Annotated in this window: 55 protein-coding genes and 5 pseudogenes (1 of these 60 running past the window's edge); 31 read left to right on the forward strand and 29 right to left on the reverse strand. The window is 54.9% G+C overall.

Going from position 1 to position 56303, the window contains the following annotated elements; genetic code table 11:
* Positions 1-182: 182 nt before the first annotated feature.
* The 3 genes from IEY38_RS21300 (at position 183) to thiM (ending at position 1928) form a co-directional block, all read left to right on the forward strand.
* Positions 183-383: a winged helix-turn-helix domain-containing protein gene (locus IEY38_RS21300; protein WP_229775335.1), complete on the forward strand. Its 201-nt coding sequence runs from the start codon at positions 183-185 to the stop codon at positions 381-383.
* 158 nt (positions 384-541) lie between these two features.
* On the forward strand, positions 542-865 hold the full coding sequence (locus IEY38_RS16180) for a DUF7521 family protein (protein WP_188979481.1): 324 nt from the start codon (positions 542-544) through the stop codon (positions 863-865).
* A 235-nt stretch (positions 866-1100) separates the two neighbouring features.
* The gene (gene thiM / locus IEY38_RS16185; RefSeq protein ID WP_188979482.1) at positions 1101-1928 is read left to right on the forward strand and encodes a hydroxyethylthiazole kinase; all 828 of its coding nucleotides are present in this window, start codon (positions 1101-1103) and stop codon (positions 1926-1928) included.
* A 10-nt stretch (positions 1929-1938) separates the two neighbouring features.
* On the opposite strand, the pseudogene IEY38_RS16190 reads toward thiM, so the two are convergent.
* From IEY38_RS16190 to IEY38_RS16210, 5 genes and pseudogenes are all read right to left on the reverse strand, one after another.
* Positions 1939-2273 (reverse strand): annotated as a pseudogene (locus IEY38_RS16190) (tyrosine-type recombinase/integrase); the annotation flags it as partial.
* 395 nt (positions 2274-2668) lie between these two features.
* On the reverse strand, positions 2669-2890 hold the full coding sequence (locus tag IEY38_RS16195) for a hypothetical protein (RefSeq protein WP_188979483.1): 222 nt from the start codon (positions 2888-2890) through the stop codon (positions 2669-2671).
* Positions 2890-4503: a TrkH family potassium uptake protein gene (locus IEY38_RS16200; RefSeq protein WP_188979484.1), complete on the reverse strand. Its 1614-nt coding sequence runs from the start codon at positions 4501-4503 to the stop codon at positions 2890-2892. The genes IEY38_RS16195 and IEY38_RS16200 overlap by 1 nt, the downstream gene beginning before the upstream one ends.
* Before the next feature lie 258 nt (positions 4504-4761).
* Positions 4762-5472, reverse strand: coding sequence for a potassium channel family protein (locus tag IEY38_RS16205; RefSeq protein WP_188979486.1), 711 nt, complete (start codon positions 5470-5472; stop codon positions 4762-4764).
* A 251-nt stretch (positions 5473-5723) separates the two neighbouring features.
* Positions 5724-6488, reverse strand: a complete 765-nt coding sequence (locus IEY38_RS16210) for an Lrp/AsnC family transcriptional regulator (RefSeq protein WP_188979488.1) — start codon at positions 6486-6488, stop codon at positions 5724-5726.
* A gap of 414 nt (positions 6489-6902) precedes the next feature.
* On the opposite strand from IEY38_RS16210, the gene IEY38_RS16215 reads away from it, so the two are divergent.
* The 7 genes from IEY38_RS16215 to IEY38_RS16245 all read left to right on the forward strand — a co-directional run bounded on the left by IEY38_RS16215 (position 6903) and on the right by IEY38_RS16245 (position 13241).
* Positions 6903-7775, forward strand: coding sequence for a universal stress protein (locus IEY38_RS16215; RefSeq protein WP_188979490.1), 873 nt, complete (start codon positions 6903-6905; stop codon positions 7773-7775).
* Between the two features lie 352 nt (positions 7776-8127).
* Positions 8128-8478 carry a hypothetical protein gene (locus IEY38_RS16220; protein WP_188979492.1) on the forward strand — a complete coding sequence of 117 codons (351 nt, stop codon included), beginning with the start codon at positions 8128-8130 and terminating at the stop codon, positions 8476-8478.
* A gap of 1 nt (position 8479) precedes the next feature.
* Positions 8480-8923 (forward strand): universal stress protein, encoded by a 444-nt coding sequence (locus IEY38_RS16225; protein ID WP_188979494.1) that lies wholly within the window; start codon positions 8480-8482, stop codon positions 8921-8923.
* 56 nt (positions 8924-8979) lie between these two features.
* A complete protein-coding gene (locus IEY38_RS16230) occupies positions 8980-9666 on the forward strand; it encodes a potassium channel family protein (RefSeq protein WP_188979498.1) in 687 nt (228 codons plus the stop codon).
* Between the two features lie 128 nt (positions 9667-9794).
* The gene (locus IEY38_RS16235; protein ID WP_188979770.1) at positions 9795-11312 is read left to right on the forward strand and encodes a TrkH family potassium uptake protein; all 1518 of its coding nucleotides are present in this window, start codon (positions 9795-9797) and stop codon (positions 11310-11312) included.
* Positions 11313-11415: 103 nt separating this feature from the next.
* Positions 11416-12096: a potassium channel family protein gene (locus IEY38_RS16240; RefSeq protein WP_326838522.1), complete on the forward strand. Its 681-nt coding sequence runs from the start codon at positions 11416-11418 to the stop codon at positions 12094-12096.
* Positions 12097-12098: 2 nt separating this feature from the next.
* The gene (locus IEY38_RS16245; RefSeq protein ID WP_188979502.1) at positions 12099-13241 is read left to right on the forward strand and encodes a universal stress protein; all 1143 of its coding nucleotides are present in this window, start codon (positions 12099-12101) and stop codon (positions 13239-13241) included.
* Positions 13242-13475: 234 nt separating this feature from the next.
* Here the strand turns inward: IEY38_RS16245 and IEY38_RS16250 are convergent, their stop codons facing one another.
* Together IEY38_RS16250 and IEY38_RS16255 are read right to left on the reverse strand one after the other, a co-directional pair.
* Positions 13476-15749, reverse strand: coding sequence for an amino acid permease (locus IEY38_RS16250; RefSeq protein ID WP_188979504.1), 2274 nt, complete (start codon positions 15747-15749; stop codon positions 13476-13478).
* On the reverse strand, positions 15742-16179 hold the full coding sequence (locus tag IEY38_RS16255; RefSeq protein WP_188979506.1) for a universal stress protein: 438 nt from the start codon (positions 16177-16179) through the stop codon (positions 15742-15744). Before IEY38_RS16255 ends, IEY38_RS16250 begins: the two co-directional genes overlap by 8 nt.
* Before the next feature lie 210 nt (positions 16180-16389).
* Here IEY38_RS16255 and IEY38_RS16260 point away from each other — a divergent pair, with 210 nt between their 5' ends.
* Positions 16390-17262 (forward strand): universal stress protein, encoded by an 873-nt coding sequence (locus IEY38_RS16260; protein WP_188979508.1) that lies wholly within the window; start codon positions 16390-16392, stop codon positions 17260-17262.
* Here the strand turns inward: IEY38_RS16260 and IEY38_RS16265 are convergent.
* The 3 genes from IEY38_RS16265 to trkA form a co-directional block, all read right to left on the reverse strand.
* Complete coding sequence (locus IEY38_RS16265; protein ID WP_188979510.1) at positions 17259-17522, reverse strand: hypothetical protein; 264 nt, start codon at positions 17520-17522, stop codon at positions 17259-17261. The two genes, IEY38_RS16260 and IEY38_RS16265, sit on opposite strands and share 4 nt — an antisense overlap.
* 144 nt (positions 17523-17666) lie before the next feature.
* The gene (locus IEY38_RS16270) at positions 17667-19235 is read right to left on the reverse strand and encodes a TrkH family potassium uptake protein (RefSeq protein WP_188979512.1); all 1569 of its coding nucleotides are present in this window, start codon (positions 19233-19235) and stop codon (positions 17667-17669) included.
* 82 nt (positions 19236-19317) lie between these two features.
* Positions 19318-20652 carry a Trk system potassium transporter TrkA gene (trkA, locus tag IEY38_RS16275; protein WP_188979514.1) on the reverse strand — a complete coding sequence of 445 codons (1335 nt, stop codon included), beginning with the start codon at positions 20650-20652 and terminating at the stop codon, positions 19318-19320.
* Positions 20653-21067: 415 nt separating this feature from the next.
* Here trkA and IEY38_RS16280 point away from each other — a divergent pair, with 415 nt between their 5' ends.
* Genes IEY38_RS16280 through IEY38_RS16295 form a run of 4 tightly spaced genes read left to right on the forward strand, consistent with a single transcriptional unit; the run spans position 21068 to position 23079 of the window.
* Entirely contained in the window at positions 21068-21391 is a 324-nt protein-coding gene (locus IEY38_RS16280) for a hypothetical protein (RefSeq protein ID WP_188979515.1), read from the forward strand.
* A gap of 5 nt (positions 21392-21396) precedes the next feature.
* Positions 21397-22266, forward strand: a complete 870-nt coding sequence (locus tag IEY38_RS16285) for an FAD:protein FMN transferase (protein ID WP_188979516.1) — start codon at positions 21397-21399, stop codon at positions 22264-22266.
* Positions 22250-22537 (forward strand): hypothetical protein, encoded by a 288-nt coding sequence (locus IEY38_RS16290; RefSeq protein WP_188979517.1) that lies wholly within the window; start codon positions 22250-22252, stop codon positions 22535-22537. Before IEY38_RS16285 ends, IEY38_RS16290 begins: the two co-directional genes overlap by 17 nt.
* Positions 22537-23079, forward strand: coding sequence for a hypothetical protein (locus IEY38_RS16295; protein ID WP_188979518.1), 543 nt, complete (start codon positions 22537-22539; stop codon positions 23077-23079). The genes IEY38_RS16290 and IEY38_RS16295 overlap by 1 nt, the downstream gene beginning before the upstream one ends.
* Here the strand turns inward: IEY38_RS16295 and IEY38_RS16300 are convergent.
* The 3 genes from IEY38_RS16300 to IEY38_RS16310 form a co-directional block, all read right to left on the reverse strand.
* Entirely contained in the window at positions 23076-23597 is a 522-nt protein-coding gene (locus tag IEY38_RS16300; RefSeq protein WP_188979519.1) for a winged helix-turn-helix transcriptional regulator, read from the reverse strand. The genes IEY38_RS16295 and IEY38_RS16300 overlap by 4 nt on opposite strands.
* 3 nt (positions 23598-23600) lie before the next feature.
* On the reverse strand, positions 23601-23888 hold the full coding sequence (locus IEY38_RS16305; RefSeq protein ID WP_188979520.1) for a hypothetical protein: 288 nt from the start codon (positions 23886-23888) through the stop codon (positions 23601-23603).
* Positions 23889-24747: 859 nt separating this feature from the next.
* On the reverse strand, positions 24748-26460 hold the full coding sequence (locus IEY38_RS16310) for an ArnT family glycosyltransferase (RefSeq protein ID WP_188979521.1): 1713 nt from the start codon (positions 26458-26460) through the stop codon (positions 24748-24750).
* A 365-nt stretch (positions 26461-26825) separates the two neighbouring features.
* On the opposite strand from IEY38_RS16310, the gene IEY38_RS16315 reads away from it, so the two are divergent.
* The 3 genes and pseudogenes from IEY38_RS16315 to IEY38_RS21830 all read left to right on the forward strand — a co-directional run bounded on the left by IEY38_RS16315 (position 26826) and on the right by IEY38_RS21830 (position 29296).
* Positions 26826-27017: a hypothetical protein gene (locus tag IEY38_RS16315; RefSeq protein WP_188979523.1), complete on the forward strand. Its 192-nt coding sequence runs from the start codon at positions 26826-26828 to the stop codon at positions 27015-27017.
* Between the two features lie 144 nt (positions 27018-27161).
* Positions 27162-27494, forward strand: a complete 333-nt coding sequence (locus IEY38_RS16320; protein ID WP_188979524.1) for a hypothetical protein — start codon at positions 27162-27164, stop codon at positions 27492-27494.
* Positions 27495-28065: 571 nt separating this feature from the next.
* Positions 28066-29296, forward strand: a pseudogene (locus tag IEY38_RS21830) (glycosyltransferase family 2 protein).
* 282 nt (positions 29297-29578) lie between these two features.
* Here IEY38_RS21830 and IEY38_RS16330 read toward each other — a convergent pair.
* Both IEY38_RS16330 and IEY38_RS16335 read right to left on the reverse strand, forming a co-directional pair.
* Positions 29579-29980, reverse strand: coding sequence for a hypothetical protein (locus IEY38_RS16330; RefSeq protein ID WP_188979525.1), 402 nt, complete (start codon positions 29978-29980; stop codon positions 29579-29581).
* A complete protein-coding gene (locus IEY38_RS16335) occupies positions 29977-30846 on the reverse strand; it encodes a ParA family protein (RefSeq protein WP_188979526.1) in 870 nt (289 codons plus the stop codon). Before IEY38_RS16335 ends, IEY38_RS16330 begins: the two co-directional genes overlap by 4 nt.
* A 578-nt stretch (positions 30847-31424) precedes the next feature.
* Here IEY38_RS16335 and IEY38_RS16340 point away from each other — a divergent pair.
* Positions 31425-32504: a CNNM domain-containing protein gene (locus IEY38_RS16340; protein ID WP_188979527.1), complete on the forward strand. Its 1080-nt coding sequence runs from the start codon at positions 31425-31427 to the stop codon at positions 32502-32504.
* An 85-nt stretch (positions 32505-32589) separates the two neighbouring features.
* Here IEY38_RS16340 and IEY38_RS16345 read toward each other — a convergent pair whose 3' ends face one another.
* Positions 32590-33444, reverse strand: coding sequence for a coenzyme F420-0:L-glutamate ligase (locus IEY38_RS16345; protein ID WP_229775339.1), 855 nt, complete (start codon positions 33442-33444; stop codon positions 32590-32592).
* Positions 33445-33633: 189 nt separating this feature from the next.
* Between IEY38_RS16345 and IEY38_RS16350 the strand changes: the two genes are divergently transcribed.
* Positions 33634-33921, forward strand: a complete 288-nt coding sequence (locus IEY38_RS16350) for an amphi-Trp domain-containing protein (protein ID WP_005538623.1) — start codon at positions 33634-33636, stop codon at positions 33919-33921.
* 110 nt (positions 33922-34031) lie between these two features.
* Here IEY38_RS16350 and IEY38_RS16355 read toward each other — a convergent pair whose 3' ends face one another.
* From IEY38_RS16355 to IEY38_RS16375, 5 genes are all read right to left on the reverse strand, one after another.
* The gene (locus IEY38_RS16355; protein ID WP_229775340.1) at positions 34032-34859 is read right to left on the reverse strand and encodes a hypothetical protein; all 828 of its coding nucleotides are present in this window, start codon (positions 34857-34859) and stop codon (positions 34032-34034) included.
* Positions 34860-34921: 62 nt separating this feature from the next.
* Entirely contained in the window at positions 34922-35374 is a 453-nt protein-coding gene (locus IEY38_RS16360) for an ArsR/SmtB family transcription factor (protein WP_188979530.1), read from the reverse strand.
* A gap of 90 nt (positions 35375-35464) precedes the next feature.
* Entirely contained in the window at positions 35465-36262 is a 798-nt protein-coding gene (locus IEY38_RS16365) for a DUF7847 domain-containing protein (RefSeq protein ID WP_188979532.1), read from the reverse strand.
* A 1590-nt stretch (positions 36263-37852) separates the two neighbouring features.
* On the reverse strand, positions 37853-38371 hold the full coding sequence (locus IEY38_RS16370) for a GNAT family N-acetyltransferase (RefSeq protein WP_188979534.1): 519 nt from the start codon (positions 38369-38371) through the stop codon (positions 37853-37855).
* A gap of 167 nt (positions 38372-38538) precedes the next feature.
* On the reverse strand, positions 38539-38946 hold the full coding sequence (locus tag IEY38_RS16375) for a DUF7475 family protein (RefSeq protein WP_188979536.1): 408 nt from the start codon (positions 38944-38946) through the stop codon (positions 38539-38541).
* A gap of 368 nt (positions 38947-39314) precedes the next feature.
* Here IEY38_RS16375 and IEY38_RS16380 point away from each other — a divergent pair, with 368 nt between their 5' ends.
* Positions 39315-39812: a hypothetical protein gene (locus IEY38_RS16380; protein WP_188979538.1), complete on the forward strand. Its 498-nt coding sequence runs from the start codon at positions 39315-39317 to the stop codon at positions 39810-39812.
* A gap of 42 nt (positions 39813-39854) precedes the next feature.
* Here IEY38_RS16380 and IEY38_RS16385 read toward each other — a convergent pair whose 3' ends face one another.
* The 5 genes from IEY38_RS16385 to IEY38_RS16405 form a co-directional block, all read right to left on the reverse strand.
* Positions 39855-40706 carry a hypothetical protein gene (locus IEY38_RS16385; RefSeq protein ID WP_188979540.1) on the reverse strand — a complete coding sequence of 284 codons (852 nt, stop codon included), beginning with the start codon at positions 40704-40706 and terminating at the stop codon, positions 39855-39857.
* Positions 40706-41920, reverse strand: a complete 1215-nt coding sequence (locus IEY38_RS16390) for a PQQ-binding-like beta-propeller repeat protein (RefSeq protein WP_326838519.1) — start codon at positions 41918-41920, stop codon at positions 40706-40708. The genes IEY38_RS16385 and IEY38_RS16390 overlap by 1 nt, the downstream gene beginning before the upstream one ends.
* Before the next feature lie 172 nt (positions 41921-42092).
* Positions 42093-42269, reverse strand: coding sequence for an exodeoxyribonuclease VII small subunit (xseB, locus tag IEY38_RS16395; RefSeq protein ID WP_188979544.1), 177 nt, complete (start codon positions 42267-42269; stop codon positions 42093-42095).
* The gene (gene xseA, locus IEY38_RS16400) at positions 42266-43474 is read right to left on the reverse strand and encodes an exodeoxyribonuclease VII large subunit (RefSeq protein WP_188979546.1); all 1209 of its coding nucleotides are present in this window, start codon (positions 43472-43474) and stop codon (positions 42266-42268) included. Before xseA ends, xseB begins: the two co-directional genes overlap by 4 nt.
* A 244-nt stretch (positions 43475-43718) precedes the next feature.
* Positions 43719-44174: a hypothetical protein gene (locus IEY38_RS16405; RefSeq protein ID WP_188979548.1), complete on the reverse strand. Its 456-nt coding sequence runs from the start codon at positions 44172-44174 to the stop codon at positions 43719-43721.
* 146 nt (positions 44175-44320) lie between these two features.
* On the opposite strand from IEY38_RS16405, the gene IEY38_RS16410 reads away from it, so the two are divergent.
* From IEY38_RS16410 to IEY38_RS16430, 6 genes and pseudogenes are all read left to right on the forward strand, one after another.
* A complete protein-coding gene (locus IEY38_RS16410) occupies positions 44321-45997 on the forward strand; it encodes a transposase (RefSeq protein WP_188979557.1) in 1677 nt (558 codons plus the stop codon).
* A gap of 379 nt (positions 45998-46376) precedes the next feature.
* Positions 46377-47246: a ParA family protein gene (locus IEY38_RS16415; RefSeq protein ID WP_188979560.1), complete on the forward strand. Its 870-nt coding sequence runs from the start codon at positions 46377-46379 to the stop codon at positions 47244-47246.
* Positions 47247-47648, forward strand: a complete 402-nt coding sequence (locus tag IEY38_RS16420) for a hypothetical protein (protein ID WP_005538656.1) — start codon at positions 47247-47249, stop codon at positions 47646-47648.
* A 784-nt stretch (positions 47649-48432) separates the two neighbouring features.
* Positions 48433-49449, forward strand: a complete 1017-nt coding sequence (locus IEY38_RS16425; RefSeq protein WP_188979562.1) for a DUF368 domain-containing protein — start codon at positions 48433-48435, stop codon at positions 49447-49449.
* 334 nt (positions 49450-49783) lie between these two features.
* A pseudogene (locus IEY38_RS21315) lies at positions 49784-49977 on the forward strand (transposase); the annotation flags it as partial.
* 149 nt (positions 49978-50126) lie between these two features.
* Positions 50127-50943 (forward strand): annotated as a pseudogene (locus IEY38_RS16430) (IS5 family transposase).
* A 44-nt stretch (positions 50944-50987) separates the two neighbouring features.
* Here IEY38_RS16430 and IEY38_RS16435 read toward each other — a convergent pair.
* The gene (locus IEY38_RS16435) at positions 50988-51278 is read right to left on the reverse strand and encodes a hypothetical protein (protein WP_188979564.1); all 291 of its coding nucleotides are present in this window, start codon (positions 51276-51278) and stop codon (positions 50988-50990) included.
* A 1108-nt stretch (positions 51279-52386) separates the two neighbouring features.
* Here IEY38_RS16435 and IEY38_RS16440 point away from each other — a divergent pair.
* The 3 genes and pseudogenes from IEY38_RS16440 to IEY38_RS16450 all read left to right on the forward strand — a co-directional run bounded on the left by IEY38_RS16440 (position 52387) and on the right by IEY38_RS16450 (position 54503).
* The gene (locus IEY38_RS16440) at positions 52387-52788 is read left to right on the forward strand and encodes a hypothetical protein (RefSeq protein ID WP_188979566.1); all 402 of its coding nucleotides are present in this window, start codon (positions 52387-52389) and stop codon (positions 52786-52788) included.
* A 97-nt stretch (positions 52789-52885) separates the two neighbouring features.
* Positions 52886-53270: pseudogene (locus IEY38_RS16445) on the forward strand (IS5/IS1182 family transposase); the annotation flags it as partial.
* Positions 53271-53738: 468 nt separating this feature from the next.
* The gene (locus tag IEY38_RS16450; protein ID WP_229775343.1) at positions 53739-54503 is read left to right on the forward strand and encodes a DUF7093 family protein; all 765 of its coding nucleotides are present in this window, start codon (positions 53739-53741) and stop codon (positions 54501-54503) included.
* Between the two features lie 68 nt (positions 54504-54571).
* On the opposite strand, the gene IEY38_RS16455 is transcribed toward IEY38_RS16450, so the two are convergent.
* Entirely contained in the window at positions 54572-55261 is a 690-nt protein-coding gene (locus tag IEY38_RS16455) for a hypothetical protein (protein ID WP_229775344.1), read from the reverse strand.
* A 93-nt stretch (positions 55262-55354) separates the two neighbouring features.
* Here IEY38_RS16455 and IEY38_RS16460 point away from each other — a divergent pair, with 93 nt between their 5' ends.
* Positions 55355-55828, forward strand: a complete 474-nt coding sequence (locus tag IEY38_RS16460) for a hypothetical protein (protein WP_188979569.1) — start codon at positions 55355-55357, stop codon at positions 55826-55828.
* Between the two features lie 88 nt (positions 55829-55916).
* Here the strand turns inward: IEY38_RS16460 and IEY38_RS16465 are convergent, their stop codons facing one another.
* On the reverse strand, positions 55917-56303 hold the end of the coding sequence (locus tag IEY38_RS16465; protein WP_188979571.1) for a disk-shape morphogenesis protein volactin. It continues 642 nt past the right edge of the window; the window shows 387 of its 1029 coding nt (coding positions 643-1029); the start codon falls outside the window, past its right edge; it ends in the stop codon at positions 55917-55919.

A 56303-nucleotide genomic window follows, 5' to 3' on the forward strand; every position in this document is an offset into this window, starting at 1 on the left:
TCACGCGCAAGGCATTTCCCTTGTGTATTCCACGGGTGGGGTCCATTTTGTCATGCTCACCTACGTCGATTTGCATGGAGAGTACGATGACTGATGTCACTGTGCGGTCACTGGTCGGAGTTCGACAGTGCCTTTATTCTAAACTGACTGCACTTCGACTACTGGATGCCTGTACAACTTGGATGACATCTAACACAGAAACGAGCGATGTAGACCTCGCAACCGTTGTCGGACTGCTAGATGATGAACATATCCGTTCAATCCTGACTGCGACTAGCGAGACACCGCTGTCGGCTACCGAACTCGGTGAGAAGTGTGGTGTCTCCACATCGTCTATCTATCGGCGACTTGATCGGCTGACCGACGCTGGTCTTATAAGTTAGCAGACACGTCCGCGTTCTGACGGCCACCACGACACTGTATACGTCTCCCGACTTGATCGATTCGAGCTCACGATCCGCAATGGCGACCTCAACTGGGGTATTACTCGCTGTAGTGACGACGTTTCGGACCAGCTAACACGTATGTGGGGGAAATTCTGATGTCAATCGTTGGACTTGGCTCTCCAATTGCTCTGGTTACCGGCATCGTGGCGGCGGCCACAGCGCTACTTGGATTGTACATCGGCTATCAGGCGTATCGTGGGCTCCAGCGTAACGAGGAACGGTCGATGCGCTGGCTCTCAACCGGCATGATATTGCTCTTTGGGCTAGCGTACACCCTTGCCGTTGTTGGACAGGGACTGCTTGCCTTCCGTATTTTTCCGGTCCACTTCCAGAATATTATCCGTTTACTTGTCAGAGTCGTCCAGCTCAGTGGGTTGCTGTGTATTGCCTACTCCCTGCGGATTGCGACGAGACAGTAACCTGATCATCTCATTTCTGTCCATTAACATCAACGGCCGAACGAATCGTCACCCATCTTGTTCTGTTGAAATCCTAGTCTTGACTATTTTCTCAATGAAACAGCCGTCGGATCGGTGTGCGCGTGCGCGAACCCGTGTACAAATAGCACAAGGAGTTCTCCATACTGTAGTTGGCTGGCAATTACCTTGCGGTACAACCGAAGAATGAGGTAGCACCATCTGTTTCTACGAATGTATGCCAGTCGAACTTGACGCTGATCTGGAAACGGTCGCTGAAGAATCGCCGTTGGTCAACGCTGTCACGAACGATGTCACCGTCAACGACGTGGCACAGACTATCCTTCACTGGGGTGGCCTGCCAGTGATGTCGGACGACGAGCGAGAGGTCGGGGACATGGTTGCTGGTGCTCAGGCCTGCCTGCTGAACATGGGTACTGTCAGCGAGACAGGCGAGGCGACAATGCTTGAAGCCGGCGAGTCTGCCAACGACCATGGCGTCCCGGTTGTCGTCGATCCTGTCGGTGTCGGTGCGACGCCGACACGGAACCGAGTCGCTGAGCGTCTCGTCACAGAACTCGATGCCGCGGTAGTCAAGGGCAACTACGGCGAGATCACAACCTTAGTCGGCGATGAGGCTGAGGTCCGGGGCGTTGAGTCCATCGGCGAATACTCCGATATCGCGACGACGGCCGTCGCCGTTGCGCAAACGTTCAACACTGTTGTCGTCGCCTCCGGCGAGACAGACATCGTCGCGACTGAGGACGTCGCCTACGAAGTTAGCGCCGGCCACTCCAAGATGGGAACTATCGTCGGCACAGGGTGTATGCTCGGAGCGACAGTCGCAACGTTTGCAGGGGCTATTGACGACACCGCACACGCCGCACTGGCCGGAACCGCCGCATTCAGTTTGGCTGGGGAAGCCGCCGCAAACGGCGACTTCGGTAAGGTCCATGGACCAGCGAGTTTCAACGTCTCATTCAAAGACGCCATCGCTGGTCTCACCGTCGACACTGACGACGCTAGGAGCCGAATCAAGGAAGTGCTCTCGACTACTGAGGCATGAGTATGGGTTCGCTTGTCACTCCTGGGTTCGTTGGTATCAGCCCTTCGTAGGCGGCCCAGGTGTGGAAGATCGGACGTACGGAAGTGCCGACGCGCTGTCTCCGCCGAGATATCGCCTTGATCGGCAGCCTGGGACAGTTCATGGGCTACTGCTCAGAGATCGTCGTCGATGTCCTCGGTCAGTGATGCCATGCTGAACCCATGCCCACGCGGCGAACTTCCGTAGCACGCTGGCGACGTTTGTTCGGTAGCGTCCGGAGTCGATATCGACCAGTCGCTTCTTGATTGCTGCTTCAGGGGTGTCATCCTCGGGAGTAGCGTCGTACTCAGGCGGAAGCCGATCCATGCTCCCATACAGCGGCGGTCCGGGTTAAACTGATGGTTCTTACTGATGTAATACAAACCTAATTCCAAAACACGAATATCACCGTTTCAGAGGCTCTGTAGCGCTTCGATTGGATAAGACAATATCTATAAATCATATGATGATATATCAAATTTATATATTGGAAGTTGAGACTATAGCGGGTTTAGCGGCACCCTGATGTGTGGTTTCGGCCGACTCAGTGAACAGGGACTGGCTTAGATTACTCTCCAAACAGCCAATCTTGTTGAACCACCAATCATGTGGGTGAATTGCCACAAAGACTACACGCACCTGCACGGGATATGAAATCGTTCACTCACTGGATGAATTAAGAGACCATTGAGTTGGACGAACCCGCTGATAAGTAGTAGGCCCTAAGTGCTACTCTCTGTAGTTTCAGCAACTCCCTTATATGCGATATAGCTGAGAAACCCACCCGTATAGGCGACTGCAAGGAGGACTGAAGGTAACGTGCGGCCAAGGAAAGTGATGATACTGATCACGATTGGCCCGAGAATAAGAAGCGCATCGAATACGGAGTCATCTGCGCCAGCCTCGAGGAGCGGGCCAATGACCGGAATCTGTTCGAGTCGCATTAGTCATATACCCCCATCGAGACGAACAAACTCCGCAGGAGTACCAAGACCGGGATTATCTCAAGTCGCCCGATCCACATGTTGAATAAGAACATGGCCTTTGTGACCGCCGGCATCCCGGGACCGGTGATGCCCGACGAGAGCCCAACGTTACCTTGGGCGGAGGCAACCTCGAACAGAACGTTTTCTAGAGTGTAGCCTTCTGGACCCATCGGAAGAGCGATCATAAAGACAAATGCAGCGACGCCAAGGAAAAGGATCCAGAGGAACGTGATGATAGCAGCCTCTTCAAACTCCTGAGCTGCTTCGTCATCTGATAATGTTCGGTCGTCCAGTCGGAATGTGCGAACAGCAGTTGAAGGGTAGAACACGCCACGGATACGAAACAGAATCCCCTTTCCGAGGGTGAGCAGCCGGATGAGCTTGATACCCCCGACAGTTGATCCAGCAGCTGCCCCGACAATCATTCCGAACGCGACCGTCAGCTGTGCGGGCGCCGACCATCCCGGTCCGAGCGAGCCTGCGGTCTGAAACCCGGTGCAGGACGCCGCCGAGATGAACTGGAATATGGCAAATCGGAACGTCTGAAAGAGCGTTGCTGCCCGGCCATGAAGGACGATTCCAGCAACGGTCATCGTCTCTGTCTGGTAGAATCTCTGATCAAACAGTAAGGCAGTCAAAATCAACGTCCCAAGGCCGAAGAAAATGAAGACCCACCGCGTCTGGAGGTCTCTGTAGAGGTTCCGGAGGTCCCCGCGTAGAATTAAATAATGAATCGGGAACGCAATACTCCCAAGAATCATGATGGGGATGAGTGCGAAGTCGATGGCGACGCTGTTGTACGTGCCTATCGAATTATCCGTAATCGAAAACCCTCCGGTTGCGAGCCCCGTCATTGCATGGTTGATTGCATCCCACATCGGCATGCCAGCCAGCCACAGGAGGAGGATCGAGAAGAACGTGAACAGGAGGAAGATCCACCAGATTGTCCTGACGGTGGACACGATACTCGGATGGATCTTCTCCGAACGCGCTTCACTTTCATAGAGCGTAAGTGACCCACTTCCCGGGCGTGCGAGAATAGCGGTCGTGAGCACGATGACTCCTACGCCACCAACCCATTCGATGAATGAACGCCACCACTGGAGCGTGTGTGGAAGCGCTGCCTCGTTATCGGTCATCGTCAGTCCCGTGCCGGTAAACCCGCTCATGCTCTCGAAGAACCCATTGAGGGGATTCTGGAACGCAGCGAGTGTACTGAACGTCCTAGTTCCTCCGGTCGTGAACCGGGCCGGAATTTCGAGAACTGAGGGATCAAGTCGTGCCGTCCAGGCAATAAGCAGGAATGGGAGGGAGCCGAAGACTGCTACGAAGAACCATCCAGAGGCAGCGATCATCATCCCGTGCAACCGACCTGGATCGTCTGCGTTCTGAAAGGCTCGCGAAAGCCCAAATCCGACTAGCAATGGGAGCAGTCCTGAAAGAATCATACCAGGAACAACCCACCACTCTTGCCAGACGAGTGGAATAAGAACGGAGACGAGAATGAGACCCGCTAGCGCCTCGAGCATCCGCCCGAGGTCGCGAGCAATTGTCCCAAGACGATTAGCCATACAATTCCGGTATGCTGAACGAGAACTTAAATTGGCTGATTCACTCCAAAGAAGTGTACCGTTAGATTGCGCAATGGGAAATGGTTACTTGCGAGTCCCGATATCTGGTCGAAATCCTGACATCGAGCATATTACATCGCGGTACGGTGGGGCCCTCCATACTCGGACAGTTCCGAGAGTTGTGCTACAAACAGCTGTGAGGAATTTTGACCACACTTCCCGAGTCTACGACTACCGATTGAGCGATTTGCACCCCACTCATAAACTGAACCTGCTCGAATTGTTCGTTTCGTGGTCCTCATAATGTCCGAAGATATCTGTCACCTCTGGTGTTGCTCCAGTCCCCGAATACACCGTGAGCAGGTCACCGGTTTCAATACGGGTCTGTCCACGAGGGGTAATAGGGGAATCTGATTCGGGCCGTTCAATCGCTACGACAAGTGTGTCCTCATCAAGCAGTCCCTCCTTGTCCGCTTCGATGAGGTTCAGCCCAGCGATCGGTGCGTCCTCGGCGACCGTAATCTCGAACACTTCGGCAATATCCCCGACACGCATGTAATCAACAATCGATGGTCGATCCACAGACCGGAACAGTGATTCCGCGATGAGGCGCTGTGGATTCTCCATTGTGTTGACGCCGATTTGCCTGAAGAGGTTCATGTGCTCAGGGTTGTGAACGACTGAGACGATACTAGGGATTTCGAGTTCCTGTGCGAGCAATGAGATCATGACATTGGTCGCGTCCTGATCCGTCGTCGAGATGAGCGCATCAGCCCGGTCAGCTCCGGCATCCTCCAATGTCTCCTTGGTCGTCGCATCCGCGTTGATGACCATGCAGTCGAACTCAGTAGCGACTTCGTCCGCTCTCGCCGGGTCTTTTTCGATGACGACGACTTCGTTTCCAGTTCCGGTTGCGATTTCAATGAGCGGCGTTCCGATATCGCCAGCTCCGACAGTGATTATGTACATGTATTATATCTCCTACTGGTGCCGCTTTGGGCTGAGTCCCTCATAATCAGTGTCTCGGGCGAATCGCTCGTCTCGCTGTCTGCCGACACACCGCGGACGTAATCGAGGGTTCACTTGGGTGAGAATTACGGTCCTGAAATAAAAACCTCGCTATCTTGCTTAATCCACATACTATCGAGGATTAGGCCAGCAATCCGAAGAGATGTTGAGTATGGGACCAGTCTAGTAGTATCGAAGAATCGCTCGGGTCTTCACGATGGTGTCATCGGTTGGTTCGTGTTGCCAAATGACTCCAGTGTCGACTCTGGCACGCCGTCCCGGGCAAACACAGAGATGAGATCACCAGCACGAATCTCCGTGTCACCCTTGGGCGTAATCATTTCATCTCCACGCTCAATGGCGATAACAAGCACTTCACTGCCGAGCAGCGATTGCTCGTTAGCGTCTCGTAGTGTCGTATTGACGATAGGGGCGTCCTTGCTGACGGTCACATCAACTACCTCGGCTCCGCCGGAGAGAGACACCATATCTGTCATTGCACCCTGCTTGGGTGCGCCATCCGGCCCAAATAGCTCGTACGGCGTAAAATACTCCTCCTGAATCAGATCTTCGTCCTCGATTTCTAGACCGAGTTTACTGAGCTGGTGGGCTATTCGTGTGAGGTCGCTCATTTCTTCGCCCACAGCCTTGATTTGGAGGTTCCCACGGCCCGTCCTGAGTTCACGAACGTTCACGACTCCGGGAACCGTGAGTGCCTTTCTGGCGAGATTTTCCCGTTCACTCGCCGAAGTGTTACAAACGAATAAATTAGTCATGCGACTTTCACAGCGTTCGTAGTCGATATCAGCGTGATACCCTTTGATGATGCCCGCTTCTTCGAGTTGGTTGATTCGATTGCGAATGGTCCCCGGAGAGACATCCATCTCCTCGGCAACCATCGGAGCCGAGATATTCCGTGCATCTTCCTGCATCGCATATATAATGCGTTTGTCGATTTCGTCGAGACGACGACTCATACTAGATATACAGGATGCGTGCCAATCCCTTTTTCCCCTGCTGCCTGCAGTGGACTGTCAGCGATTCCAGGCGTCGGATGATGGTCTGACCAACTGACAACGTGGATTCTTCCGGACCGTGCGCGGTAAACAGGTCTGATCCGTCTGTTCAGCTGTGGTTTCAGATAGCGAACGTAGACCGGCCTGTGTCACCGGGGAAGCAGGGCGCGCGTACAAAACGTACCCCGACCCGTTGCCAGCGTATTGAGCCTGATGTCTGCTGGTAGCTGTGTTCCGGCAATAGTCTACGAGACTAGTCTTGCGGCTGGTTGTCTCCGAAGGCATCAAACCGTTGCTTAGGGAATATATATTCTTCTAGCTACGGAATCCGGAACGATAGAGTGGATTTATTACGGATAGACAGTCAGTAGTGGCATGGCCCACACTGAAACGAGTCTCCAAGAATTTCTGGAGCGGTCCAACCCGCCCGATTCTCCACCGAAAATACTGTACCCAGTTTTTAGTTCTCATGATAACTTCACGTTTCAGGCCGCATTGAATATCGCAAAGGGGGCCGGAGCGGAACTCCTCGTGCTAGATTTACTTACAGACGCTGGTCTGGAAACAGCAGAGACCTCACGTATCGGTCGAAAATTACTCCAAGCAAATCTAAACGACGGTCATACCGTCGATGCACATTTGATCGTCGAGGAAACGAACAGTCCGCTAAAGACAGCGATCAGGGTGGCGAAACAACGGAATATCCAGCTGGCTGTCCTTGACGAACACACGCCGGAACTGTTTGCCGAGGGAGTTCGTGGTGACGCCGCCGATCGGATGCGAAAAAAAGCATCGTGCGACGTCGTTTCAGTCATATACTCGCGTGCTGGTCCGGGGGTCGCATCAGTGCTTGTTCCGGTTGCCGAAGGCAAACATTGTGACCTCGGCGTCATCGTCGGTGGCGCTCTCGGGGTGGGTGCAGATGCTCCCGTGGACCTCTTCCACGTGTCTGAAGACAAAACCGAAGCCGAAGTAACACGGGTAGAAGAACTGTTCGAAACGGCCAAGAAGCGTCTTCCTGAATCTGTCGAACTGGACACATGGCATCTTGAAGCGCCTGACGTCGCGGAGGCAATCATTAACGAATCCGCACATTACGACGTGACTGTGATAGGGGAACCAACGCAACGCAGCCTTCTAGAGTTCGTCACGGGTTCAATCACTGCGAGCGTCACTGAAGAGTCAGAAAATGCAGTTCTCACAGTACAGCGGAATGGTGGAGAGGGATTCAGTTTCGAAGAGAAGTAATCTGGCAATCATCCTGGTATCAACGAACCCACGGTAGTGGACTGTTGCAATAGACTTCATGTGTGTAGCACTCCCTCAACGTCCCGATCAGGAGTTCCCATTCGACGGTAGATATAGCTGTTAAATTCACCAGACCAGTAAATAACAGTATACTAGACTAATTTCGGAATGCGTAATTTTATCCATTTCTTTTACTGTATAAGGATGTAAGACGGTACTTTTTTAATCGAGCGATATTTCTAGACTCGAGAAGACAACTCCTGTGGAGTAACCAAGTCGTTCGAACGGCCGACTCGCCGGCCTATATCGACTGCTCAACGGGGCCAGAAACAGAGCAGCCCCCAAATGAAATATGACACAATCTGAGACCAACCCCCCTGAAAATATCCCGAAGGAAATTACGACTGTACTGGCAGCCAGTAGTGACGCGCGACTCAGGGAGATTATCCATTACGCACAGCAGCTCCTGCGGGAGCATCCACCGCTCACAGATGCGATCGAATCTCGGGCGGGTGAAGAGCTCGTTCGAATCGAGGACCATGGAGCGTACACGATTGTCGTCGTAGAACGCCCGGAGGAAACGGGCGAAGCACGAGGCCCGTTCGCCTACAGGGTCAAGTGGGAACACGGTATCGGCGACGAGGATGGACAGTACCGGTGGCACTATCTCGGAAAAGTATACGAAGAAAACAAGGGTGACTGAGATGTCTGCGGAATTCTTCCAGCGAGTCATTGTTCCAGTGGCTAACGAAGACGACGCGAGGGCGACAACTTCTGCTCTTCGCCCGTACGTAGTAGGGTCAGACTGCACTATTATCGCCGTCCATGTCATCGAGAAAGCCGGTGGCGCGCCGGACAAAGCGTCAGTCGAACAGCGCAAATTGGTTGCGAGAGATATATTCGCTGCCGTCAGAGAGAGATTCGCTGACACGGGTGTCACACTGGAAACAGAGCTTCGGTACGGGACCGATATCGCATCGACACTCATTGAGGCAGCACACGAACTTGACGCCAGTGCCATCGTCTTCACTCCCCGTGGGGGGAGCCGCTGGCAAAAACTGTTAGCTGGCGATGTAACACACAACCTCATCAACGAGAGTGACATCCCGATTCTGGCGCTCCCTGACCGAGAGGTGAGTGACGCGTGAGTGGAACCGGGAGACGGGCGTCCGGGTCGACAACAAACTACTAACTGAAACCACATATGTATATCATCATCGTCGGAGCAGGCGATATCGGCTCACCGCTGATCAATATCGCCACTCGAACTGGAAACGAGGTTGTCGTTATCGAGAAAGATACAGGAAAAGCCGAGGAGATAGCAAGCGAGTATGACTGCCTGGTCATTAACGCGGACGCGACAATCAAGGAGACGTTGGAGGATGCCGGAGCGGATCAAGCCGACGCGATCATCTCGACGACGGACCAGGACGCGACCAATGTGATGGTCTGTCTGCTTTCCAAAGAGTTCGAGATTCCGGCAATCACGTCAGTAGTTCACGATGCAGCGCACATGAACCTCTTTCGTCAGATCGAGGTGAATACGGTCGAGAATCCACAACAACTCATCGCCGAGCATCTCTACCGTGCGGTCGCCAGACCGGCTATCGTCGATTACATGCGAATCGGCGAGGACGCAGAGGTGTTCGAAATCACAGTCAGGGAGGATGCGCCAATCGCTGGCAAAACACTCACAGAAGCCGGTGAGGTGGGCATCCTTCCGAATGACGTCTTGATCATCGCCATCGGTCGTGAGGGCGAGGACAGGCCACTGACACCGCGTGGAAACACCCGAATCCAAACGAACGATCTGTTGACCGTCTACTCCGCAGCCGGTGCGAACCCAGATCTCACCGACATCTTCGGCCATTACGAAGACCAAACAGCGTGATCACGGGAGAATCCAAATCAATGTCCAATTCATCTGTCGGTCGCCTTGACTTCCTGACAGCCTCGAAAACGGTCTGTAGAGACGTTGGTGCCTTGCAGGTACTCATCGGCGGGCTGATGTTAGTCCCCATGCTTGTCTCGCTGGTCTATCAGGAGTGGTACAGCGGACTGTCGTTTCTAATCGGTGCAGGGATCACTTCGCTTGCTGGCGGGGCAGCGTATAAACTGTGCGAAGATGCCCCTGAACCGAAGCGTCACCACGCGATGATCGTCGCGGCCCTCGGGTGGCTCGCTACGGCGGCGTTCGGTGCCCTCCCGTTCGTAATCGCGGCCTACATCACGCCACCGGCAGTACTCGAATCATTCGTGCCAGCGGGTGCGAGCTATCAGTCGAGCCTGCTCAATTTCCAGAACCCTATCCATGCCTTCTTCGAGAGCATGAGCGGGTACACAACGACGGGACTGACGATGAGTGTTCACGAACCGTCGGTGGGCCACGGCTTCCTCTGGTACCGCTCACAGATGCAGTGGATCGGTGGCGCGGGGATGATCGTCCTCTCGCTGGCAATTTTGCGTCAGCCGCACGGGACTGCGGGACTCTCGCTGTATCAATCAGAAGCACGAAACGAGAAACTTCGGCCGAGCATCGTGGGTACGGCGCGTGCAATCTGGAAGGTTTACGTCGGCGTCACCGCACTGGTTGCCGTCTATCTGGCAGCGGCCACGTTCCTCGTTACCCCGAATTACGGTATCGAGCCGACAATTTTCGACGCTATAAACCACGCGATGACTGGTCAGTCCACCGGCGGGTTCAGCACACTCGATAATTCCATCGCCGGCTACGACTCATACGCGATGGAACTCGTTCATATCCCCGCGATGATTACGGGGGCAATTTCGATTCCAGTCTACTATGGGATGCTCTCCGAGCGAGATATCCGAGAATTCACACGCGACCCACAGGTCAGAGTGTTGTTTGGGTTCTTCATCATCGGTGTAGTCGGCCTGACGGCGTTTCTCGCTCGATGGGTCGGGGTGCCTTACAATGGCCAGCCGCTCGCGTATGTCGGGCGTGTGGCGACGAGTCAGGCGTTCCGTGATGGTCTCTTCCAGTTTATTAGCGCACAGACGACGACGGGGTGGCAAACGTCTGCAATCGGCGACTGGAACAACGGCGCAGTCATGTTCATCGTCTTCGGTGCGATGTTACTCGGCGGTTGTGCCGGAGCAACGGTCGGCGGGATCAAACTGCTGCGTGGCTATATTATCGCTCGCGGCATCAGTTGGGAGATCACGCGCGTGTTCCTCCCCGACCACGCTATCGACGATCTTCGAATTGGGCAGCGGATACTCAAAGCCGACGAGGCAAACACTGAGATTAGCGCCGCGACGACGTTCGCGTTCGCGTACCTCGTCTTGCTCGCCCTCTCGCTGCTCGTCCTGTTGGCAGTACTTCCGACGGATTTCACGCTCGCCGATGGGATTTTCGAAGTAGCGACGGCACAGGGGACCGTCGGCCTATCGTCGGGGATTACTGGCCCAGAGATGCCGGTCATCGCTGAGGTCCTGTTCATCATCCAGATGTGGATGGGGCGGCTCGAAATCATCCCCGTCCTAGTCCTGATTAACGCGATCTTCAGGCGGTGACTTGTATGGATAGTCAGCATCAATTCCGCCCGCCTGTGCTCGATGTACCCGGCCCGCCCTGCACAGTAGAAGCGCTTGCTCGTATCGCTACGCAACCAATACCATCACACTATCACCAATGTACGTAATCATCATCGGCGCAGGCCGCACCGGCAGCACCGTTATCAACCTCGCAACGCAGGACGACCACGAGGTGGTCGTAATCGAACGCGATACAGAATTGGCCGAAGAGGTGAGTGCAACCTACGACTGTATGGTTATCAACGCTGACGCAGCATCGAAAGATATCCTGCTCGAAGCCGGCATCGAGGAGGCCGACGCACTTATTTCGACCACGGAGGACGACTCGGTAAACCTCATGGTGACCATGTTTGGGAAGCAGTATGGGGTCGAGACGCTCGTGAGTTCAATCAACGACCCCGCCCATATGGAACTATTCGAGGACCTCGGCGTGAATATCGTCGAAAGTCCGCACCGTCTCAACGGTCAATATCTCTACCGGGCCGTCCAGCACCCGGGGATTCAGGATTTCCTGCCCATTACTGGTCAAGCTGAAATCTTCGAGATGGCAGTCAGTTCGGGCGCTCCGATTGATGGCCTCGATTTAATCGAAGCTGATAACAACGATCTGTTGCCCGAAGAGACGATAATCGTCGCCATCGTCCGAGATAGCGAATTGCTCATTCCGCAGGGGGAAAGCGAGATTCGTGCTGGTGATACGGTCACTGTTTTCGCGAAAAATGGGGCGACTAGTCGGATTACGGATGTGTTCAGAGGCTCATAACGATGTCCGATAACTCCGAGCCGACCAGCGTTCGAATCACCGTCCCGGAGCGATCTTCGGGTTCGGATGATGAACCGTATCTTCGTAGCGGGCCGCCTATTCAATCTCCAGGGTATAGAGTTATCGTTCCCGTTACTGAGACGCTGCTTGATAGCTATACAGGGATCAACGTCCGCCGCTTCCTGCAAACAGCGGTCGCACTGGCTGCTGATAACGGCGGCCGGGTGCTCTTGCTTGGCATCGAGACGGTGACAGACGAAGCGGAACTGGGCCATGTCCGAGAGTATATCCGGACAGAACAAGCGAGCCAGGCTGATACGAACCCCACCATCGAGACACTCGAAAACAGACGGACACAGTTGGCGGAGATGAGTACTCTAGCACAGGAACTCACGCCGAGTGTTCCGGTCAGTGCGGCCGTCAGAACCGTGACAGACCTGACTAAGGGTATTCTTGCTGTCATAGACGATGAGAGTGAGGCGGCTGTCCTGCTGCCACGCGGAACCAGCCTTAATCAGAGCTGGTTGTTCAAGCGAAGTACAATTGACGCGGTCTTGACGGACGCTGAGTGCGATGTGTTCGTCGAAAAGATGGGTGCCAGAGGAGGGGAGAACGCACTGTACGTACCGAGCGTTGATGAACATACTGTCGCACCGCTCGCCGAATCGGAAGCCGAAACGATAGACTCGATACTATTACCTGTCGGGGCAGGCCCGCACTCTGCCCTCGCTGCGGAAGCAGCACGCGCGGTGGCACGTGCCACAGGTGCATCTGTGACCGTGTTCCACGTGGTACCATCTGAATCATCTGCTGAGGCGAGAAGTGACGGTGAAGACCTGATAAAGTTCGCTGAATACGTGCTCGGTTCCGACATACCGATCACAACGACCATCAGGGAGGCTGCTGATACCGCTGATGCAATTATAACAGAAGCGGAGTCTCATGATGCCGTATCAATAGGAGCGCCGGAACAGAAATCACAGCTAGAAGCGTTAGTCTATGGGTCCGTACAAGAGACGCTCTCAGAGCTTGATGAGCTGACTATTCTCATGTCACGAGATTCTGACCAGACTATGCGGTCTCTCTACTACCGATGGAAACGAGGCATTGAGGCCGAAGGTGGCGAGAACGAGTCCAGCAAGTGAGGCCATACAGCAGAAGGTCGTGTCCTGACTTTATCATCACAACTTAGCTACGGGACAAGCCGGGAAGCCAAGCGAGACAGTACTGTGGCCTGTGCTGGGTCGGCCAGCACGGCGATGGGATAGAACGAGGTCAAGCGCTTGTCGATTTCAGTGTGATGTCGACTCATACAAAAAGACAGGTCGAGCCTCAATTCGGTCTCCCCTGCGTGCAGTAGTGGAGACCTGACCCACTGCCTACGATTCGAGGCGTCGAACGATGGCTTGGCGGATCGACATCGCGGATTCTTCAGGACCACGGGCCATGACCACAGTCTGATCCGTCCGTTCACCAATCGTCTCGGGCAGCGAGCCGAAGACAGCCTGCGACACCGCACCCGTGCGGGTCGCACCCACACAGATTGTATCGTACCCTGTAGCTGCATCGAGAATCGCCCCTTCGATATCCTCGGCTACCTCGATACGGCTCTGGTACTGTGCCTCTTCGAGACCGGTCCGTTCAACGAACTCTTCGATGAGCGCCTCGCCCCGCTCCTGTGGGGAAAGGCCGTCATCGTCTTCACCTGGCTCTTGAACGTTGAACAGCGTCAACCTGGCTTCCTCGTCGGCCGCCTCGGCAAATTCTCTGGCCCGACGAGCAGCCACTGGTGCGTGTGGCCCCTCACCGGCTAAGACCATGATATCGCCCGTCGCGCGTCCACCTTCTGGACCGAGTTTCACGAGCGTTGCATCACACGGTGCACGACCGATGACAGGGTCGATCGTGGAGCCGAGAACGTGTTCTCGGCGGCTTCGCCTGCCTTTCCAGCCGAGGAGAACGTGGTCAGCGTTTTCCTCCTCAATAACGTCCAGAATCGCTGAGCCAGCGTTGCGACCAACGATGGCGTGCGTTCGGAGCCCGACATCAAGGTCGTCAGCGATGTCCCGCGCAGAGTCCAGCAGTTCCTGCTGGCGTTCGACTCGTGTCTCCTCGAATGTGAGGTCCTGTTCCAGTGAAGTCTGCTGTGGGACTTCAATGATGTTCACCGCGACAACTTCGGCCGTTTCGCTATCATGTGCGTGTGCGCTCGCTGCTGCCATCCGGAGAAGGTCCCGTTCCGTTTCAGGATTTGCCACGGGAACAACAACCCGATAGCGTCCCTGCCCGTCCGCTACTGTGGTCGGTTCTGGTGCGATTGCCTCCCCAACTAGGCTCTGGCTGAGTGCTCGGTCCCGGGCGTACACAAAGTACCAGAGAATTCCAAAGACGACGATGACACCGCCGATGGCCTGCACGATAAGGCTCATCTGGAGGAGAATGGCGATACAGGCGACGAAACCGAGAATCGGGACAATCGGGTACAGCACGCTCGGAATCCGGAACGCCGGGTCGTAGGCGTCAGGATTGGCACGGCGGAGGACGATGACCGCGATATGGACGAGCGCGTACGTGACGAGGTACATGAAACTCGCCACTTCTGCGAGTGTCCCGATGCCGACGCCGATGGCGATGAGCACGAGCGTGATAATACCGGTCGCGGAGATGGCACGATATGGCGTCCGGAACCGGTCGTGGACCTCATTGAGCCAGTTGATGAGAATCTTGTCCCGACCCATGGCGAAGTTCACGCGGGCCGCCGAGAGGATACTCGCGTTCGCACTCGACACTGTCGCTAGAACGGCTCCCACGATCATCGCTAACGCTCCGATTGGCCCCATAATCTCCGTCGCTACGTCGGCGACGGGTATCGGAGAGTCTGCAAGCGCCTCGATTGAGAGCGTCCCGGTCGAGACGAACATCACCCCAACGTACATCAGCGTCGGCGTCACGACGGCCGCAATCATCGCCAGCGGAAGATTACGGCTCGGGTTCTTGATCTCCTCGGCGCTGGTCGCAATTACTTCGAAGCCAATAAACGTTACATAGACGGTTCCGATCGTCGCTGCGACGGCCGGCCAGCCCTCTGGTGGGAGGAACGTTCCGATCGTTGGCCCACTCGCGGCTCCCAGCCCGAGGAACGCCACGATGAGGCCAACCAGAGTGAGGACGATGACGTTCTGGAGTGCCCCGGTCTCTTTGACGCCGTAGTAGTTGACTCCAGTCAGCAGCGCCGCCATGACGAGTGCTGCGACGGTTATCCCGATTTCACCCCATCCGGCCAGAAACCCGATGTACTTTCCAAGCCCGGGGAGCAGATATTGACCAAAACCGATCATGTAGAACGCACTGGCAAAGGTCAGCCCGGCCCACATTCCCCAGCCAACGATACTGCCGAAGAATGGACCGAGCGCGCGGTTAACGTAATAGTAGCTTCCACCGGCTTTGGGCATCCCAGTTGCCAATTCCGACAGTGAAATAGCAGCGAGCAGCGATACTAAGCCGCCAGCAAAGAAGGAAATCATGCTCGCGGGTCCTGCCTGCTCCGCAGCGATGCTCGGGAGGACGAAGATGCCGGCACCGATCATCGTCCCGAGGCCAATCGTATACGCTTCGAGAAAGCCGAGGTCGCGTGCGAGTTCTTGATCAGTCATTGTTAGGTTCAGGTAGTGTAATAACGGGTATGTCGCTCTCAGAGACGAGTGACAGTCCCACGTCACCGGTCAGCAGGCGAACCCACCGGTTGCCACCTCGTGGATTGAAAACGATCGCACTCGCGTTGATTTCATGTGCGGTTTCAATAATCGTCTCTGCAACGTCAGTCCCATAGCGGATTTCGGTGGTGGGCGTGCAGTCGGTATCGGCCATCTCGTCACGAGCAACGCTGAACATTTTATGTGCGTAATCCTCTCGCTGCTCGACTGACGCTTTGTCCGGGGCGCCACCCGCCTTCTCGATGACGTTAATGACGGTTACATCTCCCTCCGCCGACTCTACATACGGTCGCAGCGCCCGCATGGTCGATTCTGCGTCTTCCGGTGACGCAACAGGTACCAGCGCGTGTCTGAACAACGACTCCGGCATACTATCCCCTCCGAAGCCGGCTGTCGGTGTATTGGTGTCCCTGGTATCTCGCGGTCGTAGTGAGAATCATACTGACTAGTCTCACGGACTGTATATGAATTATTTGTCTTTACCGCTATCCATTGGTCATCCAACTATTACACGGTCGATTTGCTACGGAATGCGGAATCAGCACCTGCGTTTAATACTGATGGGCCACCACTCGCTTACATGAGTCATGATGAGGGTAGTCTCCGAGAGTTTCTAGAGCGATCCGAGACTCCTGATTCGCCACCCCGTATTCTCTACCCGATATTCAGTTCCCACGACAACTTCACGTTCGAGACAGCGTTGAATATCGCTGAGGGTGTCGAGGGAGAACTACTTGTCCTTGATTTACTCACCGACAACAGCCTCCGTAGCGCTGAGGTGACATCAATCGGCCGAAAATTACTGCAGGCCCATCTAGACGAGGACCACACTGTCGATGCCCATTTAATCGTCGAAGAGACAGACAGTCCACTCTCGACTGCGATTACCGTCGCACAGCAACGGCATGTCCAGCTCGTCGTGTTCGACGAACACACGCCCGAGTTGCTGGGCGAAGGGCTTCGCGGTGACGCGGCCGACCAGATGCGGAAAAAAGCAGGATGTGACGTAGTATCAGTCACGCATCCCCGGAGTGGGGCAAGCATCTCTTCGGTGCTCGTCCCACTTGCTGGTGGAGAACATTCTGGTCTCGCAGTCGTCGTCGGCGGAGCGCTGGCAGCAGGCGCGAACGCTGTTGTCGAGATCTTTCATGTAACACAGGACAAAGATGAGACCGAGGCTGCACAGGCCACGGAACTGTTCGACACGGCACGGGCACGGCTCCCCGAGTCGGTCGAACTGGATACGCACCATCTTGAAGCGCCTGACGCCGCGGAGGCAATCATCGACGAGTCTGCCCACTACGACGTAACTGTAATAGGCAAACCGACTCAGAGCCGTCTCATAGAATTTATTACTGGCTCGGTAACCAAATCCGTAACCGAAGCCTCAGAAAACGCGGTTCTTACAGTCCAGCGTGGCGACGACGATGGGTTCAGTTTTGAGGGACATTAATCCTCGCGCGTGGGAGTCTCATCGTGGTCTGGTTCGACGACCCATTCGGCACCTTCCTGTACCACCGTGCCAGTGTACGACTGTTCAATAGCATCGCTGTCCTGTTCGACCACTTCGTACTCGTAATCTTGGTCGGTAACAGCCTCGAGTGACGAGATACGGATACCCCTGTCACCATTGGCCTGTGCATACACAAACAGCGCGGAGTAATAGTCACGAATAGCGTCTTCTATCTGCTCTTCAGCAGTATCATCGGTCATGGGTTATGGATACATAAGCACGCATAAAAAGGCTATGTTGAATGCGTATTCCCGTCTATTTTAAGACGGGATTGCTAGTTGCCCTGATTCTACAGGCAGCCCAAGTCCAAAGCCGCGAGGTAGATTCGGTCCGGTGTATTGGCACTACCACTCCCAGAACAACCGGGTGAAGAGCACCAGCATAGGAATCACTTCGAGTCGGCCAAGCCACATCAGAACTATCATCAGGAGTTTCGAGGTCGCTGGGAAAGAGAGATAACTCCCGAACGGACCGAGCAGACCGAACCCTGGTCCGATGTTCCCGATGGTCGCGATGCTTGCGCTAAGTGCTTCGATCGTCGTGAGGCTGAGGCCAACGCGACTGGCATCGAGTGCAATTACCACGGTTGACACCCCAAAAATAAATAGATAGAGAAACGTGAACGAGAAGACGCCTCTGACGACATCCTCGTCGACAATGCGCCCGCCGAGTTTGACTGGTTCGACGACGTCTGGGTAGACTGTTGTGGACAGTTGCCGCCGAGCAGCCTTGAGAAGGACGAGCCATCGGATGATCTTGATGCCGCCACCAGTCGATCCTGCCGACCCACCGATGAACATCACTCCCAATAACAGCACTTGCGCCCATTCGCTCCACTGTGCGAAGTCGCTCGTCGCGTATCCCGTTGAGTTGAGCAGTGTGACTGTCTGAAACAGCGCCTGCCGAAGCGAGTTCTCAGCGATGCCTCGGGTGACACCTCCCAGTTCTAACGGCGGAGCCGCTCCAGTGAACAAGAGTCCCCAGAGGAGAAGCGTGACCCCACCGATGGCCCCAATATATCCCTGAAACTCTCGATTCCGAAACACGTCGAGATACTGCCCGTGGAGAACGAAATAAAAGAGCGCAAAGTTCGTCCCCGCAACGATGATGAAGGGAATCACGAGCCACTGGACTGCTGGCGAGAAGGCAGCGGTACTCTCAGCCTGGGGGGAGAACCCGCCGGTTGGAAGCGTCGTGAAGCCGTGAGCGATCGCGTTGTACAGGTTCATGTTGGGCGCCCACCCCAGCAGGTGGAGGCCGTAGAGGAGACAGATCAACAGGACAGTGAATCCGGTGTAGACAAGCCACAGGATGCGGGCCGTTTCGGCAATCTTGGGCGTCAGCTTCTGTAGTTCTGGTCCGGGTGCTTCGGCGCTGATGAGTTGCGCACCGTTGACCGCTAGCTCGGGGAGAATGGCCACCATGAGCACGATTATCCCCATCCCACCGAGCCATTGCGTCAGCTGGCGGTACATCAACAGGGCATGAGAATGCCGTTCGAACGAGATTTCGCTCAAAACGGTTGCCCCCATCGTAGTGAATCCCGAAGTGGATTCGAACAACGCGTTGACGAACGAGTTGAACAGGGCACTCGGCGAGCCGAGTGCGAGCCCGACCGTCGATTGAGTGCCCATGCCGGCGAGCAGGTACGGTATCGTCCCACCCACAGAGACACCGACCCAAGCCAGAGTGACAAACAATAGCGCTTCCTCAAGCCCGAGGTCAGAATTATCTTCAAGACGTTCGAGTGCAAGTCCGAGGGCGGCTGTCATGGCGATCGACACGAGGAAGACTAGGCGATCACTCCCGTAGATAATCGCGACGGACAACGGGAGCGCCATCGTCACGGCGAGGTACTTCAGAACTGTCCCGACGAGCGCGACGCTCTGTCGCCAGTTGACGCTCACCTGCATTCAGTAACACCACCCCTAGAAATCGGGTAGCGCCCCGTCGCGTTGCTAGCTCGGGCAGTGGAATAGTGATTCCTGTGCATCATTACAGCCGTTCGATCGTGTCCTCGACGATGTCGCTATCAGCGAGTATCACAGCATGATCGCCGGGTTCGATGACGGTATCGCCACGGGGCATACGGTAGCTCCCGTTGCGCGTGAGCGCTCCGATGACGACATCCTCCGGAAGGTCATCGACCGCCTCGCTAATCGGTCGTCCTGCGAGTACGCTATCTGTGTCAATACGGATCTCGATCACCTCAGCCTGATTGTCTTCCAGCAGAGCGACGTTCTGAGTGTCTTGGTCACGGACGAACTCGATGATCTCCCGAGCGGTCGCCCGGCGCGGGTTCACAGCGATATCTACCCCTGCATCTTCGAACAGATCGACGTACTCGCCGTGGTCTACAATAGCGACCGACTGGTCCGCGCCCTCTCGCTTGGCCCGCAGGGCAGCTAGCAGATTCTCTTCGCTGTCGTGTGCAAGCGCTGCTACCACGACATCGACATCAGCCATCCGTTCATTTTCGAGGAAGTCCCGGTCGGTCGGGTCCTTGTTTCGAACCGTGGTGGCGGATAACCGTTCGGAGAGTTCCCTGGCACGGTCGGCGTCTGTCTCGATGAGATGAGGACTGAGACCACGCTCTTCAAGCAGCCGGGCCGTATGGTAGCCGGTGTCGCTCCCGCCGATGATCAGCACGTTCTGGGGACCTGTCTTTCGTGGGGCTAGTTCGGTGCCGAACGAATGGACCGAATCGGGTCGGCCCGTGACGACCACATCATCTCCCGGTTGGATACGTGTCTTTCCAGTCGGAAAAATCGTCGCTCCGTTCCGGAAGATGACAGCGAACGTGAGCGCGTCGTATGCATCGGCTTCACTGATCGTTTGGCCGAGAATTGGACTGTCCGGCTTGATTTCGAACTCTGCCATCTGAACCGTCCCGCCTGCGAAAACATCGAAGTTCTGTGCAGCTGGTAGGCCAATCCCTCCGGCTGCTGCGGCCACTGTCAGCAGATTACTCCCAACCATGAAATCGACATCGAAGACGTTCTCAGCCTGATCCCAGGTGTCGATATACTTCAGATCCTTGACCCGGGCGACCGTCGTAACGTCGGTGAGTGCTTTCGCCGTGCCACAGGTGATGATATTGATCTCGTCGCTGTCGGTACTAGCGATTAGAATATCGGCATCCTCGATGCCGGCCTCTCGGAGGGTTTCAATGGCCGAACTGTCACCGGGTACCGTGAGCACATCGAGGTCGTATCTGAGTCTGTCAATCCGGTCGGTGTTCACGTCGATCATTACGATGTCGTGATTCGTATCGAGTGCTGCTGCGACCCTCGTTCCCACCTGACCAGCGCCAGCTATTATGACCCGCATTCGTGTATTTGATTCATATCCGGATATATTGATTTGACTCCTCGCTTCCGATTCCACCGATATCAACAAGCTATCAGACTACATAGAAATTGGTGGTTTGACGTTGACTACGTAACATTTCAAGCATCGGCCTTAGGAATGATGTCTGAAACGTAACCTCTGGTTCATCGTACCTCTCTTCGGTGAACTCCCGAGATTCTCGATAGTGTTGCCACTCAGAAAATCGAATCGCCATCTATGGTCTGTGAATCTCGGCTGAGACCACTCTATCTTGAATGGATTCGATAGCTGTACGAAGATTCGAGAGTTGGACGCGAACGGCTTACTAAGCCGGTCTCCACCGTCTATCTGCAATGGCAGAACGCAACGACCGACACGTCGAGGGTAGCGATTCTAGAACGAGGTACAGCTAATCATGCGGATTCCAGTCGCAAATAACAAACTCGTTACTTTCACGCTGGCAGGTGCCTTCCTCACGGCTCTCGTGGCCGGTGGCCTTGCGTTTCCCGGCGTCGGCCTCGGGCAATCTGACTCACCTGGAACGTCCCCATCGGATGCCTCACAACAGGTTGCTTCCGATGCCCCAACGCCCAATCAGGACTTTACGCCAACAGTCCAGACGCAATCCGGCTACGAGGACGAAGAACACGAGGAATATGACGAACACGAGGACGACGAAGACCACGAGGAAGAATACGAAGCGGGGGACGAAGACGAAGACAACGAAGAGGACGAGTGACCGAGATGATGGGATCGCTCGCATCGCTCACCGAACGGTTCGGAGACAGTTGCCACGAGTTCGACTGTTGTGATACGACATTTCGAGTCCAGGCGACGGGTGTCCGGGCCGACGCCGCAGTGACCGTGGCACGAGATACGGCCGAGTCACTCGAAGCTCAGCTGAATGCCTTCGACGAGGCGAGTGCCGTCAGCCAGCTCAATCGCGATGGTGCGGTCGCTAACGAACACGTCGCCTGTATCGTTCGCCGTGGACTCGAATACAAGGATCGGACTGAGGGAGTGTTCGATATCCATCAGGGCCGCGTCGAACAGGCGCTCAAAACGTTCCTACGTGGCGACAGTGACACACAACCCACAGACTTCGATACTGGAACTGTCCATGTCCGCGGATCTCAGGTCAGTACCGATGTCGAACTTGACCTCAACGGTCTCGCAAAGGGGTACATTGTTGACCGGGCCAGCGAGACGCTCGCAGGTCTCGGTCGACGAGGGTTCGTCAGTGGTGGCGGAGATATGGCCCCGCCGACCGGCCCGGTAGCCATCGAGAGCCCGTACAGCGACGACACACCGTTGAAGATTCTGGACACGGATTGGTCCGTCGCAACGTCTGGGGGATACCGGCGTTCACGAGACGGTACTGATCACATCTACGACGCGACCACCGAGTCGCTCGGCTCGCGTCACGAGTCCGTTACCGTCCTCGCGCGCCGCGACTGTATGGAGGCCGATGCCTTGGCAACGACGCTCGCCGCACTTCCCCTCGACGAGGCACGTGAAGTAGCAGCCGAGTGGGACGGACTGGAGGCGTTGATCATTCATGAGGGTGTCTTTCACACGACAGAGAGGTTCGATGCACATGTCATGGACGCATAAGCAGCGAATCACCGTCGTCGCAATCGTTGTGCTGGTCGTGGCCGTTCCGGCCCTCTGGCAAATCGGCGATGTACGTGCCGCTCAGGCGACTGAAAAAGCACAGAATGACCTCGTGGATCAGACCGTTTCCCAGCGACAGGCACCGAACGATTACGACGGGGATGGCATCAACGACTCCGCGGATAAGTGTCCGACACGCCCAGAGACCGATAACGGGTTCCAGGATTCGGACGGCTGTCCCGATGTCGTCGAGACGACGGGAGCATCGTAATGTCACAACTCGTCTGGCTCCTTGACCGGGGTGCCGCACTCGTCACATATCCGTTGCTGTACTTAGCCGTCCTCACGGGCGTCCTCTACAATACGGAGTCGTTCCGCGTGCTCCACGAGACCGCCCAACGCATCCACATCGAACTCTCCGTGTTCGCGATGATCGTCACGTTGCTACACGCGGGGCTCGGCGTCCTCGACGCGTGGTTCGTCATCACCGGTCAGGCTCCGGCACCAGCATACTCGATGCCGTACTTCCTCGGTGGGGTCGTTGTCGGTTCAGGTGCACTGCTCATGCTCGTCGTCGCAGTGCTCGGCTTTACTGACGCGAAACGCTTCCAGCAACCGTGGGGACCGCGTGTCGTCCACTCGTTCGCCTATGCCGGGTTCGCCTTCGGGACGATTCACACGGCAGCGATTGGCACCGACCTAACGGGACTCGTCCGTCCCCTGCTGGGTCCCTCAGTTGCGTTTCTCGTGTACGTGCTCCTGCTGCGTCTGCTGGTGCTTCACAGGGGACAATCGAAGGCGACTCCGAATTAGTAGCCGTCCCAGAGGCCGAGCATCCGGTCGACGACTTTGTCGGTGAACGAGCGTTGATGAACCGTGTAGAGGTACGTTACTCGATCAGGATCGCTGACCTCGTAGACGACGCTCCGGCCGTCGCGCTCTTTCGTGACGAGGTCGGCCTCGGCGAGCTTCGATAGATGCCACGAGACGGTCGATTGCGCCTTGTCGAGGCGGTCGCTGAGATCGGTCGTCGAGAGCGGGCCGTCCGTGAGAAGATGTGCGAGGATGCGACGGCTGTACTCCCGCCGCAGCGCGTTCATCACTGCTCGATCGGCTTCGTTGAACTCGGTGGCGGGGTAGTACCGCGTGTACTTTCCATCGTCCGAGACATCGATCAGGCCTTCGTCGGCGAGCCAACGGAGGTGATACTGGAGCGTTCCCTGCGCGTACTCAAGATCGTTGAGAAGCGCGCGAAAGTGAACGCCCGGCGTGTCGGCTATCCGCTGGTAGATCGCCCGCCGAGAGTCCAGTTCGAGGTCTGGGTCCGACATCGCTCAGTCCCGCGTGAGAGCGATGAAAAAGGTCAGGAGGCCACCGAGGATCAGGATCGCACTCGCGTGTTCGAGCAATTCGAGCGTCGCGTACGGGATATACGGGAGCAGCGGGTACTCGAGAAACACGATGAGTCCGTAGACGGCGAACATCGCGTACCCAAGCGTGACGATTCGCATCCGACTATCACGTTCCCGTCGCCACGCGAGGAAGCTGAGGACGCTGAGCCCCCCAGCGAGGACGAAGATACCGAGACTGACGTACTGTTCGAGGAGTTGAGCGAGTGTCATGCGTTACTATCTGAACACACAGTCGGTGCGACGTGCTCGGCGGTCGATACAGCTCAACTGATGGTGGTGTCGGGGAAAACGATTGGCGTTCAACGGTCGAATCCAATCGAATAGAGCCCTGGGCTGCTCTGAAGCTCTCTCAGTCGACACCGCCGAGGAAATTTCCAACAGTGTCAGCGGATTCTCGGCAGGAACTCGTGTTCGCAAAGGTGTTTGATCAGAACCGTCCGCGTAACTGCCAAATTGTTTTACGAAGCTCTGTAGTGAACCGTTCGTTCCAGCTGCGCCACAGCGTCGGCTAGTCTGGGACCGTTTTTATACATAGTCGCTCACAGAGTCTTGGATTGTGGTGAGGTGCCTGAAGGGTGTCATCCTGTGGGTCCAGTCATGAAGCTCTTTTAGCTGGGGCAGTGTGACTTATTTTCCGCTTTTACAGAAACCATGACTAGAATTATCTGAGGAGTGACCAGATTAAAGAATCGATCACTGAGACGGCTACTGAAATCAATAAAAGGGCACAGATCATCATGATGAAGCCCACGACTATGCGTGGAAGTCGGTGCGCTATTAGAAAATTAAATCGTCCCCATTCTGCCTCATATAGATAGCTCCGCATCCCCCACACACTCGCAAACCACAGTGCGAAACCGACGATAGTCACAATAATAGCATACACCGAACGGAAATCTACTATCATATGTCTGCCCTGCGTGTGCCAAGCAGTACAATCCTCCGGCGGCGGCCACGTTTCGCGACATCCGGATAATCCATTTGTGCAGTTGGTTTCGCAAGGTAGTCGATGACTACAACGGCTGGTAAGCGACCGGTATCGACGCACAGAGCCGAGTAGACCGGTGAATCAGTCCCGTCGGTCGGGTACCCGCTCGTAGACGACGTATCCGTTGTGTTCCGCGACCGGTTCGTAGTTGGCCTCGATGTACATGACTACCGGCTCTCGTGCGTCGGGGTAGTACCCATGGGTCGGGTCGATGCGGCCGTCCACGACCTGCTGGCTCTTGACGAGCACGTAGGGGACCTCGCCGCGCTCGAGTTCAGTCACTACCCGGTCGGCGAGTGGCTCCCCATAGGGGGGCGTGATGAACGTCCGTGCTGGGCGAGCCTCACCGAAGTACGCTAGCTCGTATCTCGTGGGTGGGCCGAGCGAGTAGAATCGCCCGTCGACGGTCTCGTCGAGTTCCTCGGCGGAAGCCGATTGCGTCTCGATGTGTTCGCCGCTGAGCCTGATCTCTCTCACCCCATCAACTGCCACTGTCCCGCCAAGCGCGGAGAGCACGAGGAAGACTCCGGCAACCAGTGCGACCCACTGGCGGATGTCCAGCTGACCGACGCTCCCGTCCCACTTGACCATGACGTAACTGAGGACAATAGCACCGACGAGCATCAGAGCGAAGCCAAATTCCAAGAGGAACAGGTACTGATATCCACTGTTCGCTGCGACGAGCGTGAGTACTGCCTCGGAAACGGCGACAGCGAGCGCCAGCCCAACCCACTCCAACCGTGAGAGTGGCCTCGGCCCGTCGGCGAGAAAGCTGAAAAGCCGACGCAGGCCGACGCCGGCGAGCACGGCGGCCGCCGGCATGGCGAAAATGTACCGGTGGCCGCCATGGAACGCCTGTAACCCCGGAACCGACATGATGACGAGCCACAGCGAGAGGAACGCGAGCCGGGTGTCGAACGACCGCGAGGGTATCGACCGGAATACGTAGAGGGCGGTCCCGCCCGCGAGCAGCCACACCGGCAGGTAGGAGGCCGCGCTCAGCAACTGCCCGTCAAGGAAGTACGGCGGGTCGTAGTGGTTTAACGGTAGGAGAAAGGTGTACCAGAGCGTCTCCGCAAGCGTCCCTCGACTCGCCGCGAACAGCGCCACGAGCCCGAGCGGCGTGAGAAAGGCCACCGCGATTCGGCCGTAGCGGACCGCGACAGTCCGGAGGTCGGTCTCGCCGACGTAGAGTCGGGCAAGCGACCAGCAGATGACAACTATTCCGAACAGGAGAACGGTCTGGTTGAATAGTACCCCGAACGCGAGCGACAACCCAGCGAGGAGGTCGGTCACGCGCCGCTCGGCGAACAGCCACAGCACTGCTGCGGTCAGGAACAGCGCGGCGAAGGGCTCAGTCATGAGGATGAACCCGTCGAAGACCGGTACGTATACCCCGAACAGGTACGCGAGCGAGCCGACGGCCGCAACCGGGCGTCCCCACAGCGAGCCAAGACGAAATACGAGCAACGCCGTCACCGCGTGGACTGCATAGACGAGTACCCGTCCGGCGAGGTACGGTTCGGGAACCGTCTCCCAGAGCAGTGCAGTCAGGTAATACACGGCGGGGGTTTTGTGATCCGCGATGCCAGCATAGAGCGTTCCTCCAGCAGCTATTTCACGACCGATGACGAGGTAGGTCATCTCGTCGTGCAACAACGGTTGTCGGAGGTAGAACAGGGGTGGGATGATCGCCAGCGCGAGGAACACGACGTAGAACGCCGACATTCCCCAGGACTCGAGAGCGCTCCGAAAAGTGAAGGCGGGGCTACGTTCGGTCTCGAGTATCGGCATGATGTATCCATCGTATGGTCAACAATCCAATTAGTTACTCGCCGATTAACTCCACTTGAGCTGATCGAGACGATCACTACCGAGGTTCATAGTATCGAAGAAACGGCAGTCGTGGTGCGCCATCGATTCAGCGATAGATTTGGGGTGTGAGATGTGTTCGTCTGGATACGCTACCGTCTCTGTTGCTTCGAGTCGCGGCCAGAACATGTGGTGATACAGTCGCCGTTTAATCCACTACTCTTCGTGTGGTTTTCTGTCGTCCAGAGCATTTACAGCTTGACCAACAGGATTGTCCCATGACGTAATCGAAATCCCGCATCTACTATCTGGAAGGGTCTCCGACAGAACGACATGCGGTCGTCAGCGTGCCTGATATCCCGGCGCGTGGCTGTGTCCGGCTCGGTGGCGTGCAGCCGGTGAAGCGCCTCAGTTGCGAGATCCGTCAGCAAGACGCCGCTGACAGTACTGACCAGCAGCAGGGGCTCGTTGTCGGTGGCCGTAATGGCTACAGCCTCGCCGACGCTCGGTTGCGGGGTCATCATCCCATCTTCCGGTAGCAGAATGTGGCCCCTCAGTATCAGTCGTGTCTAGTGGATGTAATTTGAAGCAACTGATAGGTGAGCGTGCTTAGTCAGTAGAACCACCATTCAGTTGCCATTTATAGCATGGGTATTTTATCCTCCGTAATCACAGTTCTGTTTATGCGTCCTGCCCTCCGGTATGCTGTTTCGGTATTTGTTGGACTGATCGTTACGGGAGTTGTCGCAGAATTCGCTGGGACAGATCACCTGCTTACGATCTCACTATTACCGCTCTATGTGGCCATAAGCTCAATCATGTTAGCACATCGCCAAGTGATTGTTTCCCTCTCTCGTGATGCATCCCCAGCAAGGAAGCGTGGAGCTATTGTTGGTGGTGTTGGCGCATTCACCGGGGGATTTCTCCTTCGGGTGTCGATCCCGGCCGGTGTCGCTGGTTTCGGGTTAATGTTGCTCGGTATGGCAAGCGTCATTGCTGACTTTGATGAATTGTGAGGAACTGTACAATTTGGATCACCTGTACTGCCCGCTCCAGTATCTGAGCATTCGGTCAAAATGTGGCTAGCAGGCTGCTGTGGCTACTCGCGCATCTCCTTGAGTGCAAGTGGATCTTCGTCAGCGTCGGTGTCGGAATCTGCCCTATCGAAGACTGCCGGAACCGACTCATCAAAACCAAGCCGATTCTAGTTTGCTTCGGGCATTATATAGACACTACAACCGAGCTGGTCGTAAAATACGATCACACGGAGAACGTATGCTTAGATAGTGTCTACACAGTGCCGACATGATGCCGGCTTTGTGACCCCCGATAGGTGACGGGTTTCCGTATCGTGAGCACTGAACAGCAGTCCGTCAACGAATAGTCAGCAGTGGTACCGAGTCGACGACCACTTGCGTCCTGCCCAGTATCGGCAGGCACAGACCATGGTGAGGTCCTCTAAGCCAGCCTCACCGTGGCAAGTAGGTGTCCTATCTCGACTGACAGCTTGGACTCACAGGCACGGACCCACATCGAAGCAGTGGCCTCAAATAGATAGTATCTAGTATAACAATTGGAATCTATTAGATGCTAATTGGTACGCTACTGTTTGCGACGACGACGTTTCTCATTTGGGTTGCGCTGGTCTATTCGTTGTCAGCGCTCTGGTTGTTAATAGAAGTCTTACCACTTGGTATCGGATGGAACTCGAGCGAGATGGACGCATGGGGACTGGATGACGTACAGGTGCGCGTACTCACAATCGGAGCGGAAGACGTTGTTCAGGCAACCGTCGACTCGGTTCCCGACGGCGTTGCCGGAATCAAGGTTATTGCTGAACAGAATATTGAAATCGACGGGGCAGCAGTGCACATCGTCCCAGATTCATTCAGTTGTGAAGCCACAAACAAAGGCCGTGCTGTCGAGTGGGCACGGAGACAAGTCGACTGTGACGCAGAGTACGTATTGTACCTCGATGAAGATACACTGGTTACTGGGTTGACTGGCCTCCCTGAAGCAGACTTCGTGCAGTTCACTGAGAAGCCGATTTACACGGGTTCACGGCTAGCCTATCTGTGTGAGGTGTTCCGAGTCGGTTGACCAGTTCGAACAGCGTGCATTCCGTCGTCTTTCGTATCCACTGTACGCATGGGGCGGTGGCTTTGCAATCCGACACGAGTTGGAGGATGAATTGACCTGGGACGTGGCGACGATTACAGAAGACACGAACCTCATTTGGCGGGCTGCTGATCGGTTTGACTTAGAGTATCGGCTAGTCGACGCTCGGTTTCGGAATCAAGCGCCACCATCGCTGAAAGCGATGATTAAGCAACGCCGTCGGTGGATGTCCGGGACACTGAAAGATAATCATATCCTCCCACTATTGTACCAACCACTGACACTAACTCGCGTCGTGTCCTGGGGATTTTCTCCAGCTATTCCACTGTTGATTATTGGTGCATCATTCGTCCCCGGTGCAACAGTCAGCATCCAGTTCTTCGAACTGATTTCGACTGCGCTACTGGTCGTGCTGTTTATTTATATGCTGTTTGGCCTATGGGCCTACAGAAAACATCCATTGCTGTGGCCGGTGTTCCTAATATTGACACCGCTGGCCGTTGTACTCCACGCAATCGGGGCTGCATGGGGTGTTCTTAGTCCAATCGAGGAGTTTGAGGTCACAGAGAAAGTCGCACCCGAGACTGTCGAGGACGTCAACCCAGAATTGAGCGAGGGTGCGATTGCCGCTCATGACGGAGAGGATCGCCTCGTTCGGGACTCAGCTGATGAATTTGATACAGAACTGTTCAGAGACTAGCTGTACTCGCAAAGCACCTTGTTGACGGGTGCGAACTTCGGTGTATTCATCTCAAGCACATCAGGTCGGCCCGTTTGCCTCCCTCGAGACTCCCGATTTCGTCACCGATGTTGAGTGTTTTTACACCCTAATGGTGAGCATCTGGACCAGTTCTCGGGAGGTGAAATGGCCAGCCCCCATTCGAGATTTGCCGCGAGGAGCCGGTCAGCAAGCAGGCCCATGCCATCAAGGAGGGCAGCTACGGCGTCCCCAAGCCACCTACTGGAAAAAAAAACACAAGGCCTATCGTCCGTATCCCCACTCTTCGAGGATTTCGGTGAGATCATCGATCTGCTCTAGACCGACGATGATAGCAGCTTCCCGGAGGTCAGCCTTCTTGACTGTCTCACCGAGTTCTGACTCAACGTCTGACCGAGTCTGGCGCTGGGAATCCAACGTAGACTGCTGGAGATGGAGCTGTACCGTCTTCTCTCGGCCGTCTGTGATACTGGAGCGGGCGAAAATCCACGGTAGTTCGGAACCCGAATGAGTCGATAGCTCGGCTGACCTCCTCTCCGGTTTACTCGTCTCCACCGAGGTGGCTGGCGTCTCAGTGACATCGGGTCTCTCAGTTACCATGTCCTCATCTGACTCGTCGTTCCCAAGCGGATCGTCGTCGCTCGCACCACTCTTGAAGCCCGTCATGCTGGCTCCTCCAGTGCGCCTGGTTCAGGCGGATTTGGTGCTTCCAGCCCGACCTCCCCCTCCAAGAAGCGGGCAATACGGTCTATCTGGGCCAGCGTCTCGACCTCGTACTCACGACGCCGGCTCCGGTGTTCTCGGACGTACCGGAAGGCCGAACACTGCTGTTTCCAGCACCCTTCCATGAGTGACGTTCGATCACCGATTACTTCGGGGGTCGAGAACTCGACGTCTCCCAGCATCTCACGCTGGTCCGCGGTATTCTTGACTCCGTTCGGGATGGCCGCCAGAACACCGACATCTATGTTGAGTTGCTCTGCGAAGTTCGTCGCCAAGTCAGCCAGTCCTTCGACGGACGCCTGGCCTTTCCATGACGGTTCGACTGGGATGACGAGATTGCGAGTGGCGTATATCGAATTGTAGAGATGGTCCGACTCTGTCGCAGGAGGGTCACAGAGCAAGACGTCATACTCATCGCCGACGCCCCCATCTCTGAGCACTCGCTGGAGTTGCGCATAGATGTTGTACGCATCGCCGAGGTCCTCAGCTTTGGACTGCTCACGGGCTAAGTGGTCCGACAGATCGGACAGCAGGTTATGTTCTGGAACGATATCGACTCCCTCCGCCGTTCGAATGAGGTCCTTGAACGGGCCTCGTGGGCTATTTACCATATGTCGGACGAGGTTGTCAGCGCCACTGTTGGCTCGGTCTGTATCGACTCCCATCAGGCGAGACAGGTCACCGTCTTGTGGGTCCAGTGGCACTATGAGTGGTTTGAGTCCTGCCCGAGCGTGTGCGACTGCAAGGTTCGCTGTCAGCGACGTTTTTCCGACACCCCCGGCCTCCGAGTAGACAGTGTAACTTAGCATACTCCTGTCTGTATCTCTCTTGCTCATGAATCTTTGTCAGACAACTCATCTAAGTCACTAATCTAAGACACTCTTCTAAGAGTCTTGTCTAAGATTCTAATCAAAGATAGAGATCTAAGATTCCTGTCTACGGTAGGAAGACAAAAATCTTAGATGAATGTCTTAGTTCCAACACCGTCGGTAAGCGCGTTGAATCGGGGACAGACAGACGCAAAGCCGACATGAGTTACAGACCGCTTCTTGAGACCGATTGACCCCGGGAAGGTCGACACTCGAAGAAGAACCAAAACGGCCGGCTGCCAGCGACGACGGTATCCGTGGACCGAAACCGGCAATAGATGCTTCGCCCCGCTCGAACTCGCCGCTACCCATTTCGAACACATTTAGCGTAGTACTTTGTGGATTTGGAGACCAGAGGCGACACTATTCGCAGAGGGGGGGCGTTACTACTGAACTGTAGACTGCGCCGGGAAACGGCCGAAATACTCGATACCCAGAGCTGACAAAACCCATATACGGCGTCCGACTGCTGCGTGTCAACAGTAGATTTAGATAATGTCCGGAGAAACCAGCGTTTGATGCCTATCTCGCTGGTAACGTGGGCCCGTCTGTTCGGTGGTGTCGCCCTCCTTCTGGGAAACAGCTTCTTCGTTACGACCGAGTTCGCGATGACCCGCGTCAGGCAGTTCGAGGAAGCAGAGTTTCTCGGTAATGGCCGTGGACTCGAACGCGCCTGGAACATGACCGAGCGATTGGAGATCTTCCTCACAGGCTGTCAGGTGGGAATCACCATATGTAGTGTCGGTCTGGGTGTCGTCGCTGAGCCGGCGATCACAGCAGTGTTACGGCCCCTATTGGGTGCAGTTGGCGTTGCTGGCAGCGGACACACGACACTGTCTGTGCTTCTCGCGCTGGTGGTGGTCAATCTCATGCACGTTATCGTCGGCGAGCAGGCACCGACGTATCTGGGAATCGAGCGTGCCAAGTTCGTCGCTGGATACGGATCGGGACCGCTGTACGTCTGGACAAAGCTCATGTATCCAGTGATCATCGCAGCGGACTGGGTAGCCAAGGCGTTGCTTGGCCTCTTCGGCGTCGAAATCTCCCGTTCCTGGACCGAGTCGGAGACCGAGGGCGATCTCGCAACGACTCGGGCTGAACTACGTAGTGAAATGGGTGACTCGCTCAGTCGAGTCGGCATCTCCGAGGAGCGACGGAGCGAAGTTATCAACGCCCTCGACATCGGCGCGAAGCCGGTCAGCGAGATCATGGTTGCTGGCAGCGACATCGTCGCGCTCTCGACGACCGACGACTTCGAGACGAACATGGACCGGATCGACGGGATGCCATACGTCCGCTTTCCGTTGATCGAAGGCTCACTCGACTCGTTTGTGGGTGTTGTCTACGCGCCGACGGTGCTGCACAACTACGAAGCGCTGAATTCGGGGACAACCACGCTCGAAGAACTGGCAACCCCGCCGCTAACCGTCGCTGCTGAGACGACAATCAGTGACTTCATCGACCAGTGTCAGGCCACAAATCAGGAACTCGCCCTCGTGGTCGGAGATGACGATGTCGTCGGTCTCCTCACCGCGACCGACGCCTTCGAGGCAATCACCGGTGAACTCGAAGACCCAATGGATCGCGCGGCCGAGTGACTATCAGCTCAGGGCCAACGTCATTAGCGTGCGGCGAGAATTCGATGCTCTTCATTGCTCCGACTGGTGAGTTGTATCGTTACTGTCAGAACCACTCGCGGGCCTTCAAGCGAGCCGTCAACTGGACGCTCTTACGGAGTCCGCGGCGGACGACACCGCCCGAATTCGGTACGCCCTCTCCATCTTCGTACTCCAACCCTCGGACGATCGTAACCGGAATCTGTTCGTCCGCCTGTCCGAAGAGCAATGCTGATCCGGCGGTGAGTTCGTCCGCAACGAGGTCGACACCGCCGACCTTCGGCTCTCCGTACAGGTCTGTCCGTCCGAAGTTGTTATCGGTCGCTTCGATCCCTGAGCACCCGATCGCCAGATCCATCGAACCCGGTCCGGCGATTTCCGAGTCTGCTAGGACGACAGCCACATCTGCGCCTGTGCGAGCCGCAATTCCCTCGCGCAGGCGACGCGCACTCTCGTCGGGATCTTCAGGCAACAACGTCATAATCCCGTCTGGACTGTTTGACCAATCGACGCCTGCGTTCGTACAGAGTCGACCGTTCCGCTCGGTCAGGAGCATCGCTGGTACCTCGTCAAGTGCTTCCTGCGCCGCGTCAGGGTCAACAGCGTGGTCTAGTAGCAGGTCTTCACCGACCTCTGCGATCGGGATCGCACCGATAACCTCGCTTTCATCGTAAATTACGGCCACTTCCCGCGGGTCGATCCCAGTGATATCGGCCACCCGACGGTCGCGGTCGGTCACCTCAATCTCGTCGGCTTCGACGAGTCGATTCTCGGCGAACGAGACGACCTTCGCGGTGACGACGACGATGTCACCGTCTGTCAAGGGATACTCTTCAGCCGTCGTGTCGACGATTCGGTCGACGAGGTCGTCGTTTGGCTCGATTCTGCCGATATCAAGTCCGTGGAACGTTAGTTCTGTCATCATCTAGATATTGGAAACAGCGCACTTCAACGCTGAGACGATTGTACATCGCTGGGAATAGACGAGACTTTCTTCGAAGCGTGTCCCGCTTAGCTTACCGACTGTATCGGGCGGTTCGACGGGGGCGCGATCACGTCGCACCCACACGGCAGGCGGCTTTATTGGTGCAGGCTGTGTATCAGCACCTGTATGCCCGAGGAAGTCCTGTTCAAGTCAGAAAGCGACCAGAGCCGAGAAGAGATCGCATCGTACCTCCGGAAAGTCGCGGATAATCTCGACAGCGGAAGCGATATCAACCTGAAAGCAGGCTCCGAGTCTGTAACGCTGAATCCCCCTGCCCGACCGACCTTCGAGGTCAAAGCCGAACGCGAAGGGCCGGCAGACAATATGACTGAATTAAGTGTCGAATTCGAACTCGAATGGGACGAAAATGATGGCGAGGGGGGCGGCGAAAGTGGGCAGTTAGAAATCGAGTAATCACTCCGACGCACGCTAAGGAGTGATTCAGCGGCACGTATCTAACAATGAAGCCGCTGTGCTGTCTGGCCTTCTACGTCTTGTCCTGTTTCTGTCTGCGGGAACTGCGTTTACGATACAATTTCCTGAATGTAGAGGTGGGCGTACGCGCTCGCCCACACGATAGAAAGTAAGTCACCGACACTTGTAGAAAGTACACGCAAAACAGGAGCCACCGAAGCGACGCTCGTCCCCATTTCGGGCAGATAGAGATTGCTTACACTCCCGATAGCGATTATTGCGATGAGGACAAATTTCCGTCGGTAGTTCGTCGTGATCTGCCAGCTAATCCGAAGTGATTTGAGAGGGCCATATTGGCCGATAACGCAGGCCTCCGGTGCGAACCAAAACTTGAACAACAAGCCGAGAAACGGCACAGCAAAAACGAGCACACTCACCGCCGCAACGACGGGAAAGCCAACTATATCTGCGGGATTTCCTGGAATAGCGCCAGCAAGGAGGAGTAGTGGAAGAAACAGAAAGAATGGAACTGTCATTACCGAAAAAACGATAAGCAATGTTACGCCAATCAACGCCGGTGTCCGAGTAATGCTCCGATGGACTCCTTCGCGTATCGTTACAGAGTTATCAGTCAGTTCCCCGGCGACAATTGTTCCCACATAGGCTCGAATCAAGATGATAAACACAAACGCCGTCAGACCATCGAGTAGGTCGATTACGGGCATCGGGAACGTGTTGATGATGTCAGTCTCGAGAAGTCGGTTGGCTAAGATAGTCACGCCCGCGAAGGCAATGATCGACGGATAGGACCGAAACAAGCGAACGGACCAGACCAACGCATCAAGGACGCTCCGATTGGTGGTCGCAGTATCGATGTTTCGGCATTCGAGACAACCACAGCCATCGATATCTTCTCGTGACTTGATCGTCGGTGCCATGTCACATGTAGTTGCGTCGTCACCGGTAGGAGTGCTTCGGACTGGGGGGTCGGTGTGGTCGCTCATTCGGCAGTGATGAACTGTGAGATGGATTCGCCGATAGCAAGTAAAACCGATGGGGGACCGAGCAGCGAAGCGAACGATTTGAACGCACGTTTGAGACTCGGTCGGTCGTCCTCAGTGCCGAGGAAGAGAAGTGTCGGGTCTTCAGACACGACGTATACACTCATCTCGCGACCCTTTTCGGAATAGCAGGTGTCAGTCACTTCGATTACGCCAGCTGCTTCGAGATTCGCCAAATGATAGTGAACGTTCTGCAGGCTCTGGCCGAGTTGCTCAGCGATCCGTGCCGGTGTCGCTGGCGTTTCGTTGAGCAGTTGGAAAATCTCGTACGCAGTCTCGGAGGACAACGCTTCGATTACCTCTCGTGTCGTGTCGTCATCGAGACTCAAGACAGCGGGGTTATCGCTTCGTTCAACGGCGGCGTCAGTTTGAGTTGGAAGAAGTCGTGCCATGTGTGTGGGTAGCTGCTGTGGATCGAGCGCGTGGGATCTGATCCAGTTGGTTGCTGTTCGAAACTATCGTTTGTAATTGTTGGTAGGTGTTTATGTTGATTCCGGGACAGCAGTTAATCGCAGGTAATAGGCCGTGTAGACCGTATAAAAGTACGCGAATCCAACTGAAGACAGAGCGATTCCGAGCAGGAGCAATATTGGTATCGGAATCCCGATCTCAATCGGCAATACGTCAGCCGGTCCAGCGTCCGTCAGTGTCAACCGGAGGAGATATTCGGGGATGAAGAAGGCGTTCAACAGGACACTCCACACCAGCGAGAATCCAGCGACGCTTCTGAGGTTTGAACGGACGAGTCCCACACTTTTTCCGAACGCATCAGTAACACTCTGGTTCTCGATGACAATCGCCGTATCGTAAAACTGCACGAACATAATGACAACGAGGATGGACAGCAGCCAGATGAGCATAGATCCGACGCCAGCAATGAAGGCAGCCATCTCGTTAATTGGGGCGAGTGCCATCGAGCCGATACCGAGGATGAACCCGATAAATCCGAGTCCGACAGCGGTCCCGAACACGATAAGTATGAACAACACGGTTGCAAGGAGAAGCGGGAAGTAATGTGTCCGCGCTTCAATAAAAAACTGGGTGAGTGACGTGTCCATTCCTTCGATCGCGGCCTGAGCGGTTCCGATGAAGCCACCGAGAACGAGCGGGAACACGATGAGCCATACGAGCGAGATACCCGCTGATAGTCGTGGTGATTCGATCAGGTGGTCCATGTACTGGAGTTGACTTACGGTCCCGATGAGGAGGCCGGCGACGAACAGGATCGGATTTTCTCGGAGGGCAGCGGATCCGTCTTTGAATGCGGAGACTGTCACCATGCGTTCCCGAATTACTGTCGTCGCGTATTAGGCCGAGTGTAGTATCAAAATCAGATTTGAGCATTTTGGACGGTAGTACAGGGGACGAGCACCGATCTCGCCAACGCTCGGTTGGGTAGTCACCGGGCCACCTTCTGGTGGCGGGACGGTGGAAACCCAGTAGCTGTAGGATGGAGAGACTGTCAATCTGATTCACAAGTGTTTTTGACATCAAGTACATACCGACTAGTTGGGTTCTGGTCCCCACTCCACTTCCCCCTGAATCGTATCCGATTCACCGATCGGCTCGAATCCAGAACCCGTTGTCGTGGATGACAACTTCCGATGGTGTGTAGCACACCACTCCCCCAGCTGCACATCATCTCTCCCAATCCTTTGCAGGTTGGACCAAAGAGTCGTGCAAGCGTGTCAGTGTCTAATTGAAGTTTTATCATCGAGTGAGCTGAGATACAGCGGAAAAACGACAGACAGAGTGAGGACATCACAAGCGCTTTCGTGGCTACTCGTCTCAGGATCAAGTGGTTCCATGCTGTGTCCAATCCCATTGGGTGCACCCATCCCATCGATTGTTGCAGGGCTGAGCCCGTCGTCGAAGTAGACGACTTTGGGTGATGCATTGATACCGCTTCTCCCACCCCTAGCACCCGCCATTCTGCTGGTGTACACAGCGGCCCACAGGGTATTGTTGTACGTTCAAGCGCGTACGTCACTGGAAACATCGGTACGGGTAGTAGGGCTGGCTATTATCGTGGGGGATGAGAGCGTGGTATTTGGTATCGTGGCACCACAAAGGCTATTTATGAGGCGTCTGTCACATACGAGTGGGTTCTGGTCCCCGCTTCGAGCTCCCCTGACTGCTGGTCGTCTGACTGGGTTTCTCGGGTCCAGAACCCAGCCGTGCCTCTGACATAGCAAAATGGTGGGCGCTACGCAAGGTGCCCATTGCAGCCCACCATTCTCCCTCCAGACGAACGGGAAGGGTTGTATTGTATTCGTCCGATTGTGTAGCGCTGTTACCGTCACCATTGGCGTCTCCGATCATGAGTGATCACAGAGACCTGTCGGTGTCTCAGTATGGCGCGAGTGACGTCATCAGAACGGTGGCGGAGAATGGCAGAACCCATCCCTTCCCCTCCCTCGAAACCTCCTCTCGATACGTCAGCTGTTATTATCAGCGTCGATGTGGTACAGCTGGCACTATCCTATTCATTAAATCATCGATAAATGACTTCATATAGTTAGAGAACGATGTTTATCCATATGCTTCAGTGGCTTCGAGCACGTTTTACACAAGACTCTAACTCGGGTTCGGCAGCGACCGTTGCTGTCGATACCTGTGTAGAGTGCGATGCACCAGCGCCACCTGGGGCCAGGCGTTGTGGCGACTGTTTAGATAACTGAGACGCTGTGCTCTGTCGCCCGGTACTGTTCAGTATCGACAGCCGTCAGTGCTGCATGGATCGTTCACTGGCAAGCAGCTGGGTACGTCATTGGAACAGTCGGGACTGAGCAGATTACGAGACAGATTACTCTCAGATAGCTATAGATAGCAAGCGCAGCTGACTCTATTCTGTCATTTGTAGGGTGACATCAGTCGTCTACGCTAGCCACCATATGATACTGCGTCCTTTCGAATCCGAGCTTTTTGTAGAACGCGATGGCTCGGTCGTTGTCTACGTGCGGATTGAGACTGAACTCCTCACACCCGGCCTCGCGTGCCCAGTTTCCGATACGGTCGAACAGATCGTCAGCCAGTCCGGTTCCGCGATACGGTTCGGCAACGTAGATATCACAGATGAACAGTCGGTCGGGACGGTCGAAGACACTCGGCGCTTCGTCGATTTCGGCCGCGATATACCCGGCAAACTCACCATCGGTACCGGCGAGGGGGGTCCTGTCGGTGAATCCATCGACGGCGATCCACGTTCGGTACGCCTCCGAATCAAGGCGATCGACACGGAACGGAAGTTCCTCCGCGACGAGGTCGACGTCGTCGGCGAGTGAGAAGACATCGACAGTCGATTCAAGTTCCCGGTAGTACGGTAGCCAGAGTTCCTCGATAAAGCGCCGGACAGCAGGCTCTTTTGCTGAGAGTTCCACGATCTCCATACCTGTCCGGACCAGTCGCGGCACTATCTTTGTTACTCTCGGAGTCGACGATGACTTTGAGAGCAAGAAAGCAGAGACTGACAAATTCTTTGATTGTCTTGAGAAACAGCGTACCGTTGAACGTTTACTCTCGTAGCGGATCGCTATGGACGGTCAATATGGCCTTCTCATGGAGCCGATGTTCTGTATAAGTAGATGGCACAGAGGGCGAGGGTTGCCTCAGCTACCTTCGCTGCGACAGCAAGCGGATTCAGGTTCCCTTGCATATAGAACGCGTCAAGGCTGAAACCCTGGAACACAAACAGTGCAAGAATAGTGACAATAGCGTATCCCGCAGCGACAAGGTACAGCTCGGGTCGCCAGTATCGGCTACTGTATAGGAGGAATCCACCAAGAAATCCAAGCCCATTCAGAATAAACAGCGTCCCTAATGTCTGACTGAATCCCATGACACGTGGACCGAGCAGTAAGTGGATGCCAGCAGTGGTGAGCGTGGCTACGATTGCGAGGTATCCCACTGGATGCGATGGAAGCGTAAAAAACGAATCTTGCCGTTGTGTCGATTGAGCAACCATATCGCACAATTGTCACTGAAGTGTATTAAATCCATGTGAGTTTCTCGACATTACGGGGACAGACAGAACGCACATGATCGGCTGTGTTCCTGATTTATCATTGGGACGAAGAAGTCAGCCGTTCGTTCGACTGTCCCATCAAGTACGGAGACAGTCCAGCAAATCAGCACAATCCCTACCAGTACTGTGTTCGAGGCCGTATCTTCCTCAGCAGTAATACGTCCCGTTTTCTGCAGGAATCCCCCGTCCGTCATCAGCAGTCTCAATCCGAATCGCTGATTCGATCTCGATCTATCAACTCTGACCGTGACACTTGGATGAGACAATCGGAATGATATTCTGTTTCCTGTTGGAACACAATTCTACGGATGGTTTCCCGTCGAACGATCGCGCTCCTTCTCGGATCGGCACTTGTGATTGGCTATATCCAGTATGCTACTGTCTTTGGACCCGTCCAACCCACACTGACTGTTGAAAATAACGACACGACAGCGTATCAACTGTCAGCGTACACTGTCGAAAGCAGCGAGCAGGCGATGTACCTGAACTTCGAGGTCGCGACCAGAGATGGCGAACGCAGGCTCAAGACGCTCTCGCAGTTGGTCTGGCCGGATGGGGATCGAAACGTCACACTCGCTGACGATGGGGTCCCCACACAACAGATCACCGTCGCCCCCGGCGAGACGGTGACGACCACGATTGATGGGTGGGTGCGTGGGGACGTGGCGGTGTACCTCGGCGAGAGGATGGCCGATAACGAGACGCACGTCTATACCAGAGTACGGACGTGTCCCCGAACTGGTCAGGAACACAGTGTGACTTTCAAGGAAGATGGAGGAATCAGTGCTAGCGCACTCTGTGCCTGATGATGTACTGATAAGGATTTGCAAGAGAGACCACGAACGTCGTTACTGACTCTCGTCTGAGCGTGTGTCGCCCGATTCGATATGGTCGTCTGGGATCGACACCGTCTCACGAGAGCCAGTCGAAAAGACGGTTCCGATCGCAACGGCGTGAATCGGTGCCACTACGGCAGTACTCAGAAAGCCGCCGGCGACCGGTACGGTCGCGAGACCCCAGTAGGCGAGGCCAATACTGATGATGAGACCGGCGATGGTAATGCCCTGCCCTTGTGATCGATGATAGCTCTGCCTGAGCGCCGTCACAAAGTCACTGCCAGTGACTAGCAACGCAGGGAGCAAGAACAGACGGGTCAGGACGAACAGACCCACCGCCAACAGCATCAGTCCGATCAGGAAATCAGGGATATCCACCGAGAAACCGCCCAACAGCTCCGGCATGGAGACGATCGCAGCCAGTGCGATATACCTGCTCAACGCACGGGGGCCAGAGTGCGTATCGAGTACTCGTGTAATCGTCATCCAACCGGCGATTCCGACAGCGAGTGGAACGAGGACTTCGAGCCCGACAGCCCAGCGGAGATACCGTGTTTCGAGGTCGATCAGCGCACCAACGTGTCGGACCGTTCGTGTAGTTCCCTGCGGGAACACTGAATAGGTGACACTGACCGATTGACCGAGTGCGTCGGCCGCCACCGCTGGAATTGAATCGTGCTGGCGAAGCCAGTCGACGAATGCAACCAGCATACCGACGACAACGAATGGGACAGCGAGCACAGGGTCGCGACGAATGCACCCGAGCGCAGACTTGAACACACCTAGGGTAGACAGTCGAGTCGTCGGGGATGGGTGTCCAAGCGAAGACACCGTCTCGCTTCCATCCGCCTCGTTCCCGGGCATTATGCTTCCTCCAGTGCGAGAACTCGGCCACGATTCGCCAGATACAGCATACCATCCCCGACCATCGGTGGCGAGAGGGGTACTTCCGAAGGATGGTACTCGAACTGTTTCTCACCCGTGGCGACGTCGAATGCCTCCAGTGCCCAGAGTGAATCCACCGCGTAGACGCGACCGTCAGCCACAACCGGTGTCGTTTCTCCGTCGAACGGAACTGTCCACCGTGTCTCGCCGGTTGCCAGCGAGAGTGCATGCAGTGACTCCCGCTCATCGGCAACGAATATCGTCCCGTTGGCTACTGCTGGCGTGCTGTCGGTCACATTCCCGTCGAGATTGCGTTCCCACAGGAGTGTCCCATCGGATCGGGCACGCAACTGAACGGACTCACGCGTCGGAATGACGACACCCTCGTCTGTCGCCACTGGCGGCAGAAGTGTCATTTCTTCGAGTTCACGGTGCCAGTGTTGCTCACCAGTAGCAGCACGATACGCAGTGGCCTGTTGGGGCCACGCGGTGACAAACACGATTCCGTCGTCCACCGCGGGTCTGTTGTACGTCCCGCTGACCGACTCGTCTTTGTGATGCGTTCGCTGCCATAGAATCTCCCCATTGTTCGGATTCAGTGCTACGACCGAGTTCGTCCCAGGTAGTGCCGTGTATATCGTCCCGTTCGCAGTGACCGGAGTTGTTGACTCGGCCGGCCCGAAGAAACCGGGACTAGACGATTGTGGTCCCGTCCATCGCTCGCCACCGACGGTCATATTTGTGAAGGGGAGTTCCCGTCCACCATTCGCGTTAAGCCCGTAGATGCCGGCTAAACCGGCTATCCCGAGTGTTTTTGTCTGATAGATTGAAGCTGGGGCGATTGTTGGGCTTGAGTGATACGGCCCCTGGAAGCTGAATCGTCGCGTTCCAGTCTCGGTATCGAGCGCAAGCAGTCCGTTGCCACCGACGTATAGCGTCTTCCCGCGGCGGATCGGTTGGGTACTCCCCCGAAACCAATCCGGTGCCCTGTGTGTCCACGCAACCGCCACATTGTCTTTTGGACCTGATACTGTGGGGTTGTACCCGGTTCCGGGAGGATCGTATCGGCCCATCGGCCAGTCGGAGGGTGTTTGACGACCAATATATTTCTGCGTCTCAGGAGACGTGAAGCCGCCTGAGCCGATAATTCCCGAGGCGGCTAATCCAAGAAATCGACGTCGTGTGGAGGGCATCTACTTGCTGGTACATTACAAGCAAAATTATTGGTGTCGGTCTTCTCACTGGATTCAGAAGCGGCTGAGTTCGATAATAGGTGCTTTCTGGTAACTAACATCTGTCCGACTACCAAGCGTCGGCGGATTCCATCAATGTCCTCCCACTCAGCAAAACAGCTTCAACTGGGATTCAGCGGTCGATGACCTCGCCATCCCCAACAGCTAGTTCCAATTCGAGTTCGGCGATCAGTTCCGTTCCCTCGGCATGGAGTTCGTTCGCCCGTTCCAGCGAGACGTCTCCGTTTTCGAGCTGTTCGATAATCTGTTCGAGCCGGTCGGTCTTGTCGGCGATTGTCTCGTCTTTCATAGTACCAAGATGTACAGGAGCAGAGCCACAACAAGCAGGCCCAGAGTGAGCAGGACGAGCAGCAGCCGTCGACGCTGGCGGCGATGGGCTGTGGCCTCCTGTTTTCGTTTCCGCTGCTGATCGTACTGGGTTCGTGCTTGCTCTAGCCGGTTCTCAAGATCGGTCAGTTCATCGCGAACGTGCGTGTCGTATGTGCGGTCAAGCTCGACTTCGAACGAGGACAGATCCGATTCGACTGTCCGTCTGTAGGCTTGGGTGAGTCGGTCATCCATCGTCTCCATCGTCGTCTCGACGGTCTCTGTGTAGGCTGTGTTGAGACGCTCTTCGAGCGTTTCTAGTTCCGCGTCTAGTATTGTCCGCTCCGGAACGATGTTACCCACCTCGGTCGGTGTCATCACCCGTTTGTCGGCCACTTCATCGGCCAGTGTGCGGTCGTTCTCGTGGCCGACCCCAACTACGATTGGCGTCTCGGTTCTGTGGATAACACGGCAGAGTGGCGTTTCGTTGAACACCCGGAGATGCTTGTTGGACCCTCCGCCACGAGTAAGAACGATAACGTCGATCAGCGGATCGTCGTCGAGTTTACTTATCGCACCCATGATCGACATCATCGCATTGTCCCCCTGGACGCTCGTGTTCTGGACGACGATATCCACGTCGGGATACCGCTCGTGAATGCTGGTGATTGCATCCAGACGGGCATCACTTGTCGCACTGGTGGCGATCCCGATCCGTTCCGGAAAGTCCGGCAGGGCTTGTTTGTGCTCCGGATCGAGCAATCCATCCGAGTCCAGCAGTTCCCTGTTTTGCTCGTAGATCTGCTGGTACGTACCCTCACCGACCTCCACGATGTCTTCGACGATGACGGACACGTTGCCCCCATCTTCGTAATACGAGAGCGAGCCTTTGACAGCTGCTTGCATCCCATCCTCAATTGTGGTGTCGATGGTCGATCGTTTGTACCCAAAGAGCACACAGTGGATCGTCGAACCACTGTGGACCAGATCGAGGTGGACGTGGTCGTTAGAGGACACACCATAGTCGGAGACATCACCGACGACGTAATCGAAGGCGAGCTGGTCTGCACTCTCGACGACTGCACCGATATCCTCGTTCAGCGTATCGACGTAGGTAATTCGCTCCGTTTGGAGTGCTTCCTGCAGTGTCTCTAGCGACGTGTGCGTCGGTCCCGGCTCCGAACCCATTCGACTCACCTGTAGTGCGGTTGTGTACTTAAGTCATGTACTATCTCGCTATATCGATCCGAATAACCCAATAGTTGAGACTGGCGAGCCCATTGCATACGGGCTACGTTCCTCGGGAATTCGTTCAGAGAGATATTGTCAGAACCAGCTACTCAGTAGATTTGAATTAAAATTAAGTTGGCAAATAATACAAACCAAGAGTTTCAGATTATCCGAATCCATAGAGTACGAACCTGTGTGCGTTTTAAATATCGGACCTGAGGACATCCACAGTATTGCTGTCTAATACTTTAACTGTCATCCCCTCATATGCATACAGTACTTCACTAACTACTACTGTTCCATCAACGGCAATTAGAACATCGTAATCATGGTCCGGAGATCTGTGTTTTTCCAGGCTGATTTTTCCCCCGGGAGAGAGGGAAAATTCTTTGTTTAAGTCAAAGGTACCAGACTCAACTGGCGTCCCAGTTCCAGTAGGGACACTTGCAAATGAACCTAACTGAACTGTGACTTTGTGAGTATTTGGAGAATGACTTTCTATATTAAGTTCTGGAACGTATTGTTCAGTCGGTGTTTCGGTTTCTGTGACGTTCAATGCAGTAGAGTCATTTTCAGTGGTTCCATCAAGAGTTCCTCCCATGCAACCGGAGGAAAATATGGAAAGCGCTGAAATTGAGAGGAATTGTCGACGATTCATTACCTACTGCAGTTGTTTCATTGGCATATGTCTTGTCTGTACTGACTAGAAGCCACTCATACTGCTTAGCGATATTGAGAGCTGAATGTGTATTCTCTATTACCAGTTAGACGAATTTTTGAGCGCGTCGTGACCAGCATCTTCCAGTGGTTGCGAGTTGTGATTCTCAACGCACTGTCTTTCGGCGAATCGCCCAGCAATCATTCATTAAATGGCCAGCATATAATTCGACGTCACTCTATGACCGGAGTTCTCTTACCGCCCTGAAAGAAGATATTCAGGCCGTTTCCTCCACATGGTTCGACCACAAGTCCCACGACTCCGTCGACGAGTTCGTGTCTCACTATCCAGTAGCATATTTTCAGTTTCGACCACATGACCGGTACTCTGGAGCGAGCCAGTACGGGATGGTCCAACTGTTCCGATTGTTCCTACTGAAAGAACTTCACGGCTGGACTCACGAAACGGCACTCTTCACGTATCTCACCCACCACGTTGAGCTCTGTGAGCAACTGGGCTTAGAGACAGTACCGGATCAGTCCACGCTGTGGCGTACATGGCACGAACGATTCTCTACAAAGCTTCGCGAGACAATTCAGGCAGCGGCTCGGATGATTCTAATCAAAGCCCAGGACGCAGGTGTTGCTGTTCCGCGCGAACCAGAACGTCAGCCTCCATTTCACGATGATGAACAAGAGGAATCAAACCCAGACAATCAAGCTATCCTCGACGAAGCGGCATCGATTACGGACCATATCGGCCATGTTGTCTTTCCAGCATTCTCACTGAATCGTGGCGATAGCTGTGAGATCCACGAGAACGCTTACTGGGACTTACAAACATACCTCGGACTTCGGGAACGGTTGGCTGCTAACGAAGGAGCCCGGAGTTTTGTCTACGAGTCGACTCGGGATCGGACGCCGTTGGGCCACGCCCATCGCGGTCAGATTCGTAATCTCTCTATCGAGCAGATTCGAGAGATGTACCGGCAGGCTGTGAATCGATTACTGGGTGAAGTTGCAGAGACGGAGGCGTTCTTCCGAGCTGGGATCGTCGCTATCGATATTACGGAAGCCGACACGTTTACTAGGGATCGGACTGGTCACGAGGACGAAATCATCGGCACGAAGGAGAAAACCGATGAATACGCTTACCAGTGGGCGACGGTCCAGTTGGTCGGCAACGCCGTTCCAATCGTGCTGGATGCGCGCCCGGTCCGAAAGGGAGAGACACGAGTAGAAATCGTCGAAGACTTGCTCAACTCTGCCGAGGACCTCGTTCACGTCGATAACGTGCTGATGGACCGCGAGTTTGACAGTCAGCACGTTTTGGAAATGATCAGCCAGCGCGGGCTCTCGTACGTCGTGCCGAAGCGGATGCAAACCAGTGAGAAAGCCCAGGCAAAGCGGTTGCTCCGACGTGATCAAAACCGGTATGAGACCGACCGCAAGCTGCATCTCGGGAAGAACGAGTGGCACGAGACGACGCTGATCTACCGCCGGAAAGAAGACTCTGAGCACGACGATCACCGGCAGTATTCGGTGTTCATGTCTAATCGCGGTAGTGGCTTCCTCACTGAGTACGGGTACCGCTGGGAGATTGAGAGCGGCTACAAATCGATCAAGCGATTCATGGCCGCCACGACCTCGAAGGACTTTGGCCTCCGGTTCTTCTACTTCGCATTCGCGTGTCTGTTGTACTCAATCTGGCGAGCAGTCGATTTACTGGTACAGGTCGAATTGACTGGTGAATACGAGCATTCGCCGATCGTAACAGCCGACAATACGCTGACGCTGTTGAAGAAGGAGACGGGAATCGGATAGTGAGGTGGCTCTCGCCGTGTTAGCGTGGCGTCTGAGTGGCTACACTATCCAAAGACTCGGAAATGTCTCGGGTTAGTTTCCAGTTCATCAAGAATCCCCGTTTGGAGAGGGATCTGAAACAGATACCGCTCGTCGATTCGCCCGAAACCACGCATCATAGCCCCGCTAAACCCGCTATATTCTCAACTTCCAGAATAACCAGACACAGCCCGCCAGCGGTGTATTCAGACAGCATTTTTGTCGATTTGCATTGCTGTTTGTACTTGACAATTGAACCAATCGATTGAACTAGCTGGTTGAATCGATTAGTTGAACCAGTTGATTGAAACAGAGAATTCAATCAATGGATTATTCCAACTGGAAGCTATAACAACCAGCTATGCTCTCATACAGCACCTACAGCGAGGCCGGCGGCGTCGGCAAGACGACGACCGCCGCGAACCTCGCCGTTGCACACGCCCGCGCTGGTCTCAAGCCACTGGTCGTCCCACTAGATCCGCAAGAGGGAAACCTCTCACGGCTGTTTGGCGTCGACAAGGACCGCTCGAAGGACGTCGACCATCTCGCCCGGCATATGATCAACCGTCCCAAAGGTGACTTTGAGGACCTCATCGTCACTGCTGAAAACGGCGTCGACGTCATCGCTGAACACAACCAACTCGCCGATCTCGGGGACTGGCTCCGCCGCGAACAGGATCAAGCCGCCGCTGTCGGGGATGCGTTCAATATTCACGCCGCGTTACTCAGCACGCTTGCCGATGCTGGCGTTCGTAACAAGTACGATGTGCTGATTTGTGACCCCCCGGCGACGGAAGGCCCACACCTACACAACGCTATCAACGCGACACGGTCGTTGGTTATCCCAGTTGAGCCGAGTGCGAAAGGTCAGGCCGCTGTTGAGGGGTTAGAACAGCTCGTTTCCGGGCTTGAAGACACGCTTGAAATCGACGTGGGCGTCCTTGCCGCCGTCCCAGTCGGCGTGAAGGGGACAAACGACCAGAAGCGCGTCCTTAGCGAGATTCCGTACTCGACGCCAGAAATCTTCGGCGACCGTACCTCTCTAATGGAAGGGTCGTGGGCACAGCAGTGCTCGGCGTTCACGTATGTCCGGGATCATCGCGACCGCCGACGTGACTACGAGGTCGAAACGCTGGCGCAGTACGACCGGTTGGCTCGCTACCTCGAAGCGCAGGCCGGGATTGAAGCCCCGAACCCACCGGAACCCGGCGCTATCGAGGAGGTGGCGTAAATGGCGGGAATGAAAGAAGGGCCCGGAGAGGACCCGTTCGCCGAAGATACGACCGACGAGCAGGACGACCCGGCGCTGGACCCAACACCAGAAACGACAGCCGAATCTCAGACCGAATCCGAAAGCGACACCACCGACAGCATGAGTACAAACGAAATCCCGTACGTCATTCGCCGACAGACGGTCAAAGAAGACCGAGATAACGAACATGTCGCTTTCCTCCGTGACGAATACGCCGAATTAGAGGACCAAGTGAGAGCCGACGTGGCCGATGAACTCGGTATGCGCTCGAAGGATGTCTCGGTAACGGATCTGCGTGAGGCGTTCGTCGAACTGGCGGCAGAGAATCCCGACACTGTGGCGTCAATACTGGAGAGGTGGGGCTACGAGCACCTCAAATGAACGAGACCAGCCGCACTATTGGATACGCTACTCGCACAATGCTATAACTCTCAGCGTGAGTGGATGATCCCTGGTCGCTATTCACCGCAGCCGCCGCACAGACGATCGCTTGTTAAACAGACACTTTCCGTGCGACTCAGATCATCTAACCGACTCGCGGATGCAATTGTGTTTCTCGGTGAGTCGATGAAAAACACAGAGCGAGAGCGGTTCCATGACGGCTGAAACCCTCGATATCCAGCACCAGCATGGTATCAAAACCGATTGCCGAAACAGTTGTCACGACCTACCAACTAAGTGATGATTGCCTGTCAGCGTTGACGTCCAGTGTTACTCGAAGTTCCAGCATATCAGGGTGCCAACTCATGCGACTGCCTGCCCACTGCACGAAAATCAGTGTTTCGACCACCGCGTCCATCGGTCGCTGGGTGCAAACAGTGGCCGTCACGACCTCTACGACTCGTTGGTTTGGTCTGGGTGACCGACACACTGTCGTTACTCCGTCCGGACTTGTTCTGAGGCAGTCGCTCACTTCCCCGGAGGACCACAAAGTCGGACAGGGGGTGAGAAATCCCTTCGTATGATTATATAGGATTCATTAGTGAAATCAGCAACTACAATCAATTGGTCTTTGAATCCGAACAATAGACTACTTAAATGATACTTTCAGTTTAATACAGTCGAATGTCTATCGCCGATCCTGGGCTGTGGCGAACGGTATGGAAATATATTTGAGAATTTCATATCCAAAAACATTTGTGACAGCGCTGATACAATTCCGCGAATGGAATCGCCCGACAAGTCACACAAGCCGATGACATTCCCTGAAACGTTGCCGTCTCCCCAAGAGTCGATGCGCGTATTTCTCATCGGATTATTGATGGGCACTGCTGATGGCGTACCTGGTGTTTCAGGCGGGACAATTGCTCTCCTTACAGGTATTTACGGGCGGCTCTTGACAGCAATTGCTGCTGTCACTCCCAGCCGCATCGGAAACGGTGTCCGCGCAGTTTCTCCACTGCACGGTAGCACCTCACCAGCCCAAATCGCCCGAGTTTGGAACGAAGTCGACGGGTGGTTTTTACTCACCCTACTTGGGGGAATCAGTACAGCGATCATCCTCGTCGGTCAGGCAGTCGAATGGGCAAACGAACACACACCAGTTCTACTCTTTGGGCTATTCTTTGGTTTCATTGGTGCATCGGCAGTCGTCCTTCTTCGAGCAGCTGCAATCCGTACGCTCCCTGAGATACTTGCAGCTATCACAGGGACTGTTACTGCCTTCGTGATCTCCGGGCAATCGCAAGCACTATTTGAAACTGGAAGTCTCCCTGTACTCTTCGTTGCAGGGGCTATTGCCATCAGCGCGATGATTCTTCCCGGACTCTCCGGCTCACTATTACTCGTGATCTTGGGCCAGTACACATACATGTATGCGAAATTGGGTGACTTCCTTGATGGTATTGGTACAGCAGTAACGACTGGATCTCTCGAGACACTCGTTAATGCGGGTGACGAGGTAGCGATATTCACCCTTGGAGGACTCGTCGGCCTCCTTACAGTCGCTAGAATAATTCGCCGCGCACTCGATGCGTACCAGCAAATAACCTACGCGTTTCTCATTTCGTTGGTCTTAGGCGCACTTCGAGCGCCGATCACGACACTCAACAGTGCCGAATACTCGGTAACGTGGAGCGTTTCCACGATACAAACCTTTGCCATGACCGCGCTTATCGGCGCACTCATCGTGTTAATCCTCGACTGGTACGCCGTTGATATCGACCTCGAAGCCATCCGCTAGTCGCTATTGTCCTTATCGTCCTTTTAAGTGGATCTGTTTCCCTGTGAGTAGTAGCGGGAGAATAGAAGAATATATTTGTATCGACATTTTTTAATCCTTCTCTTCTATGTTTACTAGTATGAAAGAAAAACAGGGCCTTATAATTACTAGCTTAGGGTTCTTATTGATAGCAATTCTCTCTTTTTCTTTTAATTCTGGGCACAAATATATCCAGATCGGGTATCTTGTTTTGGGCTTTTGGGCCTTTCTGAAATATATTAGGTTATGAGGAGTTCCGAAGATCAAAAATAATGCACAGGTTGAGTGCCGACTGTTCAGTACTCTGAACACGATACGCCAGTACTCGGTGTTCATGACAAACACCAATAGTGCCTTTCTCACCGAGTATGGGTATCGGTGGGGATTGAAAACGGCTACAGGTCGATTAAGCGATTCATGGCCACGACAGCCTCGAAGGATTTCGGGCTCCAATTCTTCTACTTCGCGTTCGCGTGTCTGTTGTACTTCAACCAAATTGGCGTTTGGAGAATAACCTGAGTCAGTTTCCGTTCACTGGGTCGGGCGAAACCACGCATCAGAGCCCCGCCAAACCCGCTGTAGTCTCAACTTCCAAAGACACTGTTCCGGCTCTGTTGAAATCCTCAGAGGGTTACACGTCCGCCCAATAGTGTGACCAGATGCAGGCCCTCCCGAAGTCGCGGTTACTCCGGTTTGTCGAGCAGGCATTCCACTTGGCTCAACGAGATGTCGCCCGCTACTCCTCGAAGTTCTCAAAACGACGTTACACACTCCGCCAGCACATCGTTCTACTTTGTCTCAAAGTTCGGAAGAACACGACGTATCGGACGCTTCTCGACGAACTCATCGAAATGCCCCGCATTCGGAACGCCATCAACTTGGACGAACTCCCGTCACTCAACGTTGTGCAAAGCCTTCAACCGACTCGATATGGCCTGACGTGTTCTGCTTAATCCCTCGGTCACGCTTCTCCCGACTAACGGTATCGTTGGGATCGACGCTTCAGGGTTTGACCGAAGTCACGCCTCGAAACATTACACCAAGCGAACGAAGCTAACTATTCAGCAGTTGAAGGTGACACTTCTGGTGGACACGAGATCGAACGCGATTATCGACGTACACGTAACGACGACACGAAAACACGACTCAAAGATTGCGCCGTCGCTCATCAAGCGGAATACCGGGGAATTTGCGGTTCTCCTTGGCGACAAAGGATACGACGACGAGAAGGTTCGCGCATTAGCCCGTGAGACCGGTGTTCGACCGTTCATCAAGCACCGCGAGTTTTCGTCACTCCACAAGGCGTGGAATGCTCGACTGGATGCTGATCTCTATGGTCAGCGTAGTCAGAACGAGACGGTGAACTCCCGACTCAAACGCAAGTACGGTGCGTTCGTCCGGTCACGGCACTGGTGGAAACAGTTCCGAGAACTCACTATCGCCTGCCTTGCTCACAATCTCGACCGATCACTCTAATCAGTAGATACAGATTGTTGGTCTAACACACCACCGAGCGTGAGTTAGAAGGTGGTTCCGAGCACGAAGAACCCGGCGAGCGTGATGGCCGCAACGACGAGTGTCCCGACGAAGAGCATCGCGTCGTCACGGGCAGTTGCGTGTTGACGCAACCGCCGCCGACTTATTGGTGCGAGTGCTACTGCTGCCCCAAGTAGCCCGATACCACCAATCGCTGGGAGGATGGCGATAGGAATGCCCGCGGCGGCGTGCAAGGCGGCGATACCAAGCAGCCCAACGCCGATGGTCAGGTCAAGCGCGCTTCCCGTGTATCGCGCGACGGATGCAACTGCCATATTAACACGTTGACATTCCACTGGTAAATTCATTATGACTGTCTTCCCTGTTCGCGTAGACCCCGCCGTTAGATACGCACACCCACCTATCAACTGTTCAACAGGAAAGGTGTCGAGCCAATAGAATTTCAACAGAGCCACAGTTCCATATATCGATATACACTTTAAACCAACAGTTGCTGAACTACGTAGAGTCATAAGTCATCGTCTGACTCCGTGGAATTCGAGATCGCGCTCGCAGACAGTGAAGAATTGGACCTTGGGGTATGGTCGGTCAGTCGGTTGCCTACCCAGCGATTGGGGTATTTGTCTTCCGGGTTGGGACAGCCAAAGCACGCAAACGGGGTGTTCTTGGCATCATTAATGCGTGGGAGCAGTGGCCGATAGTGTAATAGATCCGAACGTCGCACCTGTGCTACGTGATGACATGCAATATTTCTCCCAGCCTATGGCTTGAATTTGCAGGGCTAAACGACACCATCATGATATAACAGGCGTACGCTTGTAAGATACAGTGATTTAATTGATTCTATCTAGCGATTTCTCAATACAATATCGCCGAAAACGCCCTCCGTGAGCCGTAGTTCTCCGGAAACTCTTATAACGATCACAGTGTATCCGAATTTTCACTCTCGCCAAACAGTATCTCGGATCCGGATCACCGGAGTAATTACCTGATTCTCGACGGGTTTGTAGTGGGCAACACCATCACCGACCCGGATGCCGGCACGCTCCACAAAATCCAACTCAATTCAGTCTCCATGTCCACTGAGATCGCTGGTTTCCGGCATAGGTACCAAGAAATCCGTCCGAGTTACGTTTCATCTTGATTGAACACGACGTTTTGGTTAGAATAGGGTTACTTGAGGGTGTCATAGAGCCGTTCGCATACCAGCGGTTACAGTAGATTTAATCAGCAATATAGAGTCTAGGGGGTAATAAGAGAGAACTATGAAGCGGATACAATCCGAACACCTCTCCACTGATGATGACATTCAGGAACAGTTCGATAGATGAGGAGGAACCAACACATAAGTTGGTTACGCAAAGTCCGTCAGGAGTCAAAGACTGGGACGAAGAAGGGATAATCGGTGTTGAGAATCGAGCTATGGAGGTCATATTGGATCGTGGCTCGACCGTCCACGTTGAACTTGACCCCGCTCATGGACAGTTCGAAACTCTTCAAAACAAGTTGACCCAGGTGCCGGAATCAGATCGGATCTTCGTCGCTTCAGAACACGAGCATCGGGCGGTGCTCCCCGAGGATCGCACATCTGTCGATTCATTGCTAGAAATCCAAGCCGATGATACTGACGAGTGGACTGACCGACTATTTAATATTGAGGCGTTTGCAGTTCTCTCCGACCAGTCCTGGACGTATCGTTCGGTCCCTCACGAAACGCATATTCGTGAGATCAATACCGCTGGCCACGACGGACTGGTAGAAGAACTGCACAAAACGCTGGAGCAACTACGAGGCGCGACTGTGAAGCCATTTGATGGTTCGTAGAAACACTCTCACGAAGGTTATCCCACGAATTGGCCAGAACTGGGGGGGAGCCATCGAACGGTTCCCACAACAAAGACGGGGTGAACGCTGAAGTGGAATGGTCCCAGCGATCCTGCAGAGTCATCCTTCGGTAGACTTGTTCTTCAATGTCGAGACGGAGACGTTAGCGTTGTTTGAGTACCTCTCCCTCAAGTTTCTCGAAGAGTTCGACGTGTTCGCCCCAGCGCAGACGGGGCGAACACGAGAGCACAAACTACCAGAGCTGATGCGTGGCTTCCTCCACTGCTATTACAAGGATGTCTACGGTATTCGTCCGGTTGAGCGGGAGCTACAGAACACGGCCGTCCGGCTGAGTTGTGGCTTCGAGCGACCGCCGTCGAGAGACGCGGTCGATCGCTTCCTAACCGGCTCGAACACGTCGTCGACGAGGTCTTCAAACATCTCGTCGAGCAGGCGCCCGCCGCGGTCTGCTCGACTTGACCACTGTATCGATTCCGGCAGGGAAGCCAAGAAGGGTGACGCGGTACCCTCACCCGACATGTTCCTATCCGAAGTACTGAGTTCAAAGGCAAGCGCTGTGAGCTTGCTGTGGACGGTCAACTGCCGCGGGAACTATACTACTTGCTCTGCCAATCTGAGTCCGTGGTCAAACACTGCAGCAATCAGAGGTATCGACGGTATTTCGGTGAAGGTGCTGACAACACAATCAATATCAATATCAAAGGCATCTCGGATACCAGCTGACAATACCGAAGACGGAATAGATAGAAGCAGCCGCGCTACTTGTCGTCTTCTTTGGGCCGAATATCTCGAAGCTCCAGTCGTCACTATCAGTATCGATTTTGGACGGGGTGAGGCTGATCGCAGAGGCGTGCCTGCCTGCGTCTAACGCAACAGAGATGTCACTGCTGGTGAATACATTCTTAATCGTACGAAGCAAATGGCCGTGCATGGGACTGCGTTGTGAGGTATTTGGACACGACTTCGGGGAGTCGACGATAGAGGAGTCGTATGACGAAGGTAAGCGTGGCACTGTCCTAACTGTGCGGGAATACAAGTCTTGCGAGCGCTGTGAGCATATCCGAAATATCTCTGAGAATCAGGGCTTGATATCCACCACAGAAGAATCGAGAGCGAATGGCGAGCAGTCGGATAAAGTCGAACACAGAACCGAAAACAAGAGGCCAGCGGGGGTGAAAGAGAATGCGGAGGTCAAGACTGAAGCGAGAGACCCGGGGCAGGCAGCGGACGAAACGGAACCGAACGAACCACCCGCATCGACGATGGCTGCGTCAGACAATGTGGCAGGAACAGCTCCAGATGTGGAGGCGAGTGACGAGTCACCGTCGGTGACCGAATCGACGCTTCTGGAAACGACTGATGACGCCGTGATACTGTCGGAGACAGAGGAACCAGATGACGACAGCTACACGCCATCGAATAACGACGATGCAGTCATCATTGATGATGCTGCTACAGACACGACAGAACCGTCGTCTGAAACCCCCGGAGAACCGGATATTGGAAACGATCGAGACGGACATTCGTACTCAACGGACCGCTCAAAGAGTACCACAAACGACTCAGTTCCGATGTATCAATGTCCGAGGTGCGAGTTCGAACTCCCCGTGAGTGAATCGTCGTTCTTTACCGGTGATGTTTGCCCACAGTGTCGGGTCGGCTACCTCGAGGACGTATCAGATGGTGAGTCATAGGCGCTCGATTGGACGTAATTTCGTGGAGAGAGTCGGGGTCAGACAGTGTTTTCGCGGGGAGAGCCCGATCAGTAGTTTTGAAACAGCAGTTTTCGTACGTCGTCTTTCGTCCGGGCGCTCACTGTTGAACCGTCGGGAAGTGTGACTTCGTATGGTTCGTCGTTCTCGGCTGACCGGGTCCACTTCTCGTCATGTTCGGTTAGTAAGCGGTTAGCAGCGGAAAGGGTATCACTCGGAGTGTCGTCAGCTGCCGAATTCGACTCGGCCGCGCCGGCGCTTTCGATGGTATCGGATGACGATGTAGTTTGTGTCGACGTATCGGGCTGTGCGGCGCTACGTCCGTCGTCTGGCGTGTCCCCCAGCATCGTTGGGCCGGCGGCCACCTCCTCACCCCTCTCGTTCGCTCTTCTTTCAGGTTCGATATCCGCGAGGCGATCCGCAAGTTCACTCGTTCCAAGTGCTGCGAGCAGCTTCCCCCGCATCTCGTCGGCCTCAATACCGCTTCCGGGAACTTCCGGCACCTCGGACGCGATGTGTTGGAGTTCCGGATACTCAGCCGAGGCGATTCGTTCGTAGTCGGTACGGCTCAGGCCGTGCTCGTCTTCCAACTGGTCCGGCGGTGTGTATGTATCGAGGAGGTAGTCAACGACATCTTGCGTACGAATGTGGCCGTACGTCTCGATGAATGCGTCTTCAAGATCCTCCCGGATCGACGTCAAGTCATCCTGTTGTGTGTCCGTAATCTCGATCTCCGGCATCGCCTCCAACATCGGTCGCCCATCCCATAACTCGTTCCCTGGACGGCGGTAACTGACGGAACCATTGTATAGCAGAGGCACGCATGGTCCAATATGCGGTGTCCCCGCTGCAAATCCGATCTCAGCACGTATACGCTTGCGACTGCTGACCAGACAGCTATCGTCTGTGAATCGTGCGGCTTCGCAGACATCTCTGCGTCGCATCACAACGAGGCCTCCCCCCCAGAGTCCTGGGAGTTCGCTCTCGCTCGGTTCAACCAGAATCCTGATTCTAACCCCGATAGACCCGAAAACACTGGCCGTACACCCAGCGTTTCGATTCCGGAACAGGACGAGCCCACAGACCGACCAGAGTTCTCGCTTGAACAGGCTGGTGTCGCGGTGGGAATATCTCTGGGATCAGACGTTGACAGGTTCCAGCAGGACGCGGCTGACGAATTGAATCGTGTTCTCGACGAGAGCGAAATTGAACAAGGCGAGGAGGTTACAGCCAAATCTGATGAGAACGATGGGAATAGCCAAGACACGGAGACTGAAGCCGACGAAAACGGGGAAGAAACTGAGTAGCATCCGGCGTCAGTTGTACTGCCCGGGACGGGACCAGTGGTATGTTCGACTGACGCCGGCAAACAGTGCTTCTATTCGAGCCCAGCCGTTATTCGGCTGTGGCGTCGGATTCTTCGGCTTGCTCGTTTTGCCCCTCGCGCTCTTCTTCCGACCGCGCTGCGACGAGTGCACCCTGTGCGACACTATATAGTGGATTCTCGGCTTGGCGGACGTCGCTGATTGAGAACGGTATCTCGGACTCGTTGATCCGTTCGGCGAACAACTCTTCGAAGCCGTCAGGACTGGATGTCCCACCAGTCACGACAACCGGGACATCCAGTCCCTCCTCGACATCTTCCTCATCGACTTCACTGATGATGTTCTCGATGACATAGTCGAGGAGATTGTCGTAATAGATACTCAGTGCGCCTTCAATACCGCCGACGTCCGTCTCGAAGTTGAGGTCGAAGTCCTCCTCCTTAACCGAGGTGACCTT

The organism is Haloarcula sebkhae (assembly GCF_014647415.1).
GTDB classification, from domain to species: Archaea; Halobacteriota; Halobacteria; order Halobacteriales; family Haloarculaceae; genus Haloarcula; species Haloarcula sebkhae.

What these genes read in the sequence shown, in the direction of transcription:
- IEY38_RS21300 (WP_229775335.1), top strand. Translation starts at nt 183, where the DNA reads ATGACATCTAACACAGAAACGAGCGATGTAGACCTCGCAACCGTTGTC.
- IEY38_RS16180 (WP_188979481.1), top strand. Translation starts at nt 542, where the DNA reads ATGTCAATCGTTGGACTTGGCTCTCCAATTGCTCTGGTTACCGGCATC.
- thiM (WP_188979482.1), top strand. Translation starts at nt 1,101, where the DNA reads ATGCCAGTCGAACTTGACGCTGATCTGGAAACGGTCGCTGAAGAATCG.
- IEY38_RS16195 (WP_188979483.1), bottom strand. Translation starts at nt 2,890, where the DNA reads ATGCGACTCGAACAGATTCCGGTCATTGGCCCGCTCCTCGAGGCTGGC.
- IEY38_RS16200 (WP_188979484.1), bottom strand. Translation starts at nt 4,503, where the DNA reads ATGGCTAATCGTCTTGGGACAATTGCTCGCGACCTCGGGCGGATGCTC.
- IEY38_RS16205 (WP_188979486.1), bottom strand. Translation starts at nt 5,472, where the DNA reads ATGTACATAATCACTGTCGGAGCTGGCGATATCGGAACGCCGCTCATT.
- IEY38_RS16210 (WP_188979488.1), bottom strand. Translation starts at nt 6,488, where the DNA reads ATGAGTCGTCGTCTCGACGAAATCGACAAACGCATTATATATGCGATG.
- IEY38_RS16215 (WP_188979490.1), top strand. Translation starts at nt 6,903, where the DNA reads ATGGCCCACACTGAAACGAGTCTCCAAGAATTTCTGGAGCGGTCCAAC.
- IEY38_RS16220 (WP_188979492.1), top strand. Translation starts at nt 8,128, where the DNA reads ATGACACAATCTGAGACCAACCCCCCTGAAAATATCCCGAAGGAAATT.
- IEY38_RS16225 (WP_188979494.1), top strand. Translation starts at nt 8,480, where the DNA reads ATGTCTGCGGAATTCTTCCAGCGAGTCATTGTTCCAGTGGCTAACGAA.
- IEY38_RS16230 (WP_188979498.1), top strand. Translation starts at nt 8,980, where the DNA reads ATGTATATCATCATCGTCGGAGCAGGCGATATCGGCTCACCGCTGATC.
- IEY38_RS16235 (WP_188979770.1), top strand. Translation starts at nt 9,795, where the DNA reads ATGCTTGTCTCGCTGGTCTATCAGGAGTGGTACAGCGGACTGTCGTTT.
- IEY38_RS16245 (WP_188979502.1), top strand. Translation starts at nt 12,099, where the DNA reads ATGTCCGATAACTCCGAGCCGACCAGCGTTCGAATCACCGTCCCGGAG.
- IEY38_RS16250 (WP_188979504.1), bottom strand. Translation starts at nt 15,749, where the DNA reads ATGACTGATCAAGAACTCGCACGCGACCTCGGCTTTCTCGAAGCGTAT.
- IEY38_RS16255 (WP_188979506.1), bottom strand. Translation starts at nt 16,179, where the DNA reads ATGCCGGAGTCGTTGTTCAGACACGCGCTGGTACCTGTTGCGTCACCG.
- IEY38_RS16260 (WP_188979508.1), top strand. Translation starts at nt 16,390, where the DNA reads ATGAGTCATGATGAGGGTAGTCTCCGAGAGTTTCTAGAGCGATCCGAG.
- IEY38_RS16265 (WP_188979510.1), bottom strand. Translation starts at nt 17,522, where the DNA reads ATGACCGATGATACTGCTGAAGAGCAGATAGAAGACGCTATTCGTGAC.
- IEY38_RS16270 (WP_188979512.1), bottom strand. Translation starts at nt 19,235, where the DNA reads ATGCAGGTGAGCGTCAACTGGCGACAGAGCGTCGCGCTCGTCGGGACA.
- trkA (WP_188979514.1), bottom strand. Translation starts at nt 20,652, where the DNA reads ATGCGGGTCATAATAGCTGGCGCTGGTCAGGTGGGAACGAGGGTCGCA.
- IEY38_RS16280 (WP_188979515.1), top strand. Translation starts at nt 21,068, where the DNA reads ATGCGGATTCCAGTCGCAAATAACAAACTCGTTACTTTCACGCTGGCA.
- IEY38_RS16285 (WP_188979516.1), top strand. Translation starts at nt 21,397, where the DNA reads ATGATGGGATCGCTCGCATCGCTCACCGAACGGTTCGGAGACAGTTGC.
- IEY38_RS16290 (WP_188979517.1), top strand. Translation starts at nt 22,250, where the DNA reads ATGTCATGGACGCATAAGCAGCGAATCACCGTCGTCGCAATCGTTGTG.
- IEY38_RS16295 (WP_188979518.1), top strand. Translation starts at nt 22,537, where the DNA reads ATGTCACAACTCGTCTGGCTCCTTGACCGGGGTGCCGCACTCGTCACA.
- IEY38_RS16300 (WP_188979519.1), bottom strand. Translation starts at nt 23,597, where the DNA reads ATGTCGGACCCAGACCTCGAACTGGACTCTCGGCGGGCGATCTACCAG.
- IEY38_RS16305 (WP_188979520.1), bottom strand. Translation starts at nt 23,888, where the DNA reads ATGACACTCGCTCAACTCCTCGAACAGTACGTCAGTCTCGGTATCTTC.
- IEY38_RS16310 (WP_188979521.1), bottom strand. Translation starts at nt 26,460, where the DNA reads ATGCCGATACTCGAGACCGAACGTAGCCCCGCCTTCACTTTTCGGAGC.
- IEY38_RS16320 (WP_188979524.1), top strand. Translation starts at nt 27,162, where the DNA reads ATGCGTCCTGCCCTCCGGTATGCTGTTTCGGTATTTGTTGGACTGATC.
- IEY38_RS16330 (WP_188979525.1), bottom strand. Translation starts at nt 29,980, where the DNA reads ATGACGGGCTTCAAGAGTGGTGCGAGCGACGACGATCCGCTTGGGAAC.
- IEY38_RS16335 (WP_188979526.1), bottom strand. Translation starts at nt 30,846, where the DNA reads ATGCTAAGTTACACTGTCTACTCGGAGGCCGGGGGTGTCGGAAAAACG.
- IEY38_RS16340 (WP_188979527.1), top strand. Translation starts at nt 31,425, where the DNA reads ATGCCTATCTCGCTGGTAACGTGGGCCCGTCTGTTCGGTGGTGTCGCC.
- IEY38_RS16345 (WP_229775339.1), bottom strand. Translation starts at nt 33,444, where the DNA reads ATGACAGAACTAACGTTCCACGGACTTGATATCGGCAGAATCGAGCCA.
- IEY38_RS16350 (WP_005538623.1), top strand. Translation starts at nt 33,634, where the DNA reads ATGCCCGAGGAAGTCCTGTTCAAGTCAGAAAGCGACCAGAGCCGAGAA.
- IEY38_RS16355 (WP_229775340.1), bottom strand. Translation starts at nt 34,859, where the DNA reads ATGGCACCGACGATCAAGTCACGAGAAGATATCGATGGCTGTGGTTGT.
- IEY38_RS16360 (WP_188979530.1), bottom strand. Translation starts at nt 35,374, where the DNA reads ATGGCACGACTTCTTCCAACTCAAACTGACGCCGCCGTTGAACGAAGC.
- IEY38_RS16365 (WP_188979532.1), bottom strand. Translation starts at nt 36,262, where the DNA reads ATGGTGACAGTCTCCGCATTCAAAGACGGATCCGCTGCCCTCCGAGAA.
- IEY38_RS16370 (WP_188979534.1), bottom strand. Translation starts at nt 38,371, where the DNA reads ATGGAGATCGTGGAACTCTCAGCAAAAGAGCCTGCTGTCCGGCGCTTT.
- IEY38_RS16375 (WP_188979536.1), bottom strand. Translation starts at nt 38,946, where the DNA reads ATGGTTGCTCAATCGACACAACGGCAAGATTCGTTTTTTACGCTTCCA.
- IEY38_RS16380 (WP_188979538.1), top strand. Translation starts at nt 39,315, where the DNA reads ATGGTTTCCCGTCGAACGATCGCGCTCCTTCTCGGATCGGCACTTGTG.
- IEY38_RS16385 (WP_188979540.1), bottom strand. Translation starts at nt 40,706, where the DNA reads ATGCCCGGGAACGAGGCGGATGGAAGCGAGACGGTGTCTTCGCTTGGA.
- IEY38_RS16390 (WP_326838519.1), bottom strand. Translation starts at nt 41,920, where the DNA reads ATGCCCTCCACACGACGTCGATTTCTTGGATTAGCCGCCTCGGGAATT.
- xseB (WP_188979544.1), bottom strand. Translation starts at nt 42,269, where the DNA reads ATGAAAGACGAGACAATCGCCGACAAGACCGACCGGCTCGAACAGATT.
- xseA (WP_188979546.1), bottom strand. Translation starts at nt 43,474, where the DNA reads ATGGGTTCGGAGCCGGGACCGACGCACACGTCGCTAGAGACACTGCAG.
- IEY38_RS16405 (WP_188979548.1), bottom strand. Translation starts at nt 44,174, where the DNA reads ATGAATCGTCGACAATTCCTCTCAATTTCAGCGCTTTCCATATTTTCC.
- IEY38_RS16415 (WP_188979560.1), top strand. Translation starts at nt 46,377, where the DNA reads ATGCTCTCATACAGCACCTACAGCGAGGCCGGCGGCGTCGGCAAGACG.
- IEY38_RS16420 (WP_005538656.1), top strand. Translation starts at nt 47,247, where the DNA reads ATGGCGGGAATGAAAGAAGGGCCCGGAGAGGACCCGTTCGCCGAAGAT.
- IEY38_RS16425 (WP_188979562.1), top strand. Translation starts at nt 48,433, where the DNA reads ATGGAATCGCCCGACAAGTCACACAAGCCGATGACATTCCCTGAAACG.
- IEY38_RS16435 (WP_188979564.1), bottom strand. Translation starts at nt 51,278, where the DNA reads ATGGCAGTTGCATCCGTCGCGCGATACACGGGAAGCGCGCTTGACCTG.
- IEY38_RS16440 (WP_188979566.1), top strand. Translation starts at nt 52,387, where the DNA reads ATGGAGGTCATATTGGATCGTGGCTCGACCGTCCACGTTGAACTTGAC.
- IEY38_RS16450 (WP_229775343.1), top strand. Translation starts at nt 53,739, where the DNA reads ATGGGACTGCGTTGTGAGGTATTTGGACACGACTTCGGGGAGTCGACG.
- IEY38_RS16455 (WP_229775344.1), bottom strand. Translation starts at nt 55,261, where the DNA reads ATGCCGGAGATCGAGATTACGGACACACAACAGGATGACTTGACGTCG.
- IEY38_RS16460 (WP_188979569.1), top strand. Translation starts at nt 55,355, where the DNA reads ATGCGGTGTCCCCGCTGCAAATCCGATCTCAGCACGTATACGCTTGCG.